60 protein-coding genes and 1 pseudogene (2 of these 61 running past the window's edge) are annotated in these 57,671 nt (G+C 37.5%); 53 read left to right on the top strand and 8 right to left on the bottom strand.

What is annotated here, in order from left to right:
• Positions 1 to 2,344: the 3' portion of a pyruvate carboxylase gene (gene pyc, locus CEF19_RS02420; protein WP_100404605.1), read on the top strand. It extends 1,106 nt beyond the left edge of the window; 2,344 of the gene's 3,450 nt are visible here — the last part of the coding sequence; its start codon lies off the left edge, out of view; the stop codon is at positions 2,342 to 2,344.
• Positions 2,345 to 2,599: 255 nt separating this feature from the next.
• Here pyc and CEF19_RS02415 read toward each other — a convergent pair whose 3' ends face one another.
• Positions 2,600 to 3,484, bottom strand: coding sequence for a COX15/CtaA family protein (locus CEF19_RS02415; protein WP_100404604.1), 885 nt, complete (start codon positions 3,482 to 3,484; stop codon positions 2,600 to 2,602).
• 302 nt (positions 3,485 to 3,786) lie between these two features.
• Here CEF19_RS02415 and cyoE point away from each other — a divergent pair, with 302 nt between their 5' ends.
• From cyoE to CEF19_RS02380, 6 genes are all read left to right on the top strand, one after another.
• Entirely contained in the window at positions 3,787 to 4,725 is a 939-nt protein-coding gene (gene cyoE, locus CEF19_RS02405; protein WP_100404602.1) for a heme o synthase, read from the top strand.
• 86 nt (positions 4,726 to 4,811) lie between these two features.
• Entirely contained in the window at positions 4,812 to 5,843 is a 1,032-nt protein-coding gene (coxB, locus tag CEF19_RS02400) for a cytochrome c oxidase subunit II (RefSeq protein WP_100404601.1), read from the top strand.
• Positions 5,844 to 5,877: 34 nt separating this feature from the next.
• Complete coding sequence (ctaD, locus tag CEF19_RS02395) at positions 5,878 to 7,746, top strand: cytochrome c oxidase subunit I (RefSeq protein WP_100404600.1); 1,869 nt, start codon at positions 5,878 to 5,880, stop codon at positions 7,744 to 7,746.
• Positions 7,747 to 7,749: 3 nt separating this feature from the next.
• Positions 7,750 to 8,382 (top strand): cytochrome c oxidase subunit 3, encoded by a 633-nt coding sequence (locus tag CEF19_RS02390; protein WP_100404599.1) that lies wholly within the window; start codon positions 7,750 to 7,752, stop codon positions 8,380 to 8,382.
• A complete protein-coding gene (locus CEF19_RS02385) occupies positions 8,375 to 8,719 on the top strand; it encodes a cytochrome C oxidase subunit IV family protein (protein ID WP_100404598.1) in 345 nt (114 codons plus the stop codon). The genes CEF19_RS02390 and CEF19_RS02385 overlap by 8 nt, the downstream gene beginning before the upstream one ends.
• 222 nt (positions 8,720 to 8,941) lie before the next feature.
• Positions 8,942 to 9,499 carry a DUF420 domain-containing protein gene (locus tag CEF19_RS02380; protein WP_100404597.1) on the top strand — a complete coding sequence of 186 codons (558 nt, stop codon included), beginning with the start codon at positions 8,942 to 8,944 and terminating at the stop codon, positions 9,497 to 9,499.
• A 41-nt stretch (positions 9,500 to 9,540) separates the two neighbouring features.
• On the opposite strand, the gene ytvI is transcribed toward CEF19_RS02380, so the two are convergent.
• Positions 9,541 to 10,599 (bottom strand): sporulation integral membrane protein YtvI, encoded by a 1,059-nt coding sequence (gene ytvI, locus CEF19_RS02375; protein WP_100404596.1) that lies wholly within the window; start codon positions 10,597 to 10,599, stop codon positions 9,541 to 9,543.
• Between the two features lie 180 nt (positions 10,600 to 10,779).
• Between ytvI and CEF19_RS02370 the strand changes: the two genes are divergently transcribed.
• Positions 10,780 to 11,232 carry a TcaA NTF2-like domain-containing protein gene (locus CEF19_RS02370; RefSeq protein WP_100404595.1) on the top strand — a complete coding sequence of 151 codons (453 nt, stop codon included), beginning with the start codon at positions 10,780 to 10,782 and terminating at the stop codon, positions 11,230 to 11,232.
• Between the two features lie 37 nt (positions 11,233 to 11,269).
• On the opposite strand, the gene CEF19_RS02365 is transcribed toward CEF19_RS02370, so the two are convergent.
• Positions 11,270 to 11,620 carry a YugN family protein gene (locus tag CEF19_RS02365; protein WP_100404594.1) on the bottom strand — a complete coding sequence of 117 codons (351 nt, stop codon included), beginning with the start codon at positions 11,618 to 11,620 and terminating at the stop codon, positions 11,270 to 11,272.
• Between the two features lie 195 nt (positions 11,621 to 11,815).
• Between CEF19_RS02365 and safA the strand changes: the two genes are divergently transcribed.
• The 5 genes from safA (at position 11,816) to CEF19_RS02340 (ending at position 15,285) form a co-directional block, all read left to right on the top strand.
• Positions 11,816 to 12,427: a SafA/ExsA family spore coat assembly protein gene (gene safA, locus CEF19_RS02360; protein ID WP_100408178.1), complete on the top strand. Its 612-nt coding sequence runs from the start codon at positions 11,816 to 11,818 to the stop codon at positions 12,425 to 12,427.
• Positions 12,428 to 12,660: 233 nt separating this feature from the next.
• Positions 12,661 to 13,752 (top strand): CAP domain-containing protein, encoded by a 1,092-nt coding sequence (locus tag CEF19_RS02355; protein WP_100404593.1) that lies wholly within the window; start codon positions 12,661 to 12,663, stop codon positions 13,750 to 13,752.
• Positions 13,753 to 14,041: 289 nt separating this feature from the next.
• On the top strand, positions 14,042 to 14,479 hold the full coding sequence (locus CEF19_RS02350; protein ID WP_100404592.1) for a YlbD family protein: 438 nt from the start codon (positions 14,042 to 14,044) through the stop codon (positions 14,477 to 14,479).
• Between the two features lie 17 nt (positions 14,480 to 14,496).
• Positions 14,497 to 14,760 carry a YlbE-like family protein gene (locus CEF19_RS02345; protein ID WP_100404591.1) on the top strand — a complete coding sequence of 88 codons (264 nt, stop codon included), beginning with the start codon at positions 14,497 to 14,499 and terminating at the stop codon, positions 14,758 to 14,760.
• 78 nt (positions 14,761 to 14,838) lie between these two features.
• Positions 14,839 to 15,285 (top strand): hypothetical protein, encoded by a 447-nt coding sequence (locus CEF19_RS02340; protein ID WP_100404590.1) that lies wholly within the window; start codon positions 14,839 to 14,841, stop codon positions 15,283 to 15,285.
• Here CEF19_RS02340 and CEF19_RS02335 read toward each other — a convergent pair.
• Positions 15,257 to 16,036 (bottom strand): ATP-grasp domain-containing protein, encoded by a 780-nt coding sequence (locus CEF19_RS02335; RefSeq protein ID WP_100404589.1) that lies wholly within the window; start codon positions 16,034 to 16,036, stop codon positions 15,257 to 15,259. The genes CEF19_RS02340 and CEF19_RS02335 overlap by 29 nt on opposite strands.
• A 94-nt stretch (positions 16,037 to 16,130) precedes the next feature.
• Here CEF19_RS02335 and uvsE point away from each other — a divergent pair, with 94 nt between their 5' ends.
• The 3 genes from uvsE to CEF19_RS02320 all read left to right on the top strand — a co-directional run bounded on the left by uvsE (position 16,131) and on the right by CEF19_RS02320 (position 18,030).
• Entirely contained in the window at positions 16,131 to 17,105 is a 975-nt protein-coding gene (uvsE, locus tag CEF19_RS02330) for a UV DNA damage repair endonuclease UvsE (protein WP_100408177.1), read from the top strand.
• A gap of 64 nt (positions 17,106 to 17,169) precedes the next feature.
• Entirely contained in the window at positions 17,170 to 17,607 is a 438-nt protein-coding gene (locus CEF19_RS02325; RefSeq protein ID WP_100404588.1) for a YlbF/YmcA family competence regulator, read from the top strand.
• Between the two features lie 144 nt (positions 17,608 to 17,751).
• Complete coding sequence (locus CEF19_RS02320) at positions 17,752 to 18,030, top strand: YlbG family protein (protein WP_100404587.1); 279 nt, start codon at positions 17,752 to 17,754, stop codon at positions 18,028 to 18,030.
• 277 nt (positions 18,031 to 18,307) lie between these two features.
• Here CEF19_RS02320 and CEF19_RS02315 read toward each other — a convergent pair whose 3' ends face one another.
• Entirely contained in the window at positions 18,308 to 18,697 is a 390-nt protein-coding gene (locus tag CEF19_RS02315) for a DUF7147 family protein (RefSeq protein WP_100404586.1), read from the bottom strand.
• A 348-nt stretch (positions 18,698 to 19,045) separates the two neighbouring features.
• Between CEF19_RS02315 and rsmD the strand changes: the two genes are divergently transcribed.
• A complete protein-coding gene (gene rsmD, locus CEF19_RS02310; RefSeq protein ID WP_100404585.1) occupies positions 19,046 to 19,600 on the top strand; it encodes a 16S rRNA (guanine(966)-N(2))-methyltransferase RsmD in 555 nt (184 codons plus the stop codon).
• A gap of 25 nt (positions 19,601 to 19,625) precedes the next feature.
• A complete protein-coding gene (coaD, locus tag CEF19_RS02305) occupies positions 19,626 to 20,111 on the top strand; it encodes a pantetheine-phosphate adenylyltransferase (protein ID WP_100404584.1) in 486 nt (161 codons plus the stop codon).
• Between the two features lie 385 nt (positions 20,112 to 20,496).
• Here the strand turns inward: coaD and ylbJ are convergent, their stop codons facing one another.
• Entirely contained in the window at positions 20,497 to 21,723 is a 1,227-nt protein-coding gene (gene ylbJ / locus CEF19_RS02300; protein ID WP_100404583.1) for a sporulation integral membrane protein YlbJ, read from the bottom strand.
• Positions 21,724 to 21,867: 144 nt separating this feature from the next.
• Here ylbJ and CEF19_RS02295 point away from each other — a divergent pair.
• Positions 21,868 to 22,638 (top strand): annotated as a pseudogene (locus tag CEF19_RS02295) (patatin-like phospholipase family protein); the annotation flags it as partial.
• Between the two features lie 2 nt (positions 22,639 to 22,640).
• Positions 22,641 to 23,696: a SepM family pheromone-processing serine protease gene (locus CEF19_RS02290; RefSeq protein ID WP_198510227.1), complete on the top strand. Its 1,056-nt coding sequence runs from the start codon at positions 22,641 to 22,643 to the stop codon at positions 23,694 to 23,696.
• 36 nt (positions 23,697 to 23,732) lie between these two features.
• Here the strand turns inward: CEF19_RS02290 and CEF19_RS02285 are convergent, their stop codons facing one another.
• Positions 23,733 to 24,938, bottom strand: a complete 1,206-nt coding sequence (locus CEF19_RS02285; RefSeq protein WP_100404581.1) for a nucleotidyltransferase — start codon at positions 24,936 to 24,938, stop codon at positions 23,733 to 23,735.
• Positions 24,939 to 25,125: 187 nt separating this feature from the next.
• Between CEF19_RS02285 and CEF19_RS02280 the strand changes: the two genes are divergently transcribed.
• The 3 genes from CEF19_RS02280 to CEF19_RS24075 all read left to right on the top strand — a co-directional run bounded on the left by CEF19_RS02280 (position 25,126) and on the right by CEF19_RS24075 (position 26,876).
• Positions 25,126 to 25,644 carry a YceD family protein gene (locus CEF19_RS02280; protein WP_100404580.1) on the top strand — a complete coding sequence of 173 codons (519 nt, stop codon included), beginning with the start codon at positions 25,126 to 25,128 and terminating at the stop codon, positions 25,642 to 25,644.
• A 72-nt stretch (positions 25,645 to 25,716) separates the two neighbouring features.
• Positions 25,717 to 25,890, top strand: a complete 174-nt coding sequence (rpmF, locus tag CEF19_RS02275) for a 50S ribosomal protein L32 (protein WP_100404579.1) — start codon at positions 25,717 to 25,719, stop codon at positions 25,888 to 25,890.
• 374 nt (positions 25,891 to 26,264) lie between these two features.
• Positions 26,265 to 26,876, top strand: coding sequence for an RsfA family transcriptional regulator (locus CEF19_RS24075; RefSeq protein WP_100404578.1), 612 nt, complete (start codon positions 26,265 to 26,267; stop codon positions 26,874 to 26,876).
• Positions 26,877 to 26,982: 106 nt separating this feature from the next.
• Here the strand turns inward: CEF19_RS24075 and CEF19_RS02265 are convergent, their stop codons facing one another.
• Complete coding sequence (locus tag CEF19_RS02265) at positions 26,983 to 27,498, bottom strand: N-acetyltransferase (protein WP_100404577.1); 516 nt, start codon at positions 27,496 to 27,498, stop codon at positions 26,983 to 26,985.
• A 139-nt stretch (positions 27,499 to 27,637) separates the two neighbouring features.
• On the opposite strand from CEF19_RS02265, the gene CEF19_RS02260 reads away from it, so the two are divergent.
• The 30 genes from CEF19_RS02260 to CEF19_RS02115 all read left to right on the top strand — a co-directional run.
• A complete protein-coding gene (locus tag CEF19_RS02260; RefSeq protein ID WP_100404576.1) occupies positions 27,638 to 28,576 on the top strand; it encodes a 2-dehydropantoate 2-reductase in 939 nt (312 codons plus the stop codon).
• A 16-nt stretch (positions 28,577 to 28,592) separates the two neighbouring features.
• Complete coding sequence (locus tag CEF19_RS02255; protein WP_100404575.1) at positions 28,593 to 28,976, top strand: DUF3397 domain-containing protein; 384 nt, start codon at positions 28,593 to 28,595, stop codon at positions 28,974 to 28,976.
• Positions 28,977 to 29,126: 150 nt separating this feature from the next.
• Positions 29,127 to 30,746: a bacillithiol biosynthesis cysteine-adding enzyme BshC gene (gene bshC / locus CEF19_RS02250; protein WP_100404574.1), complete on the top strand. Its 1,620-nt coding sequence runs from the start codon at positions 29,127 to 29,129 to the stop codon at positions 30,744 to 30,746.
• A 154-nt stretch (positions 30,747 to 30,900) separates the two neighbouring features.
• Positions 30,901 to 31,332, top strand: a complete 432-nt coding sequence (mraZ, locus tag CEF19_RS02245; RefSeq protein WP_100404573.1) for a division/cell wall cluster transcriptional repressor MraZ — start codon at positions 30,901 to 30,903, stop codon at positions 31,330 to 31,332.
• Between the two features lie 146 nt (positions 31,333 to 31,478).
• Entirely contained in the window at positions 31,479 to 32,411 is a 933-nt protein-coding gene (rsmH, locus tag CEF19_RS02240) for a 16S rRNA (cytosine(1402)-N(4))-methyltransferase RsmH (protein ID WP_100404572.1), read from the top strand.
• A gap of 12 nt (positions 32,412 to 32,423) precedes the next feature.
• Positions 32,424 to 32,786, top strand: a complete 363-nt coding sequence (ftsL, locus tag CEF19_RS02235; RefSeq protein ID WP_100404571.1) for a cell division protein FtsL — start codon at positions 32,424 to 32,426, stop codon at positions 32,784 to 32,786.
• A gap of 60 nt (positions 32,787 to 32,846) precedes the next feature.
• Positions 32,847 to 35,027, top strand: a complete 2,181-nt coding sequence (locus tag CEF19_RS02230) for a penicillin-binding transpeptidase domain-containing protein (RefSeq protein WP_100404570.1) — start codon at positions 32,847 to 32,849, stop codon at positions 35,025 to 35,027.
• Positions 35,028 to 35,142: 115 nt separating this feature from the next.
• Positions 35,143 to 37,062 (top strand): stage V sporulation protein D, encoded by a 1,920-nt coding sequence (locus CEF19_RS02225; RefSeq protein WP_100404569.1) that lies wholly within the window; start codon positions 35,143 to 35,145, stop codon positions 37,060 to 37,062.
• A 117-nt stretch (positions 37,063 to 37,179) separates the two neighbouring features.
• The gene (locus CEF19_RS02220) at positions 37,180 to 38,640 is read left to right on the top strand and encodes a UDP-N-acetylmuramoyl-L-alanyl-D-glutamate--2,6-diaminopimelate ligase (protein WP_100404568.1); all 1,461 of its coding nucleotides are present in this window, start codon (positions 37,180 to 37,182) and stop codon (positions 38,638 to 38,640) included.
• Complete coding sequence (locus CEF19_RS02215; RefSeq protein WP_100404567.1) at positions 38,640 to 40,016, top strand: UDP-N-acetylmuramoyl-tripeptide--D-alanyl-D-alanine ligase; 1,377 nt, start codon at positions 38,640 to 38,642, stop codon at positions 40,014 to 40,016. The genes CEF19_RS02220 and CEF19_RS02215 overlap by 1 nt, the downstream gene beginning before the upstream one ends.
• Position 40,017: 1 nt before the next feature.
• Positions 40,018 to 40,992 (top strand): phospho-N-acetylmuramoyl-pentapeptide-transferase, encoded by a 975-nt coding sequence (mraY, locus tag CEF19_RS02210; protein ID WP_100404566.1) that lies wholly within the window; start codon positions 40,018 to 40,020, stop codon positions 40,990 to 40,992.
• Positions 40,993 to 42,342 carry a UDP-N-acetylmuramoyl-L-alanine--D-glutamate ligase gene (murD, locus tag CEF19_RS02205; RefSeq protein WP_100404565.1) on the top strand — a complete coding sequence of 450 codons (1,350 nt, stop codon included), beginning with the start codon at positions 40,993 to 40,995 and terminating at the stop codon, positions 42,340 to 42,342.
• Between the two features lie 146 nt (positions 42,343 to 42,488).
• Positions 42,489 to 43,589, top strand: a complete 1,101-nt coding sequence (gene spoVE / locus CEF19_RS02200; protein WP_100404564.1) for a stage V sporulation protein E — start codon at positions 42,489 to 42,491, stop codon at positions 43,587 to 43,589.
• 186 nt (positions 43,590 to 43,775) lie between these two features.
• Positions 43,776 to 44,867 carry an undecaprenyldiphospho-muramoylpentapeptide beta-N-acetylglucosaminyltransferase gene (gene murG, locus CEF19_RS02195; protein WP_100404563.1) on the top strand — a complete coding sequence of 364 codons (1,092 nt, stop codon included), beginning with the start codon at positions 43,776 to 43,778 and terminating at the stop codon, positions 44,865 to 44,867.
• Between the two features lie 60 nt (positions 44,868 to 44,927).
• Positions 44,928 to 45,836 (top strand): UDP-N-acetylmuramate dehydrogenase, encoded by a 909-nt coding sequence (gene murB, locus CEF19_RS02190; protein ID WP_198510226.1) that lies wholly within the window; start codon positions 44,928 to 44,930, stop codon positions 45,834 to 45,836.
• Between the two features lie 238 nt (positions 45,837 to 46,074).
• A complete protein-coding gene (locus CEF19_RS02185) occupies positions 46,075 to 46,854 on the top strand; it encodes a cell division protein FtsQ/DivIB (RefSeq protein WP_100404561.1) in 780 nt (259 codons plus the stop codon).
• Entirely contained in the window at positions 46,838 to 47,554 is a 717-nt protein-coding gene (locus CEF19_RS02180; RefSeq protein WP_100404560.1) for a DUF881 domain-containing protein, read from the top strand. Before CEF19_RS02185 ends, CEF19_RS02180 begins: the two co-directional genes overlap by 17 nt.
• An 8-nt stretch (positions 47,555 to 47,562) precedes the next feature.
• Complete coding sequence (locus tag CEF19_RS02175; RefSeq protein WP_100404559.1) at positions 47,563 to 48,270, top strand: DUF881 domain-containing protein; 708 nt, start codon at positions 47,563 to 47,565, stop codon at positions 48,268 to 48,270.
• A 6-nt stretch (positions 48,271 to 48,276) separates the two neighbouring features.
• Positions 48,277 to 48,642: a small basic family protein gene (locus CEF19_RS02170; RefSeq protein WP_100404558.1), complete on the top strand. Its 366-nt coding sequence runs from the start codon at positions 48,277 to 48,279 to the stop codon at positions 48,640 to 48,642.
• 213 nt (positions 48,643 to 48,855) lie between these two features.
• Positions 48,856 to 50,133 carry a cell division protein FtsA gene (ftsA, locus tag CEF19_RS02165; protein ID WP_100404557.1) on the top strand — a complete coding sequence of 426 codons (1,278 nt, stop codon included), beginning with the start codon at positions 48,856 to 48,858 and terminating at the stop codon, positions 50,131 to 50,133.
• 37 nt (positions 50,134 to 50,170) lie between these two features.
• Complete coding sequence (gene ftsZ / locus CEF19_RS02160; RefSeq protein ID WP_100404556.1) at positions 50,171 to 51,313, top strand: cell division protein FtsZ; 1,143 nt, start codon at positions 50,171 to 50,173, stop codon at positions 51,311 to 51,313.
• Between the two features lie 279 nt (positions 51,314 to 51,592).
• Positions 51,593 to 52,516 carry a sigma-E processing peptidase SpoIIGA gene (gene spoIIGA / locus CEF19_RS02155; protein ID WP_100404555.1) on the top strand — a complete coding sequence of 308 codons (924 nt, stop codon included), beginning with the start codon at positions 51,593 to 51,595 and terminating at the stop codon, positions 52,514 to 52,516.
• Between the two features lie 22 nt (positions 52,517 to 52,538).
• Positions 52,539 to 53,252 carry an RNA polymerase sporulation sigma factor SigE gene (gene sigE / locus CEF19_RS02150; RefSeq protein WP_100404554.1) on the top strand — a complete coding sequence of 238 codons (714 nt, stop codon included), beginning with the start codon at positions 52,539 to 52,541 and terminating at the stop codon, positions 53,250 to 53,252.
• Positions 53,253 to 53,393: 141 nt separating this feature from the next.
• The gene (gene sigG, locus CEF19_RS02145; protein ID WP_100404553.1) at positions 53,394 to 54,179 is read left to right on the top strand and encodes an RNA polymerase sporulation sigma factor SigG; all 786 of its coding nucleotides are present in this window, start codon (positions 53,394 to 53,396) and stop codon (positions 54,177 to 54,179) included.
• 125 nt (positions 54,180 to 54,304) lie between these two features.
• Positions 54,305 to 54,592 (top strand): YlmC/YmxH family sporulation protein, encoded by a 288-nt coding sequence (locus CEF19_RS02140; protein ID WP_100408175.1) that lies wholly within the window; start codon positions 54,305 to 54,307, stop codon positions 54,590 to 54,592.
• Between the two features lie 106 nt (positions 54,593 to 54,698).
• Positions 54,699 to 55,535 carry a peptidoglycan editing factor PgeF gene (pgeF, locus tag CEF19_RS02135; protein WP_227521895.1) on the top strand — a complete coding sequence of 279 codons (837 nt, stop codon included), beginning with the start codon at positions 54,699 to 54,701 and terminating at the stop codon, positions 55,533 to 55,535.
• 2 nt (positions 55,536 to 55,537) lie between these two features.
• Complete coding sequence (locus tag CEF19_RS02130; RefSeq protein ID WP_100404551.1) at positions 55,538 to 56,212, top strand: YggS family pyridoxal phosphate-dependent enzyme; 675 nt, start codon at positions 55,538 to 55,540, stop codon at positions 56,210 to 56,212.
• 26 nt (positions 56,213 to 56,238) lie between these two features.
• The gene (locus tag CEF19_RS02125) at positions 56,239 to 56,670 is read left to right on the top strand and encodes a cell division protein SepF (RefSeq protein WP_100404550.1); all 432 of its coding nucleotides are present in this window, start codon (positions 56,239 to 56,241) and stop codon (positions 56,668 to 56,670) included.
• A 26-nt stretch (positions 56,671 to 56,696) separates the two neighbouring features.
• On the top strand, positions 56,697 to 56,954 hold the full coding sequence (locus CEF19_RS02120; RefSeq protein WP_100404549.1) for a YggT family protein: 258 nt from the start codon (positions 56,697 to 56,699) through the stop codon (positions 56,952 to 56,954).
• Positions 56,955 to 56,975: 21 nt separating this feature from the next.
• Positions 56,976 to 57,671, top strand: partial view of a YlmH family RNA-binding protein gene (locus CEF19_RS02115; RefSeq protein WP_100404548.1) — the 5' portion only. Its footprint extends 81 nt past the window's final position; the window shows 696 of its 777 coding nt (coding positions 1-696); the start codon lies at positions 56,976 to 56,978; its stop codon lies beyond the right edge, outside the window.

The following is a 57,671-nucleotide window of genomic DNA, read 5'->3' as shown; positions in this document are numbered from 1 at the left end:
CTATCGTTCGGGTGGTGGGTTTGGAGTTCGTTTAGATGCTGGAAATGGATTCCAAGGATCAGTAATTACACCTTATTATGATTCGTTATTAGTGAAAGTTTCGACGTGGGCCTTAACGTTTGATGGCGCTGCATCTAAAATGCTTCGAAATTTAAGAGAGTTCAGGATACGTGGGATAAAAACGAATATTGCTTTCTTAGAAAACGTTGTTCAGCATCCGAACTTTTTATCAGGAGAATATAATACAGGATTTATTGACCAATCGCCAGAATTGTTTGTGTTTCCTAAAAGAAAAGACCGCGGATCGAAAATGCTTAACTTCATTGGTGAGACCATCGTCAATGGCTATCCAGGTTTAGAGCAAGTAAAAAAACCTGTGTTTGAACAACCTGCTGTACCGGCATTAAAATATTCGGAGCCAATTCCAGCTGGAACGAAGCAAATTCTCGATGAACGTGGGGCTGACGGTTTAGCAGAATGGGTAAAGAACCAAGAAGAAGTCTTGCTAACGGATACAACGTTCCGTGACGCTCATCAATCACTGTTAGCAACACGTATACGTACTCATGACTTAAAGCAAATTGCTGAGCCAACAGCACGAATGCTTCCGAACTTATTTTCGATGGAAATGTGGGGAGGGGCAACCTTTGATGTAACGATGCGCTTTCTTCATGAGGATCCATGGGAACGTTTATTAACGTTACGGAAGAAGTCACCAAATGTCTTGTTCCAAATGCTTCTACGTGCCTCAAACGCAGTTGGATATACAAACTATCCTGACAATGTTATAGAAGAGTTTGTTGATAAGTCAGCTTCTGCTGGTATTGATGTCTTTAGAATTTTCGATAGTTTGAACTGGGTCGAGGGAATGACTCTTGCGATTGATTCGGTACGCAAAAGCGGAAAAATTGCGGAAGCAGCTATTTGTTATACGGGGGATATTCTCGATCAATCTCGGTCAAAATATGACTTGAATTACTATAAAAACCTAGCAAAGGAATTAGAGCAATCAGGTGCTCACATTCTAGGAATTAAAGATATGGCAGGTCTTTTAAAGCCAGAAGCAGCATATCAGCTCGTTTCTGAACTAAAGCAAAGTATTGAAATTCCTATTCACCTTCATACACATGATACGAGTGGAAATGGTATCTTTACGTACGCTCGGGCTATTGAAGCAGGTGTGGATATCGTGGACGTTGCGGTAAGTTCAATGGCTGGTCTTACTTCACAGCCAAGTGCAAATAGTCTCTATTATGCCCTTAGTGGTTCAAAGAGGCAACCTAACCTTAACATCCGGTCATACGAGCAACTTGCTGATTACTGGGATGCAACTAGGAAGTATTATGCTGGTTTTGAGAGCGGTATGAATGCACCACATACAGAAGTGTATGAGCATGAGATGCCAGGTGGACAGTATAGTAATTTACAGCAACAAGCAAAGGCGGTAGGACTCGCCGATCGTTGGAATGAAGTAAAGAAAATGTATCGGACTGTTAACGATATGTTTGGAGATGTTGTGAAGGTTACTCCTTCTTCTAAAGTTGTTGGGGATATGGCTCTATATATGGTACAAAATGACTTAACAGAAGAGGCAGTGTACTCTCGCGGACAAAATTTAGACTTCCCTGATTCTGTCGTTGAGTTTTTCCAAGGTCAGTTAGGAAAACCATATCAAGGCTTTCCTAAGGAATTACAAGATATTATTTTAAAAGGAAAGAAACCTTTAGAGGGCCGTCCTGGCGAATCGCTAGAATCGGTTGATTTTCAAGAAATTAAAGAATCATTATTTGCGAAATTAGAACGACAAGTAACAAGTCATGATATGCTTTCATATGCTTTGTATCCTAAGGTTTTCTTAGAATTCGATCAATTTTGTCAGCAATTTGGTGATGTTTCAGCTCTTGATACCCCGACCTTTTTCTACGGATTGCGTCTAGGTGAGGAGATTGAAATAGAAATTGAAACAGGGAAGACTTTAATAGTTAAACTTATCTCAATTTCAAAGCCACAGGATGATGGAACTCGTATCGTTTACTTTGAACTTAACGGACAACCGCGGGAAGTAGTAATTAAAGACTTAAATGTAAAGTCAACTACAGTTGCTCGTCCGAAGGTAGATAAAAACAATCCGAGTCAAATTGGAGCATCGATGCCTGGTACTGTTGTAAAAACTTTGGTTATTAAAGGTGATAAGGTGAAAAAGGGTGACCATTTAATGATAACGGAAGCAATGAAGATGGAAACAACTGTTCAAGCTGCATTTGATGGAGAAGTAAAAGAAGTATTTGCAAACGATGGAGAGGCAATTCAAACAGGAGATCTCCTCATCGAATTAATTCAATAATAATAAACAGGATAGAAATGACAAGGGTGTTTCAAAAGGTGAGAATCTTTTGAAACACCCTCTTTTTTTGTATGAAACTCTGTACGTAAGTGAGTCAGTCATTCGAACCAAAAGAGCTAATCATTTAAGGTGTCAAATGTATAAGGAAGGGGGAAGTGGGTATAAATGAAAAGTGACAGCTAGAAAAAGGCACTGAAAAAGGTAAAATCGTCCTTTTTCAGTGCCTTTAGATTCTACTCTAACTTTTCTTTGCATTTATTTTCGGGTCAATATCATGGTTATATAACAAAGCGTTGAAAATAATAACGAAATAATAAGAGCATGAATCAAACCAACAGATAAGGCATTTTGGGTAAAAACAATGGAAATACCACTAATAAATTGAGTAACAACCAATAGAAAAGAGATGATACTTGTCCAAACAAGCACTTTTTCATGTTTATAATGCTTTAACACCCAGATGACTAATATTAAAAGTATGATTAAGACAGAGGTACCAACTATTCGATGAAAGTAATGAACACCAATTGGGCCAACCATTGTAGGTAACCATTGCCCATTGCAAGTTGGGAAACCTGAACAAGCCAAGGTTGCTTGGGTATGCTTTACATACGCTCCGGAATAAATGACAGCATAGCAATAACAAAGGACAAAAAAGATATAATACTTAAATTTGTTCGTAACACGAGGTGCAATTTTTCTCTTTCCATCTTCAAAAGTAAGTATAGTAAGTAAAATGACTGAAGCTAAAGACATTGCAGATATTCCAAAATGTAGAGCTAGAATTGCTTTTGACTGTCCAAATACAACAGCGCCTGCCCCTAATAGCCCTTGAAAAATGATTAGAAACACGGCCAAAACAGACAATAAACGAGCTTCTCTTAAGTGAGATAACTTTTTCCAAGCCCATATGGCCAAAATAATAATCATCACACCAACTAGACCCGAAACGATACGATGGCTATATTCAATAATCGTTTCAATTGCTGGATTAACAGGGATAAATTCACCGAAACAAAGTGGCCAAGTGGCTCCGCAGCCCTCACCCGACCCTGTTTTGGTTACTAAAGCTCCTTGCAATAACACGATTAAAATACCAATTGATGTGAAGATACTATATATTTTTAGGAGCTTATGCACATGATTCACCTTTCCTTCTATAAATTTGTCGAGATATGTGCTAGAGTTAGCAGAGGAAATAAGGAATCAATCTCTCTTGATGATCTTAAAAACAATTGTTCAAAAAGTCAATTTCATAACTGTGAAATATTTTCAGGAACAGCTAAATGTGAAGATAATGTGAAACTCAGGATTTTGATGAAACAAAGTAGATTTTGAGATATAATGTGATCGTGACTTGTTAGGTGAGTAACATTTACCTAATTTTATTTTTGTAGAAACATCTCGTGTTTGGTTCATTCTACAAGGGGGGGTGAGGATTGATGAATAAGACCAATACAGTACTCAATGCGTCAGAAGTGATAGAAGCTGGTCCTGATTCATCAGTTTCGGCTGTTCAGCAAAAGTCCTGGAAAGACTATTTGGTTCTGGCAAAACAAGGAATTGTGACATCTAACCTAATAACGACATTTGCTGGGATTTTTTTAGCAGCTGTATATACAGGTTCAAGTATTGGTGAGCATCTTGACAAAATGTTTTTTGGTTTAATTGGTGCGGCACTCGTTATGGCTGGTGGATGTACGTTGAATAACTACATTGATAGGGATATTGATCCTATCATGGATCGTACCAAGGAACGCCCATCTGTAACTGGTCGTTTTTCAGGTAAACACATTTTAACTGTCGGGTTAACTCAAGCTGGACTTGGAATGATTTTTCTTGCATTAACTACAGCTACTGCAGCTGTGATTGGACTCGTTGGTCTCTTTATATACGTTGTTCTATACACAATGTGGACAAAGCGTACAACGTCTTTAAATACCATTGTTGGAAGCTTTTCAGGTGCTGTTCCGCCACTTATCGGCTGGGCTGCAATTGATGGTGGGCTTCATACTTTTGCATGGCTTCTATTTTTTATTATGTTTTTTTGGCAGCCTCCACACTTTTTGGCGTTAGCTATGAAACGCGTCGAAGAATACAGAGCAGCTGGAATTCCGATGTTGCCAGTCGTTGCAGGTTTTGAAATGACAAAGCGTCAAATGGTTGTTTATGTTGCAGCCTTGTTACCTGTTTCGCTGATGCTTTATCCGTTTGGAATTGTATATACGGTTATTGCGTCTATCCTAGGAATCGGTTGGTTGGCTCTTGGAATTGCTGGCTTTAAAATGAAGGACGATATAAAATGGGCTCGTTTAATGTTTGTCTATTCGTTAAATTATTTAACGATACTCTTTGTTCTTATGGTCATTGTTCATATTTAACCCGAAACGGTTAAAAGAACAATGATTATAATATATATTTTTATAAGGTTAGAAATTTATCGACGAAAGTGAGGTTGGATTGTCAGATGAAACTTTGGAAAACTGCATGGCGTTTTCTCCCTCTGTCTTTACTTGTTTTTTTATTAACAGGGTGTTTGGGGGAAGAAAACTTAACTGCTCTTGATCCAAAAGGGCCACAGTCAGCATGGTTATTGGATAATATGCTATTATCCCTATACATTATGGCTTTTGTAACAATTGTCGTATTCGCAATCTTTTTCATTATTCTTGCAAAATACCGTCGCAAAGCAGGAGATGACGAGATACCTAAGCAAGTTCATGGTAATACGGCGCTTGAAATTACTTGGACTGTAATTCCGATTATCTTACTTGCGATTCTAGCTGTACCAACAATTACAGGTCAGTTTATGTTGGCTGATACAGAGCCGGATCCAGAAGTAGGAGAAGATACAGTCTACATTAAGGTTACAGGTCATCAATTTTGGTGGCAATTTGATTATGAAAATGAAGGATTTACTGCTGGTCAAGAGGTTTATATTCCAGCAGGAGAGAAGGTTATTTTTGAACTTCATGCACAAGATGTGTTGCACTCGTTCTGGGTACCTGCTTTAGGTGGTAAGGTCGATACGATACCAGGAATCACCAATCACCTTTGGTTGGAAGCTGACGAGCCTGGCACGTATAAAGGAAAATGTGCGGAGCTTTGTGGTGCGTCACATGCGCTTATGGACTTTAAATTAATTGCGCTTGAACGCTCTGAATATGATGCGTGGGTTGCAGGAATGCAAGCTGAAGTTGAAGCGCCGACAGATGAAGTATTAGCACATGGTTATGAAGTATTCCAAGAAAATGGCTGTATTGGTTGTCATGCCGTTGGTGGAGAAGGCACAGCTGCTGGCCCGGCATTTACAAATTTAGGCGATCGGGAAGTGATTGCAGGATACTTAGAAAAAACGGATGAAAACCTTGAAGCATGGATTCGTAATCCACAAGCTTTAAAGCAAGGAAATAAAATGCCTGCATTCCCTCAAATTAATGATGAAGATATGGATGCACTTATTGATTATTTACGCTCTCTTGAAGTAAGAGGAGAGTAAGGGGAGAAATTTGATTTAGAAGGAGGTAAACCCATTGGCTACACATAAAAAAGATAAAAGTGTGATCTGGGACTGGTTAACTACAGTTGACCATAAGAAGCTCGGAATTATGTATTTAATTGCGGGGACACTTTTCTTCGTGAAAGCTGGTATTATGGCATTATTTATGCGTATCCAGCTCATGTACCCAGAAATGAATTTTTTAAGTGGACAGACATTTAATGAATTCATCACGATGCACGGTACAATTATGCTATTCTTAGCAGCAACACCTTTACTTTTTGCATTTATGAACTTTGTCATTCCTCTTCAAATAGGAGCACGTGACGTAGCGTTTCCATTTGTAAACGCATTAGGATTTTGGATTTTCTTATCTGGTGGATTTTTACTAAGTTTAAGTTGGTTCTTTGGTGGTGGACCTGATGCTGGGTGGACTGCTTATGTACCACTTTCTAGTCGTGAGTATGGTGGACTTGGACTTGATTTTTACGTGCTTGGGCTACAAGTAGCGGGGATTGGAACGCTTATTTCGGCTATTAACTTCCTAGTTACGATTGTTAATATGCGAGCTCCAGGTATGACGATGATGCGCCTTCCACTTTTTGTTTGGACATCATTTATTACATCAACACTTATTTTATTTGCGTTTACGCCACTTGCAGCAGGTCTTGCACTATTAATGTTAGACCGAATGTTTAATGGACAGTTTTTCATTCCAAATATGGGTGGTAACGTTGTATTATGGCAACATATTTTCTGGATTTTTGGACATCCAGAGGTATATATTCTTGTGTTACCTGCTTTCGGTATTATTTCGGAGGTTATCCCTGCATTTTCAAGAAAGCGTCTTTTTGGTTACACCGCAATGGTATTTGCAACCATGATTATTGCTTTCCTAGGCTTCATGGTTTGGGCTCACCATATGTTTACTGTAGGTATGGGTCCTGTGGCAAACTCCATTTTTGCGGTAGCAACAATGACGATTGCTGTTCCAACAGGAATAAAAATTTTCAACTGGCTCTTCACGATGTGGGGCGGAAAAATTACATTTAATACGTCGATGCTTTTTGCTTCATCATTTGTCCCAACGTTCGTATTAGGTGGGGTAACAGGGGTTATGCTAGCAATGGCTCCGGTTGACTATTTATATCACGACACTTACTTTGTTGTAGCGCATTTTCACTACATTATTGTTGGTGGTATTGTTCTGGCTCTATTTGCGGGGTTATTTTATTGGTATCCAAAGATGTTTGGTCATATGCTTAATGAAACACTTGGCAAGCTTTTCTTCTGGTTATTTTATATCGGATTCCATTTAACGTTCTTTATCCAACATTTACTTGGATTAATGGGTATGCCACGTCGTGTTTACACATACTTAGCAGACCAAGGTCTTGATACATTTAACTTTATTAGTACAATTGGTACATTCTTTATGTCTGTAGCGGTGATTATTCTAGTAATTAATGTCATCTACTCTGCATTTAAAGGAGAGCGTGTGACAGTTGCAGACCCTTGGGATGCACGTACATTAGAATGGGCAATTCCAACACCAGTACCTGAGTATAACTTTGCTCAGACACCTCAGGTTCGTTCATTAGACCCATTATTCTATGAAAAGATACATGGCGATGGAACGATGAAACCTGCTGAACCACTCGGAGATATTCATATGCCAAATGGATCGATTTTACCTTTGGTTATGTCTGTTGGTTTGTTCTTTGCTGCGTTTGGTTTAATTATGACTGAAATGGAAAATCCAATTATAAGCGGTTGGGTTGTCATGACTGCTGGGTTTATTATTACTTTCGGGAGTATGTTAATTCGCTCAGTTAAAGAAGACCATGGGTATCATATTCCAGTTGAACAAATTAAAAAAGATCTTAAGAAAGGAGGAAACTAGATTATGGCCGGTGCAATTGACCCTTCAAAAGGATTGCCTTCTCATCCTGAGAGAGCAACTCTAGAAGCAAAAAACAAATTTCTCGGTTTCTGGTTCTTCCTTGGTGGTGAAACCATTTTATTCGCAACATTTTTTGGAACGTTCTTGGGTTTACGTAATGGTACGGCGGATGGTCCATCCTCACAAGAATTATTCCATTTAGATCTTGTGTTTATTATGACGATGCTTCTACTAACAAGTAGCTTGACGAGTGTTCTTGCCATGTTTGCCATGAAGAAAAACAACTTCAAAGGTTTGATTACATGGATGATCGTGACAGTTCTTCTTGGCTTAGGTTTCCTTGGACTTGAGATTTATGAATTTTATGTTTATGTTAATGAATATGAACTTGGTTTCTCAACAAGTGCGTTTGCATCATCATTTTACTCATTAGTAGGATTACATGGTGCCCACGTAACGTTTGGGATTTCATGGATTATTGTATTACTTATCCGCTATGCAAAGTCTGGAATTACATTAACTAATGCACCAAAGTTTTATCTTTTTAGTCTATATTGGCACTTTATTGATGTTGTTTGGGTATTCATCTTTACGGTAGTGTACCTATTAGGTGTAGGAGGTGGAACACATGGCTGATAATTTAAGCCAACCATTTGAAAAGAGTGCAATGACAGAGGAAGAAAAACGTCAGATGAAAAAAGAAATAAAAAAGCAAATTGTTGTATTTGCTCTGATGATATTCCTAACAATTCTTGCGTTTCTAGCAATTGGTAGTGAAATAGTACCTCGTTCATTTGGTGTACCATTTGTGCTCATATTAGCAGTGATTCAATTTGTGATGCAATTAGTGTTCTTTATGCATTTAAAAGATAAAGACCATGGATGGGCCACTGCATTTATGATTTCTGGTATATTTGTAACTGTGCCTACGATTGCAGCTCTAATGCTCCTTATCGGGGTAACAAAGTATTAGAAAATATTAGAGTTCTCGTAAATACACGAGAACTCTTTTTTTAGTTTAATAAAGCAATGAAGTAATCAAAGACGAAGAATGGCTTTGTCCTTTGCATTCATAAGTAAAGGCTGATGCGCATTTTTCTTAATTGTTCATAATTTGTTAAAAGCTTAAATCGGTGAATTGGTTTGAATAAGGTATAATAAAGCAAAAGATATTTTAGATAAGGAGCTGTAGAGGTTGAGAAAACACGAACAAAAAGTACTTCAATCTTCACATAGAAAAAGAAATTACAAACCGATTATTATTATTTTAACTCTCGTAATAAATGGGTTAGTAGCTATACTTGCAGGTTTACCAGGGGTAGAGAACTTTAATGCGTTTGATGTTAAAATACTTCCTCTACTCAATGCTATATTTAATAGTTTCACATTTTTATTTCTCTTATTTGCATTAATCGCTATTTTAAAGAAAAATGTCACAGTTCATAAACGCTTTATATATGCAGCGTTTATTTCAACAATGTTCTTTTTAGTTACGTATGTCTCGTATCATTTTTTAGCGCCGTCGACTCCGTATGGTGGAACAGGGTTAATGGCTGGTATTTATTACTTTATTCTTATCTCCCATATCCTTCTCGCAATAGTGATTGTTCCTTTAGCCTTAACCTCTATTGCAAGAGCATGGAATATGGAAAATGAACGTCATCGGAAAATTGCAAGATGGACGATGCCATTATGGTTATACGTTAGTTTAACTGGCGTAATCGTGTACGTGATGATTTCTCCTTATTATTAAAGTGAAAGGAGGTTGACCCTGATACGGTCAACCTCCTTTTTCTATAGTTTGAAATTCATTTTAATGATTCCTGCTTCTTTTGCAGAAGTAAAGGCAATGACGATAAGTGGACCTATAATAAAGCCCATAATACCGAAAAGCATTAATCCGAGATACATTGCTATAAGTGTTGCTAGGGGAGAAAGACCGATGTGCTGTCCCATCACTTTTGGTTCAACAGTCCGTCGAATAACAAGTAGCACCGCCGCGAGAATAAGCAACTGAGTTCCCGTACTAGCGTTCCCAGCTATCAACTGGAAAATAGCCCAAGGACCTAGAATGACAATTGAACCAATGATTGGTACGAAATCAATAAGCCAAATAATAAAGGCCATTAATAACGCTACTTCTGGGGCAATTAGAAGCAAACCAATTAAAGAAACAACGAAGATAATAATACTAACAAGAAACTGAGCCTTAAAAAAACCCCAAACGACATAAGAAAGCCTTGATGTCATAAAATTAACTTTATCTTTCGTACGTTCTGAGAGATAAGCAAAGACCTTTACCCTTAACCTTGGAAGTTCAAGCATAAATAAAAATAATGCAATTAGATAAACGATAAAGGTCACGAGGTATCCAGGAATACTTGAAATGACTGATGTTATATCTGTTATTAAATTTCGGTCACTAATTGTAGAACGAATTTCATTTAATGTTTTAGTAACTTGAATATTAATTTCTTGAACAAACTCAGGTGGCATATTTTCATATTTTTCTTCTAGTCCTCTTTGAAAGTTAAGCCAAGCGCGATTTAAATCATTTATATATTGCGGTAAATTTTCAACAATTTGTGTACCCTGTGTAATAGCTTTGGTGGTTATGTAATATCCGCTTAAGCCAATAAAACAGACAAAAATTGTGAAAATAAGCATCACAGCTAAATTACGTTTTAGCTTCCCTCTATTATGCAGAGCATTCACAGCAGGAGATAAAACGAGAGCTGTAAGAAAAGCTGTAATGAGTGGAATAGATACTGGTAAAATAAAATAGGCTGCTGCGATGAAAATAATAAGTGTGATGACTATCACGATTGTACGTTTAGTAAAAATTGTTGCCAATTTGAAACTCCTCTCTACAACATAGACACTATATTTATTATAGTATGAAATAGGCTTGCTTGAACAGGTAAAACCATTCAATATACTATGATTGTTCACATTTTTTCTCGATATAATAATTAGAAATCGGTATGATAAAGGGGATAATGTAAAAAGGATAATATAGGAGGAGCTTAGCCTATGAGAGTATCGTTTTCAAAAGCACTTTGTTTCGTTGTTTGTTTCTGGTTAGTTGGTTGTAGTTCCGAGGATACTCAAATGACAGAAGTGTCTCTTCCAAATGCAGAGCAAGCAATTGAATTTGTAACCAATTATAAACTTGATATGATTCATGCGGTCAACGAAGGTGATTTTAATGAACTCGAACCATACCTTGTCACAAATAATAGCTTTTATCACTCTATTAGACGGTATGTGAACGATTTAAAACGTGAACAAGCTACAAAGTCACTTCAATCATTTGAAGTGAACAGAGTATTTAAGGGTGAAAGTAAATGGTTTGTAGATGTTCATGAAGTAGTTGTGATATCTGAATATGGCCAAGAAAAAAAACATGAACGTGAGGTTCGCTTTGAATTAACGAAAGACACATCTGAGTCTTTTCGTATCGTAACAATAAAACAGCAAAGATAAAGCAAAATAAAAAGCGAGAGCTCGTAGCCCTCGCTTTTTATTTTGCTTCTAAATTTGTTTTTAACAACTCAAGCTTCTTGTTGCATTTTTCAACAATTGACTTTGGAAATGTCTCTCCTTCGTACTCAACCCCATGTGGATAGTAGTGTTTCCCCAAAATAGGTGTCATGAGGCGAACGATTGTATCATCATGGGGAATGTCGCCTTTAATTGCGTAGGCAGGCACTCGTAGATAATATACATCATCTTTGTTGATAATTTTGTAATCAAATGTCACACGTTCGTAGTCCCATTGCCCTGCATGGACTAATCCGACCGATTCTGCTGCATAACGTAATGTTTCAAATCTAAGTTCTTTATCTGCGATTTCAATGTGGTCAAATTTCACTCGGACCCCTCCTTATCTCAACTAACATATATCCATCCTCTACTATGATAGTATGAAATGTGCTTACATGCAACGAATAAAGGTGAATGTTTTATGGACAAAGAACTCAAAAAAACTAGAACAATGTAATAAATTTAATAATCAGGTCACACTATAGCAGAACCAATAATTAAATAGGAGGGTTTTCCTTTGAAGATGTTATGTAAAAGCTTAATCGTTGTTTTATTTTTGTTTGTGACAATCCCAACTATGGCCCAGGCTCAGTCTGTCACGCACACTGTGGTCTCTGGTGACTCAATGTGGAAAATTGCCGTACGCTACGAGGTTGGACTTTCGGAGATTATAGCTGCTAATCCTCATATCTCGAACCCAAACTTAATTTATCCAAATCAAAAACTGACAATTCCTTTGAGCAATAATGTTAAATCATTAGAACAGCAAGTTCTAAATTTAACGAATAAAGAACGAGCAAATTACGGACTAAAACCATTACGCGCCAATTGGGAACTTGCTCGTGTAGCTCGCTATAAATCTGCTGATATGCGTGATAAGCGGTATTTTTCTCACACCTCTCCTACATACGGATCTCCATTTGATATGATGCGTAATTTTGGAGTTAGGTACAGTAGTGCTGCCGAGAATATTGCAATGGGGCAGCAAACACCAGAACAGGTCGTTAAGGATTGGATGAATAGTGAAGGACATCGCAAAAATATATTAAGTCAAAATGTAACAGAGCTTGGTGTTGGTTATGCACAAGGTGGAAGCGGTAGACATTATTGGACACAATTGTTTAGACGCCCATAGGCGGTTGGAAGGCGACAAGTTCGTCTTCCTTTTTTAAAATAAAAATAAATTTTTTTGATGTGATTTAGGGGACGCTTTTGACCGATGCAAAGTTGAGCAAGTACTTACCAGCAGCTTATTTATAGATTCGACACCTTTATGAATGCATTGACAGAAGATTACATAGTTAGTGAAAGGAAATAAAGGGGTATACACGAATTACTTGGATAGTACAGATAGAAAGTAGGGGACTTATGAAACAAAATGTGATTATTATAACGCTATTAGTACTTTTTTTTGGGGTTGCTCTTTATGAATATAGTTATCCTGAGACAATACAAGAATGGTTTGCGGGGGATGAAGAATTAGAAGTAGAAACTCAGGAATTGGCAAATGAAGAAGTGATGGCAAGTGTCACTGAAGCTGAAGTAAATCCGTCACTGCTAGATTCTGAATTAGTTGAAAGTCGCTTACTTAATAAAAGTACAAATGAAATCATTCAAGAGTTTGGCGAACCAACACGCATTGACCTTTCCTCCTTCGGTTATGACTGGTGGATTTATTCCATATCTGAGGAAACGTTGTTACAAATTGGAGTAGATGAAGAGCGAGTTGTTACTGTATTCCTCTCGGGTAAGGCAATTGACTCAGATTCATTTATCGGTGCATCTTATGAAACCATTAATCAAAAGATGGATCTTAAAAAAGATGTCTCGGTTAAAACAAATCAAGGTTCTTTTCAATTTGAGTTATCAGATCAAGATTTAAAGATGCGGCCTCTAGTTCAGGATGGAGATGGATGGGCACAGCTTTATTTTGACTCGTTTACTGAGGAATTGACGAGCATTCGAATAATGAGTAAAGATATTTTAATTTTACAAAGACCTTATTCGATTTTATATCGTGGAACATTACCAGAAAGAGAAGAGTTAAACGATGAAGAGTGGAGACGGGTTGAAATAGGCAATGAACAGCAAATCTTAGAGTTAACTAACGTAATTCGGAAAAGACATAAGCTTGAGGCTTTTGAATGGGAAGAACCAGTTTCAAACGTTGCCTTAGGTCACAGTAAAGACATGCATGATAGTAATTTTTTTTCCCATGAGTCTCCTACCTATGGAGATGTTTCAGAAAGGTTTTTAAGTGGTGATGTTGCATTTTTACTTGCTGGAGAAAATATTGCAGCCAAATATATTGATGGATTAGCTGCAGTGGAAGGGTGGTTAAATAGCGAAGGGCACCGAGTTAATTTACTTCATGAAGAGTTTACCCATCTTGGTGTAGGAGTTTATCGAGACTATTATACACAGAACTTTATGAAACCAGTGCCGCTCCCCACTCACTAAAATTTCACCGTGAATAATAGATATCTCATAATAAAAATGATAGATTCGAGGACAAATGAAAGGGCCTAATATTCCTTTTATTCGTCCTCTTACTTTTTGAGTTGGAAATGACGAGATATCTAATGACGAAAATTACTAACTTTAGAGTTCAGTCATAGAAAGCTTAGTTTTAAAGCAAATGGAGTTCTTTATAAAAAATAAATAGAAGAAAAGAAAAAATGGGCGAACAAGGGACTGGGCGTCTTTGTAAACTAATAGTAAGAATGTAGGGAATGGGAGGATGAATGGCATGGAACAGCAGCAAAATTTACACCCATCTGTTAAGCAATTTAAGGCTTTTGTCAAAGAACACCCTTTACTTTTGAAGGAGGTCTCTGATAAAAAGAAAACCCTTCAGGAGTTTTTTGAGGAATGGACGGTCTTAGGAGGCGAACATGAGCAATGGCAAGCTTTTCGCGAAAGCATAGATGAGAGTTCTTCATCCGAACAAAAATCTGGGAAGAGTTCTGAGGAAAATCAGGAAACGAAAAATTCTACGTCTGGTGAGGTGTTAGGTCAAATTTTCGGCTTACTCAAACGAATGAATGTGCAGGATTTACAAGCTCATATGGCTCAATTTAGTTCTGTGTTGGCCAACATTCAACAAGTTATGCAAAACTTTCAAAAACCAAATCAACAAGAAAATCCACAAGGACCGACGGATCCATTTTCCTTTAGAAGAGACTAGAGTGGGGGGAGTCAAGGATGCGTGCTGATATTCAACAATTGTTCATTGAGAGACCTGAATTAAAACAATTTGTTAGGCAAAATCCAATCTGGTACCGTAAATTAAGCCGATATCCAAGCCAAATAATAAATTTAGAAAAGGAAGCCAAGTTTTTCTATGGCCGGACACTACCGCAGCGCGTAGAAAAGGTTCAAAGTAATCTTGGGCTTTTAATGATGCTGATGGAAATGATTCAAATGGGGCAATCTACTTATGAACAAACGAAGGAACCGGTTGATTAATCTCCGGCTCCTTTTTGTATAAACATTATTTGTCGACATATACTAACTGATAGTATAGAAAATGAAAGGGGTTTGAAGATGGGTAGATTCGTTTCATGTTTGTGTGTTTATTTCGTGCTTTCAATATTCTTTCAAACACAGGGGGTTACCGCATTTGAAGTAGCAGCGCAAAAGATAAGTGTTCTCCCTTTAACTAATATTCCTACGGTTGAGGTAATTGCAGCCCAACAAGAAAGAACATTGAAAGTTAATCATGAAATTCGTGATGGCGACGTTTATGTGGAATGTCTTATTCATCCTTTCACGTTTAAGGAAGAAAAAGTCGGACATGCCCATCAAGATGGTGAAGGGCACATTCGACTTTATATAAATGAACAGCATATTGATACCATTTTCAAACCTGCGTTTATTATTAGAGGACTTCCGGCCGGAAATCATGAGGTGAAAGTTGAAGTCGTGAAAAATGATAAGACTCGTTATGATTTAGAAGAAAGCTTTACTGTTTCACTTCCTGAAACTCAGTAGTTAAATATGCTAATATTTTTTGCTCAGCTGATATACCAAGTTGTTGAAAACCTTGGTTTCCAAAAAGAATATTAAACTCAAGGAAATAAAGCTTATCTTCAACGACAATAACATCAAAGCCAGCATGGTTAACTCCAAGAGCTTGTGAGGTAGCCCTTACAAGCTCAAGTGCTTCCTCTGGAATATCCTCAAATGAAATTCGTCCACCTTGAGCAACATTGGTACGAAATGTGTTTCTGTCATTTATACGCCAATAAGCAGCAACCACTTCATTTCCAATCACACATACACGCAAATCACGGTCAATTGGTAAATACTCCTGAACGTAAAAATATGGGTTGTTTTCAGCATACTCGTTAAATTGTTGATGATTTTCAATTAGAAAGACACCTTTACCCATGGAATTTCTAATTTCTTTTGCAACGAAAGGAAACGCAAATTCACGAAAAACACGATCAATATTATCATGATTTCGTCCAAGTATTAACGTCCTCGGAACATGTTCAGGACAAACACTCCAAAGACCGCGTGTCATTTCAATCTTATTAAAGCCAAGCTGTATCGACTGAATACTAGGAAATATTTGCTTTTTCATTCCGTATACAAGGGAGTTAACTTGCCAGTTTTCAGGAAACAAACAAATATCAGCCTCGATAATTTTTTCTCGATCTTCAAACATATGTTCTGGCTTCACGTACTTTAAATTTGGCATTCCGATTGTTCGAAATGGATTAAATGTCACGAAATTCATAAATGGCACCTTCTTCTGTTAGGACAAATTAAGATTAACGAATGAATTATAGACGGAGGGAGAATGAAAGTCAATGATTGAACAAAATGAGGAAATGTATGTTCGATTTGGATATGTTGCCATGAGTGAGCAGTTGGTAAATGCTTCACCTTCGCAAACAATGACCGTAAAACAATTTGAGAAGATATCAAATAAAGAGGCTGCAATTCATAAATTAGAACGAATTGCAAAGTCAAACCTAAATAATTGCCTTCGATTATTAATGCATAATCTTGCCTATGACATACAATTTTTTCGCTTTTCTTCAAGAATTGTCCCACTTGTAAACCACCCACTTACTGAAGGATGGAAATACGAACATAGTATAAAAGAAGAGCTTAAGAAGCTTGGAAAATTTATAAATGTGCATGACATGAGAGTAGATTTTCACCCAGATCACTTTGTCGTTTTAAATAGTCCATCGAAAGAAATTCTCAGTCAATCAGTTCAGACACTTATCTACCATTATAAATTATTAAAAGGAATGGGACTTAATACGAAGCACCGATGTGTTTTGCATGTTGGAGGAAAAAAGCAAGGAAAAGAAGAAGGATTAGAACAATTCATTAAGAATTTTGGAACTATTCCGCGTTCCTTACAGGAAATGATTATGCTTGAAAATGATGATGTCAACTATACCGCAGAAGAAGTCCTGTATTTAGGTGAAAAATTAGCTATACCAGTTGTCTTTGATTTACATCATTTTGATGTAAATCAAGAAACATCAACAATACTTTTAGAATTATGGAAACGTGTTATTAATACTTGGAAGGACAGTCCTTTTCCAGTAAAAATCCATATTTCAAGCCCAAAAGAAGGAAGGTTTGATAGGAGTCATCATGATTATATCGAGGTTGAAAGGTTTTATAACTTTTTATCTCTAATTAAAGGGAGTGTTCGCAATCTCGATGTTATGATTGAAGCAAAGAAAAAAGATGAAGCGTTACTAAAACTTGTCAACGAACTATCAAAGATGGAGGATTTCAAATTGTTCACGCAAGCGAGCATGAAAATGTACTCAAATGGCTAATAGGTTAATTAAAGTGTTTTTCCAATGTTCACGTGTTATAATCGGACATATGGAGGTGTAGCTGATGCTCGCAACAATGACGACGATAGGACTCCTAGACGAAGCAAGTGAGTTAGGACAAGCGATTCTATCTTCTGATGTGTATTTAGAATATAAAGCTTCAAAACGTAAGTTACAAGCAGACGATGAGGCGCAGCGGCTAATCCGAAGCTTTAACCATATGAAGGACCAATATGAGGAGGTACAACGATTTGGTAAGTACCATCCTGATTACGATAAAGTGTCAAAAAACATTCGGCAGGTTAAACGAGAGCTTGATTTATTGCCGCTAGTTTCTACGTTTAAGAAAGCAGAACGAGAGCTTGAAATGTTGCTGAATGAAATAAGTGAGACCATTGCACGTTCCGTTTCAGAAACAATAAAAGTACCATCTGGCAACCCATTTTTTGATAGCATGTCTTGCAGTGGTGGATGTGGTTCTGGCGGTGGATGTAGCTGTTAATAAATACGAAGAGGTGAATTTTAATTTGCCTTTTATTATCTTATGATATCGCTTACTTAATTTGGTTTTCATGAGGAACCATTGATGCTTCTCTATGTTCATGCTAGACTTAGAGGAAAATGAAACAGTAAAAGGAGAACCTTTATGTTAGGTGGGAATCGACAAGGGTTAGCAATTTGGCTAACATCGTTAAAATTCGCTAGACAGCTTAGACGTTTTGGAAACGTTCATTATGCTTCAAAAAAAATGAAGTATGTGATTTTATATTGTGACCAAGAGTCCGTTGAAGAAACGGTGACCAAGCTCCAAGCCTTTCATTTTGTCCGAGAGGTTCGGCCCTCAATGCGTCCATTTATAAATACGGAATTTCAAAATGCTAAACCAGATAAAGCAAAAGAATATGATTATAAGATGGGAATTTAGTCAGGCGAGAAATCGCCTGGCTTTTTTTTGGAAGCCCTGAAAAAGTTAAAAACCAAAGGCCATTGAAAAAGATGAAAATCGTACCTTTTTCAATACCTTGATTAAATTGAAATGGCTTCGTGCGTTGCGCACAGCAGGGCTTTTCTAAATGAAGTAACGGCTGAGCATTGCTAGAGGGCACTAAAAAAAGTCGACGTTTCCTCAAATCTGCTAAAGTGACTTTTTCAGTGCCCCCTTTTTTGGTAGGGAGATTTGTAGCAGTTCACGGAAGCTTGGTTTAGGACAATGGGGGAATAAAGCGATTTAATCGAAGAATTCCGATTAGATATTGATAGTAAAGCGTTGCTTCTTCGAATTGATTGGAATGCTTCACTTCTAACTGATGAATGACTTGATTACAATGTTCTGCACATGCGGCGAATAAATCATAACGTTGGTTTGGTTTTTCATCTGGACTAACTATGCCTTCTCTGCAAATATACAGTGGCATTAGTTTCCCTGGAGTTGCAGGGTTAAGGATAACGACTAAAGAGACCATGTTACGATTGCCAATCCTCGTCTCAAGACGAATAAGTCTATGAATGCGATGCTTATTCTGCGTGGCAATTTCTACAAGCTCATATATATCCGAATAGCCTTCTCCAAGCTCGATAAATCGTTGAATCATTTTGTTCTCTCCTTTTTTAAAAAGCTACTTATTGAGGAAAAATGTAGCATGTTTTTTAAAGAATGTAAAATAAAAAAACCCCGTAAGGATAACCTTACGAGGTGCCCAAAAAACATACTTACTTGTATGTAGTAGGCTATGGGAGAGGAGAAACCGGAGGAAGTACTTATGGGGAAACGTAAGCCTTCTCCGCGGTTGTCACAACATTGTAATAATGCTGCTAGTCATCAGTATGTCCCGACTTTTTTTTTTTATACACTTGAAATATACACTTTCGCAATTAATGCGTAAGAACAAAAGAATGTGGTAGGATATAGTAGATATTAAGAAAAAGGTTAGGTGGCAGATGTGAGAGTCATTTCAGGAGAAAAAAAAGGACTTCATCTTAAAGCAGTACCTGGGTCATCAACGAGACCAACGACAGATAAAGTAAAAGAGTCTATTTTTAATATAATTGGGCCCTATTTTGATGGAGGAACCGGTTTAGATTTATACGGTGGTAGCGGTGGCTTAGGGATTGAAGCATTAAGTCGAGGTCTCGATAAAGTAATATTTATTGATCAAGACCGAAAAGCTATTGATACGATAAAATCAAATTTAATTCACTGTCATTTTATGGACAAGGCAGAGGTTTTTCGTAATGATGCTAGCAGAGCATTAAAGGCACTTGTAAAGCGAGAACAAAGCTTTTCGTATATTTTTTTAGACCCACCATACGCTAATCAAAATATTGCAAGCGAGATTAGCATTATTGATAATCACGGTTTACTCGAAAAGAATGGTCTTATTGTGAGTGAACATGCAGCAAATATTAGTCTAGCTGAAAAAATTAGTGAATTAATCAAGGTACGTGAGGAAAGCTATGGAGATACCATGATTTCTATTTATCAATATGAGGACTAAATTCACGAAAAAGGAGGGTGCAGCAATGAAAATTGCAGTTTGTCCAGGAAGTTTTGATCCAGTTACATATGGACATTTGGATATCATTACTAGAGGAGCGGCTGTGTTTGACAAGGTGATTGTGGCTGTTTTACACAATCGAAACAAGCAACCAATGTTTTCAATTGATGAACGAGTTCATCTCTTGAAACAAGTTACTTCACATATTGAAAACATTGAGGTGGATTCTTTTAATGGTTTACTGATTGACTATGTGAAGGAGAAGAATGCTCAAACCATTATTAGAGGGTTGCGGGCGGTTTCAGATTTTGAATATGAAATGCAAGCAGCTTCGATAAATAAAAAGCTAGGACCAGAAATTGAAACATTTTTTATGATGACTAGTAATCATTACTCCTATCTTAGCTCAAGCATTGTCAAAGAAGTTGCAAAATATCAAGCTGATGTTTCAGATTTAGTGCCAGTTGAAATTGCTGATGCGTTAAAAGAAAAATTTAAAGTAGAAAGTTAATCACACTTTGTGAACAAGAACTAATCTCGTGTTGATTTTGCAAGGCAACCGAAAAAGTAGAGGGCACTGAAAAAGGTCGGTTTTTGAGGGCACTGAAAAAAAGGGTGCTTTTCCTATTTCAGTGCCCTCTTAGTAATGCGTGGAGCCGTTGCCCGGTTTTGAAAAGCCTTGTCATGAATGATTTTCTCATAGCAAGGCGCGCAACGAGTGAAGCCATTACTACTTCCTCGAAATGCTTTCAAAGGGTTTTTCAGTGGCCTTCGGTTTTCACCTTTTTCAATGCCCTTTAAGCAATGAAGCGGAACCGCGCAACGTGTGAAGCTATTGCTACTTCCTAGTATCTGCTGAAAGGGACTTTGTACTGAACCTTTGGACACCCTTTCCTCTAAATCGCCTTCTTTAATTGTGTATGTGTCCAAATCATAATATAGAGGACGAGTGTAAATAAGGTTAAATATGAACCGTACTGGACAACAAGCTGCCAACCCTGGTGGAAAAACGAACTAGAGTGTTCTCCTAAAAAAACGGGGAGGGCCCCTTGCTGTTCGCTTGAGGGTTTTGATTTAACATAGAGTGGTTGCCAAAGTAAAAATGCTAACACAGCAGCAAAGAACCCGTGAAAGATTCTTGCAATAAAAAACGGTTTAAAACGAATATCTGTCTCTGCTAAGATACTTGCGACTTGAGCCTGGACTGATAGACCGCTGAAAGCAAGAAAGAAACTTGTCACGACGGCTTGTTCTAAAAGAGTAGATGAGGAAGACGTGCTCGCCATTTGGGCCCCTAACGTGATTTCAAACAAACCTGAAATTAAAGGTAGACTTAAATCACTCGGTAATCGAAAAAAGGCCAAAAGAATGGAAAAAAACAAAGCTAGCAATGCTGTTAAACCAATTAAGCTTAATATTTTATTTAGGACGGAAAATAAAATAATAAATCCGCCAATCATTAAAAGAGTGCGAACAGACGATTGAACGGCATCTCCAAGTAATTTCCCAAATGGTCGTCCATCCCGAATTCGTTCACGATGTAAAAGTGAAATGGCTTGTAAAATAGAAAGACGTTTCACTTTTTTTGGGGGAAAATCGGATTCTTCGTTTCGACCATGAAAGCGCATGAACAAGCCAACACAAATATTCCCTAAATAATGAGCCAAGGCTAGGAGGATACCTAGTGTGGGGTCATGAAAAAAACCTACTGCAATTGCGCCAAAAATAAATAAAGGATTTGAAGAGTTTGTAAAGGACACTAGACGCTCAGCTTCAATTCTTGTTACTTTTTTTTCTTGTCTAAGCCTCGCAGTTAACTTTGCCCCGGCAGGGTAACCAGAGGCTAATCCCATTGCCCAAACAAACCCACCAACACCTGGTACTCGAAATAAGGGTCTCATTAACGGTTCAAGTAACGCCCCAAGGAAGGTTACAACACCAAAGCCGATTAATAATTCAGAAACAATAAAAAATGGTAGCAATGACGGAAAGACGACATCCCACCACATTTGCATCCCTCTCACAGAAGCGTCAAGTGCTTCTTTTGGATAAATCATTAACGAAGCAGCAAGAGAAATCGAAAAAAGAGCGAGTATTAAAGTTTTTATCATCGATGAACGCATAGGTGGAGCGTCCTCCTTTACTTTATGCATCAGAACCTGTCTCCCATTATTTAAATATACGTATACAAGCTTGTAATAGACCATATGATTGAAAACAAGCTCGTGAAAAAGTAAGATAGGAGATGGTTGCATTGACTAAAGACACGCCCTAGAGTAGGTCTTGCTTTAGGTTCAGGTGGTGCTAGAGGTTTCGCTCATATCGGTGTTTTAAAAGCATTTGAAGAAGAAAAAATTGAGATTCATTATATAGCAGGTAGTAGTATGGGAGCTCTTATAGGTAGTTTGTATGGAGTTGGACATCCCCCGGGCCATTTGGAGCGATTTGCGATGTTGTTTCGAAGAAAGTATTATCTCGATATAACAGTACCTAAAATGGGTTTTGTTGCTGGAAAAAAAGTAAAAGAATTGATTAAAATGTTAAGTAAAGGAAAAAGACTGGAGGATCTTCATCCGCCTGTTGCAGTAGTGGCAACAGATTTAAAACGAGGTGAACGTGTCGTTTTTCGGCAAGGTGAAATAGCGGCGGCAGTTAGGGCAAGCATAGCAATCCCAGGAATTTTTGTTCCTGAAATCATTAATGGAAAGATTTTAGTTGATGGTGGGGTAATTGACCGAGTTCCTGTCTCGATTGTTAAGGATATGGGTGCTGATGTGACAATAGCTGTTGATGTGTCAGGTTTTCGAATCGAGCCAAATATTATGACAATTTATGATGTGTTGTTGCAAAGCATGGACATCATGGCTCATGAAATGATTCGACATCAGGAATTAGACTGTTCTGTCATGATTAGGCCCACCTTAGATGATGCAAGTTCACTTGTCTTTACTAGGGTTGAACAATTAATAGAACAAGGATATAAAGCTGCTTATTCACAAATGGACAAGATAAAGCTAGCTATAGAGAAGGGGAATTAAACATGAACCAGAAACAACAACCTGTGCTAAAGAAAAGGTGGATCGTTTTATTCGCTATTCTATTATTTCTACATTTTTATCAGCTTCCATTTTACTATTCGCAGCCAGGACATGCTAAACATTTAGATACGGTCATTAATGTTGAAGAAGGATACGAAAAAGAAGAAGGTTCGTTTATGCTTACGACCATTCGGATGGGAAAGGCAAATGCCTTTTTCTATGTTTGGGCTCAACTTAGTCCTTATAGACATCTATATCCAGAAAAACAGCTTCGGTATGAGGATGAAACGGATGAGGAATATCAGCACCGTCAGCTAATGATGATGAACGACTCCCAAGAGAATGCTAAAATTGTTGCATATGAAAAAGCTGGCAAAGGCGTTCAATACGAGTATCGAGGCGTCGTAGTGTCTTCATTTATTGAAGGAATGCCTGCTGCAGAAGTTTTGGAACCAGGTGATCGTATTTTAGAGGTTGATGGTACGGAGGTAAGGACAGCTGAGCGATTCATGACATTACTAGAAGGAAAAACCGCGGAAGACCAAGTGGAATTATTAGTCCTGAGAGATAAGAAGCAACTGACGATTGACCTGGGTTTCTCATCTTTTCCAGAGGATCTGGAAGTAGAAGATGACAGGGTAGGGGTAGGGATTCGGGCTCCGATGACGGACCGTGAAGTTACATTTGAGCCAAATGTTGAAATCGATACAAGCGAAATAGGTGGTCCTTCAGCCGGATTAATGTTTACACTTGAAATTTATAACCAATTAGTAGAGGAAGATATTACTAAAGGATATGAAATAGCTGGTACAGGAACAATGAGTGAGAATGGTGAAGTTGGGCGAATTGGAGGAGCTTCTCAAAAAATTGTTGCTGCACATAAAGCAGGAGCAGATTTCTTTTTTGCTCCGAATGAGAAAGGCGTAGAAAACTCAAATTACCAAGAAGCGATAGTAGCCGCAAAGGATATTAAAACGACAATGAAAGTTATTCCTATTGATACCTTTGAGGACGCTCTTACCTATCTTCAAGAGTTACCAGAAAAGAAATCTAAATAATTAATGAAGGGGTGTCTAAAATTTGACACCCCTTTTTTATTTACGAATGGGAGGCGTACTATATTCCTCTTTTAAACGGCTTATACGCGAGTTTAAAGGAGAAAAATAAGCATTTACTACACGTTCCTCTAAAATTGCTAACGTCCCCTTAGCTTGTGAAAAACGAGTAATAAGAGGGAGGGAAAAATTACTCTTTTGTTTATTCAAATAAGTTTGACCTGTGGAACTCATTCCGAGTAGACGTATATAAGGGGGAGGGCCATCAGTTAACTTTCTTATTTCCTCTTTCGTTGTTTTCGTTAAAATATGTGTCGCGTATCGTTGAAGACGATTTCTCGTATAACGCTTTGTTTTCATCAGTGTCATCCACTCTTCGAAACTAGTAGCCTGTTTCATTGTTTCTTTTGCTCGAAACTCCAATCCCTCTTCACATTCGTATATTTGTTGAAGTTCTTGGTGGCTTGAAGTGAGAACATGATATTGAATAAAAGGGAAATATTTTTCCCATGTGTGGAACATTTGATTTTCATTAAAATAATCTTGAAGTAAATTATAGGTATAAGCAGGTACAACATGTTTGACTTTTGAGAGAGTGTTATGGTTACTCAAAGATTTACGGATGCTAGTTGCACTTGCAATTGAAGCTTTTGGAATCGTTTCTTCATGGTAGTGTGCTTGTTTACGAACGATTGTTGTTGCTTGCATTGGTAAATTTAAATCATGTATAGCCTTTACGTAATGGTAACCAAGTATATTATTAGGTTCACTTAACGATAACATTGAATTAGGGGCCCCTAACTTGGAGAAAGCCTCCGAGGCGGCTCTAGGATAACTTACTCCAGTTGAGATTCCTTCTTTTACAAAATGATCCCATGTTTTTTTATTTTTCTTCATAAATTGAAGGAGCGAGTGAAATGGCTCAATATTACCTTCTTCGCTTCCGAAATTAATGACTTGGGAACCAAACTCAGAAAGAGTTTGCATCGCACCTTCTGCAAAACATTCCGCTTTTTGGGTAGAATAAAAATATGGTAGTTCTAAAACAATATCAACACCTGCTTCAAGAGCCATTTTTGTACGTTGCCATTTTGAGACGAACGCAGGCTCGCCTCTTTGCAAAAAATAACCACTCATGACTGCGATTACAACGTCTGCATTAGATTGACTACGAGCTTGCTCAATATGGTGGAGGTGACCATTATGTAAAGGATTATATTCGACAACAATTCCTAGTGACTTCATAAAATTCTCCTCTGCTATTTAATATGATTCAAGACTTTACTCAATAATCTTGACATGCTACAATAAGTCTCACGCATTTTATTAGGACATGCACATATTATAAGCCAAATCAGTGTAAAGAAAAAAGGTTGACAAACAAAAACTGTAGATTTATAATTACTTTTGTTGCCTTATGAGGTGAAGAAAAATGAAATGGACATTAGCACAACTCAATGTAGCGAAACATAAGCCATTTGTTTTCGATGAGGTTATTGATTTATCTGAAATAAAAGAGCAAAATGATGAAATACGTTCAATTTCTCCAGTGAAAGTAAAGGGAGAAGCTGTATATACAGGACATGTTGTTACATTTCCGCTTCATATTACAGGTGAACTTACTTTACCTTGCTCGCGAACACTAGCGGATGTATTGCTTCCGTTTGATTTGCACGTATCTGAACAATTTCGCCCTGCTGATGAGTATTATCGGAAAGAGAATGAATTAGAAGATGTGCATATTATTGATGATGATGTCATTAATTTAGTACCTTACATTAAAGAGCATATTTTATTGGAAATACCTATGCAAATTTTTGCTGAAGATGATGCTGAAGCACAGGCGCCACCTGAAGGTAAGGACTGGGAACTGGTAACAAAATTAGAAGAAAAGCAAGACAAGATTGATCCACGGCTTGCTGATCTAGCTAAGTTTTTTGAGAAAGAGTAAAGAAAATCGAAGCACCGGCATTGATCGGACCTTCATTTCATATTGATTAGATCCTGTAAGGAGGTGGGAATGATGGCAGTACCATTTAGAAGAACTTCTAAAACTCGCAAGGCTAAACGTCGTACTCACTATAAATTAGCAGTACCAGGCATGACTAAATGTCCTGAGTGTGGAGAATTCAAGCTTGCTCACCGTGTTTGTAAAGAGTGTGGCTCTTACAAAGGCCAAGACGTGATTAGCAAGTAATATGACGTACTATTGTTAAAAGACTAACTCATTTCGTGAGTTAGTCTTTTCTTTGTGTAACCCGATCTTCCCATATTTTCTTTGTAAGTAGGGCAAAGTTATTGAAAGATGAATAGATTTATACGAACAAGGACATAATCCCTTAATAGAGCGTGCTCAAAAAATATAGTTAAAAGATTAGGAATGAGCGATTATATGATTATGAGAACCCAGATCATAGTTGTGTCTCAAAAACATTCGGCTCCTACCCGCATTGTTTAGTGTTTGTTCAAAAAGGAAAAAACCACTCTTTTTGAACAAACACTAATAGAACAAAGTCTATCTTTACTAGTATATGCATACGTATAAAGCATAAGTTATTAAGGAGGGTTAATATGTCACCAATTCGTCAAGATGCTTGGAGTACAGACGAGGATTTAATTTTAGCTGAGGTTGTATTGCGTCATATTCGTGAAGGAGGAACTCAGCTGGCAGCTTTTGAAGAGGTAGGGGACCGACTATCTAGGACTAGTGCAGCCTGTGGGTTTCGTTGGAACTCAGCTATTAGAAAGAAATATGAATCGGCAATCGCTCTAGCAAGAAAACAAAGAAATAAAGGAAGAAAGCCTGGTGAAACGGTGAAGGAAGAGAATTGGGAGGAAGAAGTTAGTAATGAGATGAGTCCGAGCAACGATGTAGTGGATCAAGCCCTTCCTTTGAAAGTGTCTAAGCCAGCTAAAGATCGTAAGTTGACAATAACGATGGAACAGGTTTTAGAATTCTTAACAGATTACCATCATCAAAAGGAAGATGCGTCTAATATCGAAGAACTTGAACAACTTAAACAAGAGAATCAATTATTGAAAGATAGACTAGCAAAACTAGAGGATCAAAAGAAGACGATGACAGAAGACTACAGAGCTTTGCTGTCGATTATGGAGCGTGCTAGAAACCTTTCTATTTATCAAGACTCTAGAGAATTAATTGAGCCGAGAGCTTCGAAATAAAAAAAAAACAAAGCGAACTATTAATCGCTTTGTTTTTTTTTTTTTTTTTTTGATAGTTCAGGGTACACTTACTGAAAAAATCATATACAAAGAGTGTCAGTTCTTTTTAAAGTTTATCACTTGACTCTAAAGATTGTTTATCTTCTTCCACATATTGCTCTTTTACACCCTCAGGGTACCAAACAAATGGGTTTTCTCCACGGTCACGTGATGAATGATATGTCACGGCTTCAAAGCCTTGTTTGACCCAGAAATCTCCTGATCCTTGGCGTCCATTTGTTTTAATAGGTAATTCAAAGCTTTTGGCAAAATCTACTAGTGCTTGACCGTATCCTTTTGAACGATAGGGTTCTAAGACTTCAAGTTTCCATAATTCTAAATAATCTTGTGGTGGGTCAAAATAACGGTCGTACTTCCCATCAATTCGGTATAAACTCATGCGTGCTACTAATTTTTTACCGAAATAAATCCCATAAAATGGAGATTCACTATCATCTTCAATAATATTAGCATTTAAGTCATCTTTCATTGATAGTTCGGCAGCACCATATTCACGAAAACTTTTAAACTCTTCTAATGTTTTGTAATTAACCAGCAATCGTTTAACTTCTAACGTATTCAAGAATGTGACCTCCTAATGATAAAAGTCTAATATCTACCCTCTAGTTTACTACAAAATAAATAAAAAGTAGTATCAAAAAATTTTTTTCTTCATTTATCTGCAATAATCAGAACTCTCTACACTAATTTGCAGAAAATTTATGTTACAATTTGAAAAGATTATGGCAGGAGTTGTTAAAGTAATGAAAGTTGCTGTTATTGGAGGGGGCTCCGTAGGGTTACTTATTTCCTCTTATTTGTATAAAGCAGGTTTTAATGTCACGGTTTATACTAGACGCAGCGAGCAAATGAATGAAATAAAGAAACGAGGGCTTTTGTTTATCTCTTCTACCGAAAAAGAAGAGTGTTTCCCTATACAAGTAAAACAATTTAATAAAGACATTCATCTAATGGAGGATATTATAATTTGTTCAGTAAAGTCATTTGAGGTAAATGGTGTAGTTGACATGTTAAAAATAATTCAATGTGACGCTACTTCAATTCTTTTTGTACAAAATGGTATGGGCCATTTGGAATCAGTCAGGAATGTGCAAATGTCAGAAGTTGGGGTCGCCGTAGTAGAACATGGAACTATGAGACAAGATGAACGGTCTGTCCGCCATACGGGAGTCGGAAGAATTCGTTGGGCTTTTGTAAAGAAAAGTAATGGGGTTTTGTCTCAGTTGATGGGTCAACTTTCTAGTACTTCTTTTGTTATTGAGTCCCAGAAAGATTGGAAGGCGATGCTTGAAGACAAATTAATTGTGAATGCCTGTATTAATCCACTCACGGCGTTATTAAATGTTGAAAACGGCGAGTTAATCGAAAATCAAGATCACAGGCAATTGCTACGACAAGTATTTAATGAAATTGTTCGTATTCTTGAGCGTCAGGATGAAGAGTCGTTGTGGGTATATGTTTGTGAAATTTGTGAACGTACTGCAAAGAATCGTTCTTCTATGTTGAAGGATTTAGATAATCGCCGTCGAACAGAAATTAATAGCATTGTTGGATATTTATTAGAACAAGCATCATTACGCTCAGTAGATGCACCGCTATTATTCTTTCTGTTCTTATCAATCAAAGGTTTAGAAAAATAGAAAGGAGGCATGTTATGTGTCAAATGCTTTTGCTTGGTTTCTAGCAACACTGATAACGGTACCAATATTGGCATGGTATTTCTTTTATATTGTTACGGTCAAACTGACGAAAAATAAGCAACGGTCAATTCGTTTTGCAGCTGATTGCTCCTGTGTTCTTTTCATGGCCTCAGTGTATTTCATCCTACTTGAGCTTTCAGGTCAATCTTTCTTTTGGATGATACTAATGCTCTTTTTTTTAATCGCATTTATTTTTACAGTTATTCATTGGAAAGTAGCTGAAGATATTTATACGGGGAAACTATTGAGGGGCATTTGGCGCTTTAATTTTATTGTGTTCTTTTCCCTATACATTGTTTTAAGTGGTTTTGGCCTTTTTTTAAGAATTTTCAAACCATAAACTATTCATTGAAGATCGACTACACATCTGCATGAATAATCCTCATTGTTAACTTACTTTTTCTTTGAGGAAGTTCTAAATATTGGTGTAGAAGAAGAGTCTTTGCTATGATAGAGGTGAATTTTTAAATATGAAGGGACGTCAATTTCAATGGAAGTGCGAGAAATAGACTTATCACATTCGAATATCGTTACGGATTATATAGAAGGTAATAAGAATGTTAGTCAATTGTTTGACTATTCACTACATGAACCGACAAGCTATGAACAAAGGGCAGAGGAATTAAAAAATAGGACGTTTAAGCGTGAAGAACTAGTTGAACACCTTCTTTCCACGCATCGGCATCTTCCATATAGGGATAAAGTAGTCGAAAATATACATAAATTACGTGATTCTAATACAATGACAATTGTGGGAGGACAGCAAGCCGGTTTATTAACTGGACCGCTTTTTACGATATATAAAGCAATTTCAGTTATTGTTTTGGCGAAACAGCAAGAAACACGGTTATCTACCCCTATTGTTCCTGTTTTTTGGATTGCTGGTGAGGATCATGATTTAGAAGAGATTCGCTATGTATATGCTCATAAAAACAACCGTTGGACTAAACATGTTCTCAAACAAAAAGAACAAGGAGCTCAGGCTGCCTCCGAGATAAATCTTTCGAAGGATTTTTTAGTGAAATGGATAGATGATCTTTTTCGGACGCTACCGGAAACAACATATACGAGAAGTTTAACGGAAACCATTCGTTCTTTTGCGGAATGTTCCACGACTTATATTGATTTTTTCTCTCAAATGATGCACTGGTTGTTTAAAGAGCAAGGACTTATTTTACTGGATTCCAATCATCCAAACTTACGTCGAATTGAATCTGAATACTTTAAGGAAATAATTCGAGATATTGAGGCTGTCCAATCTGGTCACATTGAAGGTTTGCGTAAATACCAGTCTTTAGGATATGGGACACCGATTGAAACCGAAGAAGAAAATGCTCACTTATTTATTCAAGTAAACGAGGAGAGAAAGCGTTTAGATTTTTCCTCGGATGTTTTTAAAGTAAAAGGTACTGAGATTCAATATTTGAAGGGAGATTTGCTTGGGATCGCATCTAATTCCCCGGAAAAGCTTAGTAATAATGTCGTTTCTCGCCCAATTATGCAAGAAAAATTGTTACCTGTGCTTGGTTTTATTACTGGACCAGGAGAATTAGCTTATTGGGCGACATTAAAACCTGTATTTCATTCATTCAACCATAAGATGCCTTTGGTTATTCCTCGCTTACAAATGACCTATATTCCAAGGCATATAGATAAATGGGTAGAGCAGTTTGACTTCACCTGTGAACAGTTTCTTAAAGGTCAAGGTGAGCAATTAAAAGAAACGTGGCTCTCAGACATAAATGAGTACCCAATCAATGATGAAATCGAACGAGTGAAGACAGAATTCCAACAGTCTCATCGTTCAATACAAGAGTTGGCTATGAAAATGGATGAGACCTTGTATAAGTTAAGTAAAAAAAACTATGAAAAAATTGAGCACCAATTAACGTTTTTAGAAAAAAAAATGAATCATTTCGTGGAAGAGAGGCATGCTCTGGTTCTATCAAAATTTGACGAGGCCAATCATTGTCTATTCCCTTTAAATCGACTTCAAGAAAGAGTTGCTCATCCAATATTGCTTTTGAATTTGATTGGTGAGAAGGGACTTAGTCGAATTATGGAAATGAACTTTGAATTAAACGGACGACATAAAGTCATCATTTTGTAAATTCATGGATGAAATCGATGTCGGAAGAAAAGGAACAAAAACCCTTGCTACTAAGCAGGGTTTTTTATTTTTGTGTAAAATTAAAATAATGGTGGTGAAAAGTGGGGGGATGTGGTAACTTAAGTGTAATAAGTGGGAGGGGGATGGCTTTTCGATGTTCATGGGAGAATATCGTCATAACGTTGATGAAAAAGGACGTATGATTGTTCCAGCGAAATTTCGTGATGAGCTTGGGGCAACGTTTGTTGTGACCCGTGGATTAGATCGATGTTTATTTGCTTACCCACTCGAAGAATGGAAAAAGTTAGAGGAAAAATTAAAAACCCTTCCTTTCACGAAAAAGGATGCAAGGGCTTTTACAAGATTTTTCTTTTCTGGAGCGACTGAATGCGAGCTCGATAAACAGGGGAGAGTAAATATTGCCTCACCTCTTCGCGAGTATGCGCATCTTGAAAAAGAATGTGTTGTCATCGGTGTTTCCAACCGAGTAGAAGTCTGGAGTAAATCAATCTGGGAAGAGTATTTCTCGAATGCAGAGGAATCATTCAGTGAAATCGCTGAAAATATCGTTGATTTTGATTTATAGAAAACCCGGACTAGTGAATAAAGCATCTTGAACAATGAATGAATGATTACTTATTAAAGTCGAAATACATTTTTAACTTTGGCATACATAGAAGGATGAACAAGCCTTCCGCGACATGTGAGAGCGTTAAAAGGAGAGGTGATAGTTTGTTCACTCATATAACTGTTTTAAGAGAAGAATCGGTAGAAGGTTTAAATATTCGTCCAGACGGTGTTTACGTAGACTGTACATTAGGCGGGGCAGGGCATTCTGCGCTCATTCTTCAACAACTTGGAGAGAAGGGTCATCTCTTTGCCTTTGACCAGGATGACAAGGCACTTGACTATGCTAGAGAAAAACTAGCACCGTATGAAGGGAAATTTACCCTTATTCGTAGCAATTTCCGATTTGTGAAACAAGAATTAATAAATCGTGGAATTGATGGCGTTGACGGAATTCTTTTTGATTTAGGTGTGTCCTCGCCTCAATTAGATGAAGCAGAAAGAGGTTTCAGCTATCATCAAGATGCACCCCTAGACATGAGGATGGATCAAACCTCTTCATTATCTGCGTACCATGTTGTAAATGAATGGGAATTCCATCAATTGGTCAGGATAATTTCTCGGTATGGGGAAGAAAAATTTGCAAAGCAAATCGCTAGAAAGATTGAAGCCTTTCGAGAAAAGAAACCAATTGAGACAACTGGGGAACTTGTCGACATTATTAAAGATGCGATTCCTGCACCGGCAAGAAGAACAGGAGGCCATCCTGCAAAACGAACGTTTCAAGCTATTCGAATTGCTGTAAATGATGAACTTGGGGCATTTGAAGAAGCGCTTGAGTCAGCCATAGATTTAACTAATCAGAATGGTCGCATTTGTGTTATCACGTTTCATTCTTTGGAAGATAGATTGTGCAAGGAAATTTTTAAAGAGCATAGTAAAGGCCCTGATTTGCCACCGGGATTTCCGGTAATTCCTGAAGGGTATGAAACCATTTTAAAATTAATCACTAGAAAGCCAATAGTTCCATCGAATGAAGAATTAGAGGGAAATAATCGTTCACGATCAGCGAAACTTAGAATAGCTGAAAAAAGATAGGAGGTTTACACTATGAGTATGGTAGCAAGGAATTTACAACAGCAACAAGAGCATCAAGAACAACAAAAGATTAACAAAAGAAAACAGCTTAGAGTTGAAAAAGCTAGAATCACAAAGGGAGAGAAACTGATTATTGCTTCAATGGTATTAACGATGTTTCTCGTAGTCGGTTTTATTATACATAATTATGCGACGATTTATAGCTTAAATCGAGAAGCGTATGTACTGGAATCGTCCATCAAAGAACAGACTCAGGTTAATGAAGGACTATCTCTTCAAGTTGTTGAATTAAGTGCGCCAGATCGTATTTTAGAGCTTGCTGAGAAGTCGGGCATGTCTCTTAATGATAACCAAGTGAAAGTCGTCCAAAACTAGTTCATCAACATTGAACTAGTTTTTTTTCAGAATAATTATTAGGGAAATTGAGGTGAAAGAGTGGATATTAAACGAGCAACAACAAACGTACGAGCTGTGATATTAATGGTTATGTTTTTATTGCTATTTTTAGTCCTTACCTTCAGAATAGGTTACATTCAAACATCGAAAGAAGTAAGGGGAGAAGAATTAGTCACAATTGCAGAAGAAAAGTGGACAAAAAGTCAAGTGATTGAAGGAAAGCGAGGGACGATTTATGATCGAAAAGGTAGTGCCCTTGCTCAAGAATTAAACTCATATACGGTCTATGCTGTCCTAGATAAAAACCAAGTAAGATATGTAAAGAATCCTCGAGAAACAGCTGAGTTGTTATCACCGTACATTGATATGGATGTAACATCTCTTGAGAATTTACTATCTGCTGATCGGTTTCAAGTGGAATTAGGAGCGAGCGCAAAAAATTTAACGTACGATAAAATGTTAGAGATAAAAAATTTAGAACTTGATGGAATCTACTTTCGGCAAGAGCCTAGACGATACTATCCTAAACAAACGTACGCATCTCATATCATTGGATACACAGAACGAAATATGGAGAAGGCTAGAATGGGCCTGGAGAAAAGTTATGATGATTTGTTACGTCCAACAAATGGAACAATACAGTATCAAAGTGATAGAAAAGGAATACCTTTACCTAATCCTAACAGCCATGTAACTCCTGCAATAAATGGTCATGACATCTATTTGACTCTCGATTCCAATATTCAAACAGCTCTTGAGCAGGTTATGACAAAAGTAGAAGATCAGTACTCACCAGAGAAAATTATTGCGATTGTTGCAGACCCTAAAACTGGACAAATTCTTGCGATGAGTAATCGTCCTAGTTTTAATCCAAATCATTATGAACAAATTAAGAATTATATGAATTACGCTATTTCTGATCGATTCGAACCCGGTTCAACAATGAAAATGTTTACTCTAGCAGCGGCAATTGAAGAAGATGTATATAATGGTCAGGAAGAATATCAGTCTGGACAATATAAAATTGGTCCTGATACGGTTTCTGATCACAACAAAGGGCGAGGTTGGGGACCAATAACTTATGATGAAGGATTGTTAAGGTCATCCAATGTTGCGTTTTCAAAAATAGCTCTAGAAAAGCTAGGACCTGAGGAACTCTATAACTACTTAAACCGATTTGGTTTCAATCAACCAACAGGAATTGATTTACCAAATGAGGCAACAAGTTTGATTGCTAATAGTTATAAGTATGATGCAGCAGCCACAGCCTTCGGTCAAGCAACGGCTGTAACTCCAATTCAACAAATTCAAGCTGTAACAGCCATTGCCAATAATGGAACAATGATGAAGCCTTATATTATTGATAGAGTTGAAGATTCAGAGACAAAGGAAGTTATTGAGAAACATGATCCGGAGGAAGTAGGTAAACCAATTTCAGCTCAAACAGCAGCTGAGGTTCGTAATTTATTGGGTAGAGTTGTATCAGATCCCTCAGGTACGGGCCGTCCGTATGCTTTGGAGGGCTTTCAGGTTGCAGGGAAAACAGGAACTGCCCAAGTAAGAAATCCAGAGGGTAGAGGTTATATTCGAGGTCACGGAGAAAATATATTCTCTTTTCTAGGTATGGCTCCAAAGGATGATCCATCAGTTGTCGTTTATGTAGCCGTTGAGAGACCGCAGTTAAGTAAGCACGAGGTAGGTTCGGAACCAACCGCAATGATATTTAACACTATTATGAAACAAAGTCTTCAGTATTTAAATATTATGCCTTCTATTGAGGAGTTGACCGAAGAAGCGGAGACTGGTTTTAAGACGATGGACTACGTAAATCGTTCTGTTGCAGACGTAAGGACAGAATTAGAAAAAGCAGGCCTTGAGGTATATGTATTCGGAGACGGAGAAAATATTGAAGCTCAGCAGCCTTTTCCTAATAAAGGTCTTTTACCAGGTGAAAAAGTTATGCTACGAACCAAAAGTAATACTTACCAAATGCCGAATATAATTGGTTGGTCGAATCGGGATGTACTAAAGTTAACGAATTTGTTGAATTTAAATCCGACCTTATTTGGAAATGGTTTTGTGACGACCCAAAGTATTCAAGAAGGAGCCACTATTCAAAAAGATGATTATCTGATTGCAGAGTTTTCAAATAACCGAAATCAATCAGAGAAAATAGAGGAACAAGAGGACTCGGGAACAGTAGAGCAAATAGGGGAATAGTAACTAAATTGGAACTTGTACCATGTTCTATTCGCTTTCGTACAAGCATACGTTAAAACAAGCTCATGTCAAATTTGACGTTACTTGAATTGAACGAAAGCGGGAGGTATATGTGGTGCGAGTTTCTAATGTAACCGTTCGAAAACGTCTTGTCCTTGTCTTGTTTTTTGGACTGGCTATTTTTATGATTATTGCCCTACGTCTTGGTTATGTCCAATTTGCCCTCGGAGATTGGTTGACAAACCGTGCAGAAGATTCATGGAGTCGAGATGTACCCTTTGAAGCGAAACGTGGAGAAATTCTCGATCGAAATGATATCGTACTTGCTACGAATGTCAGCTCTCCTTCAATATTGGTTGTCCCAAAACAGATTCAAGACCCTGTTGAGACATCAGAGAAGCTAGCTGCGGCCCTAAACATGGACCAGAAAAAAGCATATGAGTTTATCACAAAGGGAGAATCAATCGTACGTATTAATCCAGAGGGGCGCAAAATCTCAAAAGAAAAGGCTAGTGAAGTAAGAGCCCTTCGTTTAGCAGGTGTGTATATTGCCGAAGATAGTAAAAGACACTATCCTTTTGGAAGCTATTTATCCCATGTACTTGGTTTCGCAGGTATTGATAACCAAGGTTTAACAGGCTTAGAGTTATATTATGAAGAGGAGTTAAAAGGAGAGAAGGGTTATGTGTCATTTTTTTCTACAGCTAAAGGAAATCGGATGCCTAATTTGGCAGATGAATACCAAGCACCAGAAAATGGATTAGATTTACGACTGACGGTTGACAGTCGAGTGCAAACGATTATTGAACGTGAATTAGACATAGCTGAAGCAACATATAATCCGGATGGAGCAATGGCCATTGCGATGGATCCAAACACTGGTGAGATCCTTGGAATGAGCAGTCGTCCACACTATAATCCAGAAAATTTTCAAGAGGTCCCACCAGAAATTTACAACCAAAATAAACCTGTTTGGATGCAATATGAACCAGGTTCTACCTTTAAGATAATTACGTTAGCTGCTGCTCTAGAAGAGGGAGAAGTTGACCTTCAAAAGGATACATTTAATGATCCAGGCTATATTGAAGTGGCTGGTAGAAACCTTCGTTGCTGGAAAAAGGGTGGGCATGGGCATCAGACGTTTTTAGAAGTGGTGCAAAATTCATGTAACCCCGGTTTTGTTGTGCTAGGTGAAAGACTTGGCAAGGACCGGTTATTCAACTATATTGAAGATTTTGGGTTTGGGCAGAAGACGGGCATTGATTTACAAGGTGAAGGTAAAGGAATTCTTTTCAATCGAGATCGAGTAGGTCCGCTAGAACTTGCTACGACATCATTTGGGCAAGGAGTGGCTGTTACGCCAATACAACAGGTGGCGGCGGTATCTGCTGCAATTAATGGGGGGTATTTATATCAACCTTTTATTGCAAAAGAATGGGTCGACCCGTTAACAGGAGAAATAGTTGATAGCCAAGCTCCTGTAATGAAGCGAAGAGTCATTTCGGACGAAACTTCATCACAAGTAAGACACGCACTCGAGAGTGTCGTTGCGTTAGGCACAGGTAAAGGTGCATTTGTTGAAGGCTACCGAGTTGGCGGAAAAACGGGGACTGCCCAGAAAGCGAAAGACGGACGCTATCTAGAAAATAATCATATTGTCTCCTTTATTGGTTTTGCACCAGCGGATGATCCACAAATTGTTATCTATGTTGCTATTGATAATCCAAAAGACACATTACAATTCGGGGGGATTGTCGCAGCCCCAATTGTTGGAAAAATGATAGGGGACAGTTTACGTGCTCTTGGAGTTGAGAAGAGAACGAACCAAATTGAAAAAGAACTGGCGTGGAATGATGAACTGCTTGTTGAAGTACCTGATTTAATTGGTAGAACGACGAGAGAAATACATGACTCGTATTACGAATTAAAAATAGATGTTAATGGTGAAGGGAAGCGTGTACTAGCTCAATCACCCGACCCTGGCATAAAGGTAACTTCTGGTTCAACAATCCGTCTTTATATGGGTGACAAATAGTATTCTACAGTCTAAAATAAGTCTAGTGTGATTTTAGCAGGGAATCTTCGATAAACATGTTAAAATTCTATGCTAGGTGAAGAAAATGAGTGCTAGTGATTGTGAGGGGTTTTATCAATGAAAACATTACTTGAATTAATAGAAGAAATCCCGTTCGTTCCAAAAAAAGAGGAGTATCGTCAAGTTTCCGTTCATAAGATAGAAATGGATTCAAGACTTGTTGATAAGGGAACTTTATTCTTCTGTATTAAAGGTTATACCGTTGACGGACATGAGTTCGTTAATCAAGCTGTAAAGCAGGGGGCTGTCGCCATTGTGGCAGAACGTCCCCTTAATGTCGATGTTCCAGTTATTGTGGTTAGAGATACAAAACGAACAATGGCTAAAATATCTTCCTATTTTTACGGAGATCCTACGACAAAGATGCATCTTATTGGTGTAACTGGAACAAATGGAAAAACATCAGTCACGCATATACTTGAACAAATTATGCAAGATGCAAATAAGAAAACAGGATTGATTGGGACGATGTACACCAAAGTGAAGGATGTTGTTTATGAAACGAAAAATACAACACCTGAATCAGTAATCCTTCAGCAACGCTTCAAACAAATGAAAGATGAGGACGTAGAAGTGGTTATGATGGAAGTATCTTCTCATGCTCTGCATCTTGGGAGAGTGAGAGGTTGTGATTTTAATGTTGCTGTTTTTACCAATCTCTCTCCTGACCATCTCGACTACCATGAAACAATGGAATCATATTTACACGCGAAAGGCCTCTTATTTGCTCAACTTGGGAACACCTATCAAGAAAAAGTAGCGGTGTTAAACGCCGATGATCCTGCGTCTGAAGCCATTCTTGCAATGACAGCAGCAGATGTTATCACATATGGGATTAAGAAATCAGCAGATGTTTTTGCTGATGATGTAAAGATAACGAGCAGTGGTACGACGTTTATTATTCATGCTTTTAAAGAGTCAGAAAGCGTCAATTTGAAGCTAATGGGGATGTTCAGTGTATATAATAGTCTAGCAGCAATAACTGCTGCCCTAGTTTCAGGAATAAGCTTAAAGGAAGCAATTTCAAGCGTGGAGAAAATCGAAGGAGTCGATGGTCGGTTCCAACCAGTCGATGAAGGTCAATCGTTTACTGTCATTGTCGATTATGCACATACGCCTGATAGCCTTGAGAATGTCCTTCAGACTGTAAAAGAATTTGCAAGAGGGAAAATTACAGTTGTTGTTGGTTGCGGAGGAGACCGCGATAAATCTAAGCGTCCAGTGATGGCGAAAATTGCTGTTGAACAGGCTGACAGGGCGATATTTACGTCTGATAATCCTCGATCAGAAGACCCAGCTGAGATTATTGAAGATATGAAACAAGGGTTGGCTAAAGCTAGCTATGAAGTGTTTTTAGATAGAAAAAAAGCGATTTGGCATGCCGTGAATCAAGCATCAGAAAATGATATTATAGTTATTGCAGGAAAAGGCCATGAAACCTATCAGATTTTACGTGATAAAACTATCCATTTTGATGACCGAGAGATTGCAAGTCAGGCGATTAGGGAGCGATTATAATGCTAACATCAAAACTAATTGAATCTACTTTGCTCTCAACACGGCTTCAGGAAGGAGAACGATTTTTTCGATGTGTTTCGACTGACACACGGTCTCTTCAACCAAACGATTTGTTTGTTCCTTTAGTGGGCGAAATATTTAACGGTCATACTTTTATACAACAAGCCATTAAAAATGGGGCAGCTGCTGCCTTATGGGCAAAAAGTGAATCAATTCCTGATAAGTTACCTGATTCCTTCCAGTTATATATTGTTGAGGATACGTTAGTTTCCTTACAGCAGATGGCAAAAAATTATCGTGAACAAATTAATCCCAACGTTATTGCGATTACTGGAAGTAATGGAAAAACAACAACAAAAGATATTGTGTATAGTTTGCTTTCTTCGGTTAGTAAAACTATTAAAACACAAGGCAATTATAATAACCATATTGGACTACCGCTCACGATTTTGTCGATGCCAGTCACGTGCGAATTCCTTATTTTAGAAATGGGAATGAGTGGCTTTGGTGAAATCGAATTATTAAGTCATATAGCAAGTCCGAACGAAGCGATTGTAACGAATATCGGTGAGTCTCACATGGAGCAGTTAGGCAGTAGAGAAGGAATTGCTAAAGCAAAAATGGAGATTCTGGCAGGTTTACAAATAAATGGGAATGTCTATTTGGATGGGGATGAGCCTTTACTAGTTCCTTACTATCAAAACGAAACAATTAAAATTGGGTTTGCAAAAGAAAATGAAGTTGTTATTGAACAAATTCATGCTACCGATGAAGGGTTTAGGTTTAAACTTGAGGAAGAAATCTATTCGTTACCATTACTTGGAGAACACAATGTGAAAAATGCGACTTATGCCATTGTTTTAGCAAAAAAGCTCGGTCTTTCTTATGAACAAATCCAAAAAGGACTGTCGACGATTTCATTATCAGGGATGAGATTAGAAAAGATGAAAGGTCAGCATGGGGAATTAATCATTAACGATGCATATAATGCGAGTCCCACATCGATGATGGCTGCGGTAAATGCGATTAAGCATATTCCAAATTATCAAAAACGTATCATTGTTTTAGGGGATATGTATGAGCTTGGTGCCAATGAAGAAAAATTACATCGATCAGTTGCCGGTGTCATTGATGGTTCCATTACACATTTTGTCGCAATTGGTGAAAAAGGCAAATGGATTTTTGATGAATGGAAAAAACATCATTCAATAAAAACCGAGGGAGAATTATTTGAAGCCGATTCCCTTGAGAAAGCGGCCCGGCATTTAGCGGGGCTAGTTAACCAAAATACCGTGGTTTTATTTAAAGCATCAAGAGGAATGAAATTAGAACAGCTTATAGATAAATATCAAGCTATCAGAAAGGAGGAAGAGTGATTTGTTAGAACGAGTATTGCTTATAACGTTAGTCTTGTCATTTTTAATTGCTGTTCTATTGGCTCCTCTTTTTATTCCGTTTTTAAAACGTTTAAAATTTGGGCAGAGTATCCGAGAAGAAGGTCCAAAGTCACATCAGAAAAAAACCGGTACACCTACAATGGGCGGCATCATTATTGTTTTATCAATTTTAGTGTCAACATTATTTATTTCCTTTCGATTCCTATCATTTAGCCAAGAAGTTCTATTACTATTATTAGTAACTGTAGGCTTTGGCGCGGTAGGCTTTATCGATGACTATATTAAAGTTGTGATGAAACGAAATCTTGGTTTAACTTCTAAGCAAAAACTATTAGGACAGTTAGCGATATCCGTTTTATTTTATATTGGTCTTATTCAAATGGACTTCTCAACAGAAATTTCAATACCGGCCACCAATTTTTCAGTCGATTTAGGATGGTTGTACTTACCTTTAATTATTATTATGCTTGTAGGTGCTTCTAACGCTGTAAATTTAACTGATGGATTAGACGGTCTATTAGCTGGGACAGGGGCCATTGCGTTCGGTGCGTTTGCTGTCTTAGCATGGCATATAAATGCTATCGATGTATCGATTTTTAGTGCAGCTATTGTTGGTTCGGTTTTGGGTTTTCTAGTTTTTAATGCGCATCCAGCAAAAGTATTTATGGGTGATACTGGTTCTTTAGCTCTGGGAGGAGCTATTGCAGCTATTGCAATTATGACGAAAATGGAAATACTTTTAATATTAATTGGTGGCGTCTTTGTTATCGAAACGTTATCGGTCATTATTCAAGTTTTATCCTTCAAAACGCGAGGTAAACGGATTTTTAAAATGAGTCCATTACATCATCATTACGAGCTTTCAGGGTGGTCTGAATGGCGAGTTGTCGTTACGTTCTGGTTTGTAGGCATGGTGTTCGCAATTATTGGAATTTATTTAGAGGTGTGGATGTAAATGGTTATAAAACGACATTACGAAAATAAACAAATATTGGTAGTTGGTCTTGCTAAAAGTGGAGAAGCTGCTGCAAAACTTTTACTGCGATTAGGTGCGAGAGTAACTGTAAACGATTCTAAACAATATGAAGACAATATCCAAGCTCAGGAACTAGAGAAATTAGGTGTTAAAGTCGTTTGTGGGTCCCACCCACTTTCTCTTCTTGATGAAAACTTTGAATTGATGGTTAAAAACCCTGGTATCCCTTACGACAATCCAATTGTTAAGGAAGCTGAGCGTCGAGGATTACCTGTCGTAACAGAAGTTGAATTAGCTTCTGAAATTAGTGAGGCACCAATTATTGCTATTACAGGTTCAAATGGAAAGACAACGACAACGACACTTATATATGAGATGCTTAAAAATAGTACTCTTCAACCATTAATAGCAGGAAATATCGGCACTGTCGCATGTGAAGTTGCAGAAAGAGCAACTGAACAAGATGTGATAGTTATGGAGGTGTCGAGCTTTCAATTACTAGGAACACAAAATTTCCATCCAAAAGTATCGGTGCTCTTAAATATATTTGATGCGCATCTTGATTATCATGGGACAAAAGAAGAATATGTTCATGCCAAAAGTAAACTTATTGCTAATCAACAACAAATGGATTATATAGTCTATAACGCGGATGATCCTTTTGTTGTGTCAATGACAGAACAAACAAATGCTAACAAAATCCCTTTCTCTGTAACGAAGGATCTTGATGTTGGGCTATGTATAATAGACGACCAAATTGTAAAAGACCGAGTACCATTGATACATACTAAAGATATTGTTCTTCCTGGGTTTCATAACCTCGAAAATATTTTAGCCTCACTTGGTGCGGCACTGTTAATGGGAGCAACATTGCAACAAGTTAAACATGTTCTTACTACATTTAGTGGTGTTGAACACCGTTTGCAATTTGTAAAGAAATATCGGGAGCGTTTGTTTTATAATGATTCAAAAGCGACAAATATTTTAGCTGCTACTAAAGCGATAGAAGCATTTACTCAACCAGTGATTCTTCTTGCAGGTGGACTAGATAGAGGCAATGAATTTGATTCATTAGTCCCGGCTTTAGAAGGGGTTAAAGCGATTATTACCTTTGGAGAAACAAAAGAAAAAATAGCAAAGGCTGCTAAAGCAGCAAATGTTGACGTCTATTTTTCGGAAAAAGTGGCAGATGCCGTAGACATCGCTTTTAAGATTTCGATAGAAGGAGATATCATCCTTTTATCCCCTGCCTGTGCAAGTTGGGATCAGTATAAAACCTTCGAAGAGAGAGGAACATCTTTTATCGAAAGCGTCGCTAATTTAATTTAGTTCAAATGCCATCATTCCATAAAAAGAGTGATGGCGTTTTTTGGTCTAACTTCTAGTATAGAGTTGGACATGTTTTCGTGCGTGCATGCATACGTTTAGAGAGAGAGTTAACAAACTATTGAATTTGTTCTAAACGAGGTGCTGATATGGCAAAAGAAAAGTCTTCTCCTGATTTGATTCTTATGATTACAACCATTACTCTGCTTATCGTGGGGATGATTATGGTTTACAGTGCAAGTGAGGCTTGGGCATCTTATCGATTTAACGATTCATTCTTTTTTGCAAAACGTCAGTTGTTTTTTGCGAGTATAGGACTTATAGCAATGTTTTTTATTATGAATATCGAATATTGGACATGGCGGACATGGTCAAAACTTATATTAATTGTTTGTTTCGTCTTATTAGTGATTGTTTTAATCCCAGGAGTAGGGCTAGTTCGTGGTGGAGCAAGAAGTTGGCTTGGTGTTGGGGCATTTTCAATTCAACCGTCAGAATTCATGAAAATGGCGATGATTGCTTTTTTGGCAAAGTATTTATCAGAAAATCAAAAGAAAATAGTTTTGTTTAAAAGGGGTCTTCTTCCCTCATTGACTATTGTTATGACAGCGTTCGGTATGATTATGTTACAACCCGATTTAGGGACTGGCGCCGTTATGGTTGGGACATGTGTGATTATGATTTTTGTGGCTGGGGCAAGAATTAGTCATTTTGTTATGCTAGGAATGCTTGGGCTTGTTGGTTTTGTAGGCTTAATTATTTCTGCGCCGTATCGTGTTAAACGAATTACTTCCTTTCTTGACCCCTGGTCTGATCCATTGGGAAGTGGCTTTCAGATCATTCAGTCTTTGTATGCAATAGGACCAGGTGGACTAATGGGAATGGGTCTTGGCGAGAGTCGACAGAAGTATTTTTACTTGCCAGAACCTCAAACCGATTTTATTTTTGCAATATTGGCAGAAGAGTTGGGGTTTATTGGCGGATGTATCGTAATTATCCTTTTTAGTATATTGCTTTGGCGGGGAATTAGAGTTGCTTTAGGTGCACCGGACTTATTTGGTAGTCTTTTAGCAGTCGGGATTATTGCAATGGTTGCCATTCAAGTAATGATTAACGTTGGGGTTGTTACAGGGCTGATGCCAGTTACAGGAATTACACTCCCGTTTTTAAGTTACGGAGGATCTTCCCTTACTTTAATGCTAGTTGCAATTGGAGTTTTACTAAATATTAGTCGACATTCACGCATTTAAATGATATTAATTACCTATAAACCCACAAATAGGGATATTCTAGACGTTGATTTCAAAATACATGGGATATCCTCTTTTTATTTTCGGATTAAATTCACGTTTTATCAAAAAATCACATAGGAATCGTGTATAAACCAAGCTAGGTTCATGATAAAATGGTATTAATCATGTTTTTGGAGGGGACCAATGAGAGTAGTTGTAAGCGGTGGTGGAACGGGTGGACATATTTATCCGGCCCTGTCTTTAATAAAAGAGATACAGAAACAACAACCAGAGTCGAAAATTTTGTATATTGGTACGGAAAAAGGACTGGAGAACGATCTTGTACAACGAGAAGGAATTCCTTTTAAAACCATACATATTACAGGCTTTCGCAGAAAAATCTCCCTTGAGAATGTTAAAACTGTTGTAAGATTTATTAAAGGGGTTAAGCAAGCTAAGAAAATGATGAAACTCTTTAAACCTGATGTTGTTATAGGGACAGGTGGGTATGTTTGTGGGCCGGTTGTTTATGCTGCTGCAAAGATGAGAATTCCCACAGTTGTTCATGAACAAAACAGTGTGCCAGGTTTAACGAATAAATTTTTAAGCAAATATGTGCAAAAAGTCGCAATTTGTTTTGAGGAAGCTTCCTCATTTTTTCCAACTGAAAAAGTTGTCTTTACAGGAAATCCTCGTGCCTCTGAAGTAAAAGAGATAAATGCTCAAGCAGGTAAAAGTTCACTTGGCCTTCAAGAAAATAAAAAAACAGTATTAATTGTCGGTGGCAGTCGGGGGGCAAAACCAATAAATGACGCATTTTTATCGATTGTAGGAGAGGTAGGAGGAAAGGACTACCAAGTGGTCTATGTTACTGGTAACGTTCATTATGATGCGGTAATGGAAAAGGTGAAAGAGCAGGGAAATCCCGATAATGTTATCATCAAGCCTTTTTTGCATAATATGCCTGATGTCCTTGGAGCAGTTGACTTAATTGTTGCTCGTGCGGGTGCTACAACTCTTGCCGAGGTAACAGCGATTGGTTTACCAAGCATTTTAATTCCAAGTCCATATGTTACAAATAATCACCAAGAGAGAAACGCAAGAGCCCTTAGTTCAAAAGGTGCTGCGATATTACGACTCGAGAAAGATATGGATGGATCACAGTTGCTAGAGGATATAAACAAAGTGTTTACTGAAGACGGAAAATGGGAAATGATGAAAAAAGAAGCACTCCAACTAGGGGTTCCTTCGGCTGCTACAAATGTTTATCAATTATTAAAAGATATTTCACGATAAGTAGTCATACGCATATAAATAATAGAGTAAATGGATTGGTAAGAAATGAGGTTGGTCGATTTGCAAGAGATTATGAGAGAATTAAACGCCGAAAATATCGGCAGTGTTAAAGAGTACGAATCTTTATCTAACCATACAACATGGAAAATTGGTGGTCCGGCAGATATTTTTCTTGAACCGAAAGATACTGAAGGTCTTCAACATGCAATGAAAATAATAACAAGAGCGGCTCTTCCTTGGCGAACGATTGGTAGAGGTTCTAATTTGCTTGTATCTGACAAGGGAATGGAAGGGGTCGTTATTAAATTAAGTAAAGGTTTTGAGGGGTTAGAAATTAATGAGGAGGAAATCAAAGTCGGGGGAGGCTATCCTTTAATAAAGCTAGCAACTATAATTAGTCGGAAAGGTCTTTCAGGACTTGAATTTGCTGGTGGAATTCCTGGGTCTGTTGGCGGTTCAGTGTTCATGAATGCTGGGGCACATGGATCTGATATCTCAACCATATTAAAGAAAGCTCATATTTTATTTGAAGACGGTCATATGGAGTGGATAGACGCTAAGGATATGGAATTTTCATACCGTACATCTCGTTTACAAAAGGAAAAAGCCATTTGCGTTGAGGCTATATTTACCCTTGAAAAAGGGGATAAAGAAACGATTGTTAAACGTATGCAGAAAAATAAGGACTATCGTAGAGAATCTCAGCCTTGGGCATATCCATGCTGTGGTAGTGTGTTCCGGAATCCATTGCCTGATCATGCAGGTAAGTTAATTGAAACAGCTGGTTTAAAAGGATTTCAAATTGGCGGTGCGCAAATTTCGGAAATGCATGCAAATTTCATCGTTAATATAGGTGAAGCGAAAGCACAAGATGTCATCGATTTAATTAATCACGCAAAGACGACAATTAAAGAGAAATATGGTATTAATTTAGAGACGGAAGTTGAAATGATAGGTCGCTTGAATTAACTCAAATTAGAATGACTTTTTTTGCTTTTATATGGTATAATTAAACAGTTATTTTAAAATTCTTAAGTCCTTTTTCTCCTAACTTTTTTGGGGGAGAAAGGTCTTTTTAAAAGAGTACAATTAATAATATGGATGTAGCTCTTTACGTTGCTGGAATGGTCTGCCACTCTAAAAGTAGTAACGGAAGTACTCTTTGCTTTATTTAGACAAACATGAATATATTACCGGGGGTAAACTAATGAGCACGGACAAAGTCGTTACAATGAATGAACGGATCCCCTCTATAAAGGAACAACGAAAACAGAGAGCTAATAAGCGACTATTATTTTGTTTAATATTGTTTTTTTTCTTTATTGTCTTAATGGTTTATTTCCAATCGCCTTTGAGTCAAATAAAAACGATTGAGGTAGAGGGAAATTACCTTGTTCGCGATGAGTTAATCATTGAGTTAAGTGGATTAATGATTGGGACAAGTATTTGGAATCTTAATGAAGATAATAGAGTCGAAAATATAAAAAGTACTCCAGAAGTTTCAGCTGCTACTATTACACGCAAGCTTCCGAATAAAGTTGTTATTACTATATCAGAACATCCACGTGTAGGTTATTTGCTCTCTGGAGGGAAATATTATCCGATTTTAGCTTCAGGTACGTTTTTATCTCCATTAGAGCGTCATGATTTTCCATCTGATGCCCCGATCCTAGTCGATTGGAAACAGGGGAGTGAGTTAACCGAATTGGCTGCTGAGTTATCAAAAATGCCAGAACAAATAGTCGAACGAATATCTGAAATTTTTTATACACCTACAGAGACGGATCCGTTCTATATCACATTGTATATGAATGATGGCTTTGAGGTTCATTCAACCATTCGTCAGTTTTCTGATCGGATGGCTCCGTATGCTGCTATCGTTCGTGAAATCGAACCTGAAAAAGAAGGCATTATCCATATGCGAATGAGCCCGTATTTCGAAGAATTTTCACATGAGGAGGAAGAACAAAGTGAAGGTGAGGGGTAAACATGCTATCCTATCCTTCGTTCTGCTTGTTACTGGTTTTATTTTGGCGGTGAGCTATGAACTTACAAATGAAAGACAGGCTGAACTTAACCCCGGCTATGAGCGTGAATGGAGGCATGAGGATCAGCTACGAAGTCAAATAATTATGGAACAGACTGCAAATTTAAAACTTCAAGAAGATTTACGAACATATCAAGCTGAAATAAGAGCTCTAGAAGAAGACCTTTCAATGCAAGATGAGGAGCAAGAGGTACTTACGGCCAATTTATTAGAAGATTTAGAGCGTTTAAGAAAGCTAGTTGGCAATGTGGAAGTAAAAGGTCCTGGAATAGAAATTTCTCTCGAGGATGCGTCCTATGTTCCAGAAGGAGCAAATGTTAATGATTATATCGTCCATGAAGTACACATACAGGAAGTCGTTCACGAGCTGTATGTATCGGGGGCAGAAGCAATTGCAGTAAATGGGTACCGATTATCACACCAATCCTATATACAATGTGCAGGTCCGGTTATTATGGTAGATGGGAATGTTTCGCAAGCTCCCTTTGTAATAACAGCTATTGGAGACTCTGAAAAATTAGAGGCATCATTAGGAATAATTGGTGGAGTCAAGGATAAATTACTAAACGATGAAATAAGCGTAAGAGTTCAGAGAAAAGACGTGATTAAACTCGATCCTTATTTAACGGAGAGAGGGTGAAACACGGCATGGATAGAAAATGGATTTTTACGTTTATAACCCTCATCATAGGCTTCATGCTAGCTATTCAGTTTAAAACAACTCATGATCCAATTGTACGTGATACGCGAGATATACGAGAACTAAGAAAAGAGCTTATTCAAGAACAAGGGCGGCGCCAACAACTAAATGCAGAAATCGAAAAGAACCGTTCCTTGCTCTTTCAATATGAGACGTCTTTAGAAAATAGAAATGACGATATTAGTGAAGTACTAGATGAACAAATTAATATACTCCTTGAAGAAGCTGGTCTCACAGAGAAAAAAGGGAATGGAATAATTATAACAATCGATTCTATTTTTAGTGATTTTTATTTCCAAGAAAGTCGAAAAACACCTCAACCCCAATTGTTTCGTTATTTAATCAATGAATTAAATATATATGGTGCAAAGGAAATTGCTGTAGAAAATGAACGGATTATATCGACGTCTGCATTTCGGAATGTAAATGGAATTACTCATTTGAATACAAGGCGAATTCCCCCACTACCGTTAGAAATAAAGGTGATTACTGACCAACAAGAGCGACTTCATAATCATATGGTTGTATCGGAATCAATCGAGTTTTTTGAGCTAGAGGGTTACAGTTTTGAAGTGAAGATGGTTGATGAATTGGTTCTGCCAGCATACGATCGAACGCCTCGCGTGAGGTATATGGAGGAAGTAAAGGAGGACTAATGATCAATGTGGCTACCAATTATTGGGTTAATATTAGGGATACTCTTAGGTATTATGACCGAATTTCGAGTACCTACAGAGTACTCGAGCTACCTATCTATTGCTGTATTAGCAGCACTGGATACGTTATTTGGAGGAGTACGAGCGCATTTACAGGAAACGTTTGATTCTAATGTTTTTGTTACTGGTTTCTTTTTTAATATTTTATTAGCAGCAGGTTTGGCTTTTCTAGGTGTCCATCTTGGTGTAGACTTATACTTAGCTGCTATCTTTGCTTTTGGTGTTCGTTTATTTAATAATATTGCTGTTATTCGGCGATTAATACTTTCTAGATGGGAAGCAAAAAGAAGCGAACGTCATGTAGGAAATTAAAAAAATCGATTAGTAAAATGAGTTTTTAAAGGAAGTATTGAAAAAATCAAGAAAATAAGCGTTAATTAGAGGAAACAAGCGTTTCTTGTAGAATAACTCTATATATAATGAGGCTTTAAACATTTTGCTGGATAAAATTCTCAGAAAAGTTGTTAAATAAACCCTTACGTTATACTAGATGAAACGCTAATACTTTTAAGGGAGGTGCCACAGTTGAACAACAACGAGATTTACGTAAGCTTAGACATCGGTACATCCAATGTCAGAGTCATCATAGGGGAAATGACAAGTGGGACCATTAATATCATTGGAGTAGGGACGGCTAGTTCTGAAGGAATAAAGAAGGGGTCTATTGTTGATATTGATGAGACAGTTAAATCCATTCGCCGAGCAGTTGAACAGGCTGAGAGAATGGTAGGACTTTCAATAAAACAAGTAATAGTAGGAGTGAACGGAAATCATGTTCAATTGCAACCTTGTCACGGGGTCGTAGCTGTTTCAAGTCCTGATCGTGAAATTGGAGATGAAGATATTTCCCGTGTTATTGAAGCTGCACAAGTTATTTCAATTCCACCAGAACGTGAAATTATTGACGTTATTCCTAAGCAATTCATCGTGGACGGATTAGATGAAATAAATGATCCGCGAGGTATGATTGGCGTTCGCCTTGAGATGGATGGTACCATTATTACTGGTTCTAAAACAATATTACATAATCTTCTCCGCTGTGTTGAAAGAGCGGGATTACAAGTCGCTGATATTTGTCTGCAACCTTTAGCTTCTGGCGCTGTTTCCGTGTCAAAAGATGAGAAAAGTTTAGGTGTCTGTTTAATTGACATTGGTGGGGGTTCAGTTACAATATCAGTATTTGAACAAGGTTCTCTTCAATCTACTTCAGTATTACCAATTGGTGGAGACCATATAACAAATGATATTGCACTTGGACTTAGGGTATCAACGGAAGAAGCTGAAAGAATTAAAGTGAAGTATGGTCATTCGTATATAGACGAAGCTTCAGAAGAAGAGTGTTTCACAGTTTCTGCTATAGGAAGTGGTGAAAGTGATGAGTTTTCTCAATTTGAATTGGCTCATATCATAGAGCCGAGAATTGAAGAAATTTTTGAACTGATTTACCGTGAGATAACTCGGTTAGGTTACAAAGATTTTCCGAGCGGATATGTTCTAACGGGGGGCACAGTAAAGATTCCAGGAATGTTAGAGCTTGCTAAAGAAATGCTTCAGGCTAACATACGCGTGGCGATTCCTGATTACATTGGTGTACGTGAGCCTCAGTATACAACAGGAGTAGGTCTTATCCAGTTCGCGTATAAAAATGTTAAGATACAAGGAAAAGAAGTAGCTGCATCTGTTAGTAGTTTTGATTCGGAACCAGTTAGTCATAAGAGTCATGATAAACAGGTGGAAAAAAAGGAAGAAAAGACAAAAGGAAAAACGAAAATGAAAAACTGGTTTAAAGTTTTTTTTGAATAAACGTTAAAAGGTTAGAGTCTGATTAGGGGGATCTCATATGTTAGAGTTTGAAATGGATATGGAACAATTAGCACAAATCAAAGTTATCGGTGTAGGTGGAGGCGGTAGCAATGCCGTAAATAGAATGATTGAAAATGGCCTTCAAGGTGTAGAATTTATTGCCGTGAATACGGATGCACAAGCTCTTCATCTTTCAAAGGCAGAGATTAAACTTCAATTAGGTGGAAAACTAACAAGAGGCCTTGGTGCTGGGGCAAATCCAGACATCGGTAAAAAAGCAGCTGAAGAGAGTCGAGAGCATCTTGAAGAAGCTCTTCGAGGAGCAGATATGGTCTTTATTACAGCTGGAATGGGAGGCGGCACAGGAACAGGAGCTGCACCTGTTATTGCAGAGGTTGCAAAGGATATAGGTGCATTAACTGTTGGTGTGGTGACTCGTCCATTTACTTTTGAAGGTCGTAAGCGTTCTAATCAAGCCGCAAATGGAATTGCTGCATTAAAAGAAAAAGTAGATACGTTAATCGTTATTCCAAACGACAGATTATTAGAAATTGTTGATAAAAATACACCAATGCTTGAAGCGTTCCGTGAAGCGGATAACGTTTTGAGACAGGGTGTTCAAGGGATATCAGATTTAATTGCAGTACCTGGGTTAATCAATCTAGATTTTGCTGATGTAAAAACGATTATGAGTGATAAAGGATCAGCTCTTATGGGTATTGGAATCGCTACTGGAGAAAACCGAGCATCCGAAGCTGCTAAAAAGGCGATTTCTAGTCCTTTACTAGAAACGTCGGTTGACGGGGCACAGGGTGTTCTTATGAACATTACAGGTGGATCAAACTTAAGTTTATATGAGGTCCATGAAGCTGCTGAAATTGTTTCAGCTGCCTCAGATTCTGAAGTTAATATGATATTCGGGTCAGTTATTAACGAAAACTTAAAGGATGAAATTGTTGTAACTGTTATTGCTACAGGTTTTGATGATACGGAAACAACAACGAAGTCTCCACAGCGGCCATTACAATCTAAATCGCTGAAATCACAGCCTGTCCAAGAAGATACGCAAAAAGAAAGTCGTTTAGGTCAACAGCAACAGCCTTCACCTTCCTCAACAGAACCAATGGAGACATTAGATATACCGACCTTTTTACGAAACCGTCGTAATCGGTCAAAATAAGATGAGAGAAGCACTAGTTTATTGAACTAGTGCTTTTTTTTTATTATTACCATAGTAGGTAAAAAAAATTCTATTTTAACTAATATTTAATCTCGCAGGGTCTACCACTATAAATTAACTGTATTATCAATATATTCCCCATATTATTCCTGCAATTCAAACCCGACAGATTAAGTGAAAATCTTTCAAAATAACTGCCTTTAGCTCGTCATGAACTGACAGACTTCAAGCTATCATCTGTTATATACTTGTTTTAATTCAGTAGATGCGAGGTTAGGTATGACCTTATATTTGGATGTTATTTGGTTTTTAAATCTTTGTATTGACTACTTGCTTATTTCGCTTGCTGCTCTCGTTTTAAAACGACCTTTTCGACAAGTCCGCTTTATTATTGCGGCTCTCTTTGCTTCAATCGTTGTATTTTTAATGTTCACTTCATACGGGTATCTTTTTTATCAACCATGGATGAAAGCTTTGTATTCTGCAGTCATTGTTCTGATTGCCTTTGGCTATAAACGAATGACATTTTTCATTCAAGGGCTTCTCATGTTTTATTTTGTGACATTTATGACAGGAGGGGGACTGTTTGCTCTCCATTACTTTTGGCAAACAGATTTAGAAATTCTAACAGGATTAGTTACAACTAAATCTATGTATGGCAGTCAAATTAGTTGGGTGTTCGTAATAATTGGTTTTCCTCTCTTATGGTATTTTTCAAAACAAAGGTTGGAAACTATTGAAATCAAACAAATTCAATATGACCAATTAGTAACGATTGAAGTCATTATTAATCAACATCACTTCTCTACTCAAGGGCTAATTGACAGTGGAAATCAATTATATGACCCAATTACTAAAGTGCCTGTGATGATTATCGAGGCAAATCTATTATTTGAGGCATTCGGTGAAAATGTAGTTCTAGAATTACTTTCATTTAGCGAGAATGTATCAGAACCATCTGACCAAGCAAATGAACTAATGAATCGAATGAGGATTATCCCTTATCGTGTCATCGGTCAAACGACCCCGTTTTTACCAGCTATTAAGCCAGATAAAGTTATTATAAAAAGTGACCAGGATTCTATTGAAACCTCGAAAGTCTTAGTCGGCTTACAGGACCGAGAACTTTCTCCAGAGGGTGCCTATCGATGTATAGTTCATCCAAAACTTTTAATTGGTCAGTCACAACGAATCGCACAGTAAAGATTAATAGAGGAGGAGAAATATGTTAAAGCTAAAGGTTACATTATTTTGGTATAAAATGATGTATAAGCTAGGAATGAAAGCAGATGAGATTTATTATATTGGTGGAAGCGAAGCACTTCCTCCTCCGCTCAGTAAAGAGGAAGAGGCTGTCTTATTAGAAAAGCTTCCCTCAGGTGATAAGGCAGTACGTTCCATGTTAATCGAGAGAAATCTTAGACTAGTTGTATACATTGCTCGCAAATTTGAAAATACGGGAATTAATATTGAGGATTTAATTAGTATAGGAACAATTGGACTCATTAAAGCAGTGAATACCTTCAATCCTGAAAAGAAAATTAAATTGGCAACCTATGCTTCTCGTTGTATTGAAAATGAAATCTTAATGTACTTACGCCGTAATAACAAAACACGTTCAGAAGTGTCTTTCGATGAGCCTTTAAATATTGATTGGGACGGAAATGAGTTGCTTCTCTCAGATGTACTCGGTACGGAGGAGGATATTATTACAAAAGGTATGGAAGAAAAGGTTGATCGTAAATTACTAGTAAAAGCCTTACATACGTTAAATGCAAGAGAGAAGCAAATTATGGAATTGCGTTTTGGACTAGCAGGCGATGAAGAGAAAACGCAAAAAGATGTAGCTGATATGCTTGGCATCTCCCAGTCATATATTTCTCGTTTGGAAAAAAGAATTATCAAACGATTACAAAAGGAATTCAACAAAATGGTGTAAAAAAATATTTTTTGCAATATTTCGTTGTCATGACAAGCACGAGGCTTTCTACTGAATTGTAGTGGCAAAGACTCGTGCATATTTTTTCCTCTCACGGAGATACTTTACTTGACATCATCTCCCACTTTAGGAGGGAAAGAATTGACACGAAATAAAGTAGAAATCTGTGGTGTAGATACATCAAAGTTACCTGTTTTGAAAAACACAGAAATGCGAGAATTATTTCATGAATTGCAAAGTGGTGACATCAGTGCAAGAGAAAAACTTGTAAGTGGTAATTTACGACTTGTACTTAGTGTCATTCAACGTTTTAACAATCGAGGGGAATATGTCGATGATTTATTTCAAGTAGGATGTATTGGTTTGATGAAGTCAATTGATAATTTCGATTTAGGGCAGAATGTAAAATTCTCTACATATGCGGTGCCAATGATTATTGGAGAAATTAGACGTTATTTGCGTGATAATAATCCAATTCGAGTATCCCGCTCATTACGAGATATAGCCTACAAGGCATTACAAGTTCGTGACCAAATTATGTCTGAGAAAAAACGTGAAAAAGAGCCAACTGTACAAGAAATTGCAAAAGTTCTTGATGTTCCAAAGGAAGATGTTGTCTTTGCATTAGATGCTATCCAAGATCCAGTGTCACTATTTGAACCAATCTATAACGATGGTGGCGACCCGATTTTTGTGATGGACCAAATTAGTGACGAACGAAATAAAGATGTTAATTGGGTTGAAGAAATTGCATTAAAGGAAGCAATGATTCGTTTGAATGATAGGGAAAAAATGATTCTAAATATGCGGTTTTTTCAAGGGAAAACGCAAATGGAAGTCGCTGATGAAATCGGAATTTCACAAGCTCAAGTTTCTAGACTTGAAAAGGCCGCAATACAACAAATGAATAAACATGCGCAAATATAACATAAAAAAGGACTAGCCTAAACAAGAGGGCTAGTCCTTTTTTATGGATGAAATCAATTCCTGTTCATAAGTATGAGATGTTTACGCATATAGTAAAGAAAGGCTTAGAAGATGAGGTGAGAGTAATGATGAAAATATCTGATTTACAAGCTAAGGATATCGTTAATATGGAAAATGGAAAGCGACTTGGTCATATGAATGATTTAGATATAAACTTAGCATCAGGCCAAATTGAAGCGATGATTATTAGTGGTACGGGAAAAATGATGGGTTTTTTTGGAGAGAAGGAAGAAGTAGTCATTCCTTGGAAGAATATTGTTAAAATTGGGTCAGATGTCATTTTAGTTGAAGTTCCTGACACGTATCGTCCTCAGATAAAGGAGTTTGGACAGCAATCGACGAAAAGAAGATAGGGAAAGAAAGAAGAAAGTCGTTTCTTGAAAACGATAAAATATGGTAAACTATAATTAAAATTTAGTGGAACTTAAAAAATCAATGTTTGGAAAGGGAGAGTCTACTTTGTCTGGTTATGAACCTTTTACTCAACAGCATCAAGAATTTGTTTCAATTGCCGAGTGGGAAGGACTCTTTCCAAATATAATTGCAGGGTTCTCAACTAGAGATGGTGGATATAGTACAGCCCCATTTTCATCTTTGAATCTGGGCTTACACGTTAATGATGATCAGCCTACCGTCGTAGCTAATCGTCGGATTCTAGCTAAAAAATTAGATTTTCCAATTGAAAATTGGGTTGGATCAGAACAGGTTCATGAATCCATGGTCGTAAAGGTATCGGAAGAGGATAGGGGGCGAGGCGTTTTTGACTTAACTTCTGCAATTAAAAGAGCAGATGGTATCTATACTAATCGTCCCAATGTATTGCTAACAAGCTTATATGCTGATTGCGTGCCTCTGTATTTCTTTTCTCCTAGTCATTTCTATATTGGTTTAGCTCATGCAGGTTGGCGTGGTACTGTTGCTAATATTGGGGGGGAAATGATTCGTCTCTGGATTGAAAGAGAACAGATTTCATTAGATACAATTAAAGTTGCAATAGGACCATGTATTAGTAAAAAAGCATATGAGGTCGATGAAGGGGTTATTGCAGAAATTGATAGAATTTGGCCTTCTCGTTTAGGTTATGTTCCATATATTAAGCATAAAAATCAGAAATATCTGCTTGATTTAAGAACTGTCAATAAGCAGTTACTGCTAGAAGCTGGGGTTAAAGAAAAAAACATCATCGTTTCGTCTATCTGTACAGCTAATGACTCGAGGATGTTCTCACACCGGGCCGAATCTGGAAAAACTGGTAGAATGATGAGTTTTATTGGGCTACGTCATAAAGGAGGATAACTGTGTCAGTAATAGAGAAACTTGATCACTTGAATAAACATATTCAAGAAATTTGTTTACGTGTAAATCGCGACCCAAGTACCATTCAAATTATAGCTGTGACTAAGTATGTGGATGAAGAGGTCACAAAAGCAGTTTTGGATGCTGGAGTCATCCACATCGGTGAAAACCGACCAGAAAATGGTGTCCAAAAGTGGGAAGCTCTTCACGATAGAGGAGTCTGGCACTTTATAGGGTCGCTTCAATCAAGAAAGGTAAAAAAAATTATTGGCAAATTCGACTACATTCATTCACTAGACCGATTAACTCTTGCTGAAGAATTGGACAAGCGTCAGACAAAAAAAGATCCCATTAAATGCTTTGTTCAAGTCAATGTATCTGGGGAAGAAACGAAAGCAGGTTTAGAGCCAAATGAGGTTATCCCGTTTATTCGTCAATTAGAAAACTATCCTACAATTGAAGTAGTTGGATTAATGACAATGGCTCCATTTTTTGAAAACCCTGAAAGAACTAGACCTGTCTTTCAAGCGTTAAAGGTACTTCGTGATGAAGTGCATAGTTTACAATTGCCATTTGCCCCATGCACAGAATTGTCCATGGGAATGTCGAATGACTATGAGATTGCTATTGAAGAAGGAGCAACGTTTATTCGCATTGGTTCTGCAATTGTAGGTTAGGAAAAAGGTAGAGGAGGAGAAATTAGATGGGGATGAAATCAAAATTTAAACGTTTTTTTGATTTAGAAGATGAACTACAAGAAATGGACGAGTATGTGGAAGATAGTGCTGAGGGTGAAGAACCGACACGACGCTCTCGTTCCCAGCAACAATCTCCACAAAATGTTGTTAGCTTGCAAAGTATTCAAAAAGGGGCAAAGGTTATTTTACTTGAGCCTCGAACATATGATGAAGCACAAGAGATAGCCGACCATTTAAAAAATCGTAAGGCGGTCATTATTAACTTACAACGAATTTCTCATGACCAAGCTAAGCGAATAGTCGATTTTTTAAGTGGAACAGTGTATGCTATTGGAGGAGATATTCAAAAAGTAGGATCGAATATCTTTTTATGTACCCCTGATAATGTTGATGTAAGTGGTACAATTACTGAAATGCTACAAGAGCGGTACGAATAGCTTTAGACCAAAGGTGGTGAAACAACATGCAAACAATCGGATTACTTCTTTATAATGCACTATACATCTATTCATTTTTAATAATTGGTTACATATTACTTTCGTGGTTTCCAAATGCCCGAGAATCCTCTATAGGACAATTTTTAGGACGTATTGTTGAACCTTATTTAGAGCCCTTCCGTCGATTCATTCCGCCACTTGGGATGATTGATTTATCTCCAATTATAGCGATTATTGTCATTCGTCTTGCAAGTGGAGGAGTAAAGACAATTTTTGGGATTTAAGTAAGGAGAATGAATTTTACTATGAGCAGTATCTATCAACATTTCAGAGAAGAAGAACGACCATTTGTTGATCAAGTTCTTGAATGGAAGTATGACGTAGGAACATTACATCAAATGAAATTAACAGACTTTCTGGATCCTAGAGAACAGGATATTATTCATACTGTCATTGGTAACAATGACGATGTGAGTCTTTCTTATTTGGGGGGGGGGTTACATTCTGAACGAAAACGCGCTTTTTTATGTCCTCCGTATTACGAACCAACTGAACGAGATTATTGCTTAACGCTGTTTTCAATTGATTATCCTAGTAAATTTGTAATAATTGAACATCGTGATGTTCTAGGTTCCTTAATGAATATCGGTCTTAAAAGGGAGAAATTTGGTGATATTATTATCGACCAAGCAAATGCTCAACTAATCGTTGCTTCTGAGATTGCTGATTATGTGGAGTGGAATGTCAAACAAATTGGTCGAGCTAATGTGACGCTGAATCAAATTCCTTTTTCTGCACATATTAATCAAAAAGAAGAGTGGGAGGAACAAACGGCGACAGTATCATCATTACGATTAGATGTCGTTCTCTCAGAGGTGTACAAGCTATCACGTACCAAGGTCTCCCCATATATAGAAAAGGGTCTTGTCAAGGTTAACTGGAAACCTATTAACCAAACTTCATTTCAAGTAAATGAAGGTGACCATTTATCTGTCCGAGGC

The sequence above is a fragment of the Bacillus solitudinis genome, assembly GCF_002797395.1.
Lineage (GTDB): Bacteria > Bacillota > Bacilli > Bacillales > Bacillaceae_D > Halalkalibacter_A > Halalkalibacter_A solitudinis.
Note: the sequence above shows the minus strand (reverse complement) of the source record. Positions and strands in the feature narration are given on the sequence as shown.

Bases quoted from the DNA above. Each gene is read 5' to 3' on its own strand.
- cyoE (WP_100404602.1), top strand. From the start codon at position 3,787: ATGAATAAGACCAATACAGTACTCAATGCGTCAGAAGTGATAGAAGCT.
- coxB (WP_100404601.1), top strand. From the start codon at position 4,812: ATGAAACTTTGGAAAACTGCATGGCGTTTTCTCCCTCTGTCTTTACTT.
- CEF19_RS02390 (WP_100404599.1), top strand. From the start codon at position 7,750: ATGGCCGGTGCAATTGACCCTTCAAAAGGATTGCCTTCTCATCCTGAG.
- CEF19_RS02385 (WP_100404598.1), top strand. From the start codon at position 8,375: ATGGCTGATAATTTAAGCCAACCATTTGAAAAGAGTGCAATGACAGAG.
- CEF19_RS02370 (WP_100404595.1), top strand. From the start codon at position 10,780: ATGAGAGTATCGTTTTCAAAAGCACTTTGTTTCGTTGTTTGTTTCTGG.
- safA (WP_100408178.1), top strand. From the start codon at position 11,816: ATGTTATGTAAAAGCTTAATCGTTGTTTTATTTTTGTTTGTGACAATC.
- CEF19_RS02355 (WP_100404593.1), top strand. From the start codon at position 12,661: ATGAAACAAAATGTGATTATTATAACGCTATTAGTACTTTTTTTTGGG.
- CEF19_RS02350 (WP_100404592.1), top strand. From the start codon at position 14,042: ATGGAACAGCAGCAAAATTTACACCCATCTGTTAAGCAATTTAAGGCT.
- CEF19_RS02345 (WP_100404591.1), top strand. From the start codon at position 14,497: ATGCGTGCTGATATTCAACAATTGTTCATTGAGAGACCTGAATTAAAA.
- CEF19_RS02340 (WP_100404590.1), top strand. From the start codon at position 14,839: ATGGGTAGATTCGTTTCATGTTTGTGTGTTTATTTCGTGCTTTCAATA.
- CEF19_RS02335 (WP_100404589.1), bottom strand. From the start codon at position 16,036: ATGAATTTCGTGACATTTAATCCATTTCGAACAATCGGAATGCCAAAT.
- uvsE (WP_100408177.1), top strand. From the start codon at position 16,131: ATGTATGTTCGATTTGGATATGTTGCCATGAGTGAGCAGTTGGTAAAT.
- CEF19_RS02325 (WP_100404588.1), top strand. From the start codon at position 17,170: ATGCTCGCAACAATGACGACGATAGGACTCCTAGACGAAGCAAGTGAG.
- CEF19_RS02320 (WP_100404587.1), top strand. From the start codon at position 17,752: ATGTTAGGTGGGAATCGACAAGGGTTAGCAATTTGGCTAACATCGTTA.
- CEF19_RS02315 (WP_100404586.1), bottom strand. From the start codon at position 18,697: ATGATTCAACGATTTATCGAGCTTGGAGAAGGCTATTCGGATATATAT.
- coaD (WP_100404584.1), top strand. From the start codon at position 19,626: ATGAAAATTGCAGTTTGTCCAGGAAGTTTTGATCCAGTTACATATGGA.
- ylbJ (WP_100404583.1), bottom strand. From the start codon at position 21,723: ATGCGTTCATCGATGATAAAAACTTTAATACTCGCTCTTTTTTCGATT.
- CEF19_RS02290 (WP_198510227.1), top strand. From the start codon at position 22,641: ATGAACCAGAAACAACAACCTGTGCTAAAGAAAAGGTGGATCGTTTTA.
- CEF19_RS02285 (WP_100404581.1), bottom strand. From the start codon at position 24,938: ATGAAGTCACTAGGAATTGTTGTCGAATATAATCCTTTACATAATGGT.
- CEF19_RS02280 (WP_100404580.1), top strand. From the start codon at position 25,126: ATGAAATGGACATTAGCACAACTCAATGTAGCGAAACATAAGCCATTT.
- rpmF (WP_100404579.1), top strand. From the start codon at position 25,717: ATGGCAGTACCATTTAGAAGAACTTCTAAAACTCGCAAGGCTAAACGT.
- CEF19_RS24075 (WP_100404578.1), top strand. From the start codon at position 26,265: ATGTCACCAATTCGTCAAGATGCTTGGAGTACAGACGAGGATTTAATT.
- CEF19_RS02260 (WP_100404576.1), top strand. From the start codon at position 27,638: ATGTTACAATTTGAAAAGATTATGGCAGGAGTTGTTAAAGTAATGAAA.
- bshC (WP_100404574.1), top strand. From the start codon at position 29,127: ATGGAAGTGCGAGAAATAGACTTATCACATTCGAATATCGTTACGGAT.
- mraZ (WP_100404573.1), top strand. From the start codon at position 30,901: ATGTTCATGGGAGAATATCGTCATAACGTTGATGAAAAAGGACGTATG.
- ftsL (WP_100404571.1), top strand. From the start codon at position 32,424: ATGAGTATGGTAGCAAGGAATTTACAACAGCAACAAGAGCATCAAGAA.
- CEF19_RS02220 (WP_100404568.1), top strand. From the start codon at position 37,180: ATGAAAACATTACTTGAATTAATAGAAGAAATCCCGTTCGTTCCAAAA.
- CEF19_RS02215 (WP_100404567.1), top strand. From the start codon at position 38,640: ATGCTAACATCAAAACTAATTGAATCTACTTTGCTCTCAACACGGCTT.
- murD (WP_100404565.1), top strand. From the start codon at position 40,993: ATGGTTATAAAACGACATTACGAAAATAAACAAATATTGGTAGTTGGT.
- spoVE (WP_100404564.1), top strand. From the start codon at position 42,489: ATGGCAAAAGAAAAGTCTTCTCCTGATTTGATTCTTATGATTACAACC.
- murG (WP_100404563.1), top strand. From the start codon at position 43,776: ATGAGAGTAGTTGTAAGCGGTGGTGGAACGGGTGGACATATTTATCCG.
- CEF19_RS02185 (WP_100404561.1), top strand. From the start codon at position 46,075: ATGAGCACGGACAAAGTCGTTACAATGAATGAACGGATCCCCTCTATA.
- CEF19_RS02175 (WP_100404559.1), top strand. From the start codon at position 47,563: ATGGATAGAAAATGGATTTTTACGTTTATAACCCTCATCATAGGCTTC.
- CEF19_RS02170 (WP_100404558.1), top strand. From the start codon at position 48,277: ATGTGGCTACCAATTATTGGGTTAATATTAGGGATACTCTTAGGTATT.
- ftsZ (WP_100404556.1), top strand. From the start codon at position 50,171: ATGTTAGAGTTTGAAATGGATATGGAACAATTAGCACAAATCAAAGTT.
- spoIIGA (WP_100404555.1), top strand. From the start codon at position 51,593: ATGACCTTATATTTGGATGTTATTTGGTTTTTAAATCTTTGTATTGAC.
- sigE (WP_100404554.1), top strand. From the start codon at position 52,539: ATGTTAAAGCTAAAGGTTACATTATTTTGGTATAAAATGATGTATAAG.
- CEF19_RS02140 (WP_100408175.1), top strand. From the start codon at position 54,305: ATGATGAAAATATCTGATTTACAAGCTAAGGATATCGTTAATATGGAA.
- CEF19_RS02125 (WP_100404550.1), top strand. From the start codon at position 56,239: ATGGGGATGAAATCAAAATTTAAACGTTTTTTTGATTTAGAAGATGAA.
- CEF19_RS02120 (WP_100404549.1), top strand. From the start codon at position 56,697: ATGCAAACAATCGGATTACTTCTTTATAATGCACTATACATCTATTCA.